Genomic DNA, 53,975 nt, shown 5'->3' with positions numbered 1-53,975 from the left:
GCGTGTTCGACGAGATCCGGGGCCATGGCGGCCCCCGACATGTTCGCCCCGAATTCGCCGCGCTCGGGCGCTGGCTGGAAGATACCCCGCAAGAGGAGCTCGATCGCCGGCTTGAAGCCGCGGAGGCGACGTTCCGTCAGCTCGGCATCACCTTCGCCGTCTATGGCGACGCCGACGCGGCCGAACGCATCATCCCCTTCGACATCGTGCCGCGGATCTTCACCGACAGCGAATGGGCGGGCCTCAGCGACGGTCTGGTCCAGCGCGTCCAGGCGATCAACGCGTTCCTCGACGACATCTACGGCAACCGCGAGATATTGAAGGCCGGCATCCTGCCGCCCGAACTCGTGCTCCAGAACCCGCAGTTCCGCCCGGAGATCGCCGGCGCGCGGCCGCCGCATGGGGTGTGGGCGCATATCTGCGGGATCGACTGCGTGCGCACCGGGCCCGACGAGTTCTTTGTGCTGGAGGACAATGCCCGCACGCCTTCGGGCGTCAGCTACATGCTGGAAAACCGCGAGGCGATGATCCGGCTGTGCCCGGAGCTGTTTCGCGAATTCCGCGTCGCCGCGGTGGACAGCTATCCCGACATGCTGCTGGAGACGATGCGATCGGTCGCGCCGCCCGGCGCGGGCCAGTCGCCGGTGTGCGTCGTGCTGACGCCGGGGCATTTCAACTCCGCCTATTACGAGCACAGCTTCCTGGCGGATTCGATGGGGGTCGAGCTGGTCGAGGCGGCGGACCTGCTGGTCGATGACGACATCGTGTGGATGCGGACGATCGGCGGACGGGTGAAGGTCGATGTGATCTATCGCCGGATCGACGACGACTTCCTCGATCCGCTCGTCTTCCGCCCGGATTCGATGCTGGGGGTGCCCGGCCTGATCGCCGCGTACCGCGCGGGCAACGTCGCGATCATCAACGCGCCGGGCAACGGCATCGCCGACGACAAGGCGATCTATTCGTACATGCCGGAAATCGTGCGCTTCTATTCGGGCGCGGAGGCGAAGCTGCCCAACGTCCAGACCTTCCGTTGCCGCGAACCCGACGCGCTGCGCTATGTGCTCGACCACCTCGACGAACTGGTGGTCAAGCTGGTCGATGGGTCGGGCGGCTACGGCATGCTGGTCGGGCCCACGGCAAGCCGCGGCGAGATCGAGGCGTTTCGCGCCGCGCTGATGGCCGCGCCCGAGCGCTATATCGCCCAGCCGACGCTGGCGCTGTCGACCGTGCCGACCGTGACGGATGCCGGGCTTGCCCCGCGCCATGTCGATTTCCGGCCCTTCGTGCTGACCGGGCGCGAAGGCGTGAAGGTGGTGCCCGGTGGCCTGACCCGCGTCGCGCTGACGGAAGGGTCGCTGGTCGTCAATTCCAGCCAGGGTGGCGGCACGAAGGACAGTTTCGTGCTGTTGCCCGATACCGCGCGTGCGCCGCAATCGCAGGTGCAGTCGCAATGATGCTCTCACGCACCGCGTCGTCGCTCTACTGGCTGGGGCGCTATATCGAGCGGGCCGATTTCGCCGCGCGTCTGGTCGAGGCGACGATCCGCCTGGACGCGCTGTCGCCCCGCCCGGCGGGAGAGGCGGCATGGCTTTCGGCGTTGCGCGTGACCTATTCGGACGAAGCCTTCGCGGCGTCGGATGTCCCGTTCACCGCGATGCCCGTCGCACGCTTCCTGACCATCGACACGGCGAACCCCGGATCGATCGCCTCGTGCCTGGACAAGGCGCGGAACAATGCGAAGGCCGTGCGCACCGCGCTGACCCGCGACGCGTGGACCGCGATCAACCGTGCGTGGCTGATCTTCAACGGACGCGGTCGCCCCGCGTCGCGGATGGAACCGCTCGCTCTGGTCGAGGCGGTGAAGGCGGAGACGCGCGGTTTCGAGGGCGCGATCCACTGGATGATGCGCAACCAGGCGACATGGTTCATCCGCCTGGGCGCGGCGATCGAGCGGGCGGACAACACCGCGCGGCTGCTCGACGTCAAATATCACCTGCTGCTGCCCGAGGGTGAGCAGGTCGGCGGCATCGTCGATCGCGACCAGTGGACGACGATCCTCCAGACCGTTTCCGCCGTCACCGCCTATCGCTGGATGTACAGCGAGGGGCTGAAGCCGTCGCTTGTCATCGACCTGCTGACCACCCGGTTCGAACTGCCGCGCAGCCTGGCCGGATCGGTCGAGGAGGTGGTCGAGGTGCTCACCCTGCTCGGCAAGCGGAACGGGCTGCAGGGCGAGGCCGACCGGATGGCGCGGATCAGGCTGGCGACGATGCAGCGCACCCGGTCCCACGATGTGATCGTCAGCGGGCTGCACCAGTGGCTGACCGCGTTCATCCGCGAGAACGAGGTGCTGCACGTCGCCATTGCCAAGCATTTCAAGTTCGTCTGAAAGGGCCACCGATGCGCGTCGCGATCGATCACCGCACCCGCTATCGCTTCACCGAGCCGCAGGCGCGCGTCATCCAGCTGCTGCGCCTGACCCCGCTCGATTCGATCGACCAGACGGTGGTCAACTGGCACATCGGCGTCGATTGCGACGCCCGGCTGCGCGAGGCGCGCGACGGGTTCGGCAATCGTGTGACCATGCTCTATTGCGAGGGGCCGCTCGACAGCATCGAGATCGCGGTGGAGGGCGAGGTGCTGACCGCCGGTGAGGCCGGGGTCGTGCGCGGCACCGTGGAACCGTTGCCGCCAGAGGTGTACGTCCGTGCGACCGACCGCACTGGCGTGTCGCGGGCGATGCGAGAGTTCGCGGGCGAGGGCGGCGACGACCGATTGGCCCGCCTGCACCAGATCAACCTCGCGCTCCACCACCGCTTTTCCTGCGTCGAGGAGCATCACGATCGCGGCCTGACCGCCGAACAGGCGTTCGCGCATGATGCCGTCAGCCCGCGTGATCTGGCGCATATGCTGGTCGCGCTGGCGCGGTCGGAGGCCATCCCCGCGCGTTACGTCACCGGCTATCTCGCCGGGGATGAGGGCGCCCATGCGCCGCATGCCTGGGTGGAGGCGCATGTCGATGGCCTCGGCTGGGTGGCGTTCGATCCGTGCCGGGGCATTTCCGCCGACGAACGCCATGTCCGCGTCGCGGTGGCGCTTGATGCCGCCGGTGCCGCGCCGGTTGCCGGCATGCGGATCGGCGACGGCGACGAGCGGCTCGACGTCGAGGTCCAGGCGGAGGCGATGGGCGCGGGCGAGTAGTGGCGCGCTCCTTCGTTCAGGCGAAGGCGGGTACGCGCGGCGCGTGGACGGGCACCGTATCGACATCGGGATCGAACGGCGCCCAGCCGTCCGGGCCCAGCACCTCGATCGGACGATAGCGCGCCTTGTAGGCCATGCGCTGCGACCCCTTCACCCAATAGCCGAGATAGACATATTCGAGGCCGGCCGCGCGCGCGCGCAGGATGTGGTCCATGATGACGAAATTGCCGAGGCTCGGCCGCGAGGCGTCCTCTGTATCGAAGAAGCTGTAGATCATCGACAGGCCGTCGGCCTGTTGATCGGTAATGCAGGCGGCGACGAGCCGGCCGCGCTTTCCGTCGACCGCCGGCTCGCGATATTCGACGACGAAGCTGTTGACCGGTGACTGTTCGACCATGTCGGCGTAATCGCCCTCGTCCATCGTCGCCATGCCGCCGCCGGGGTGACGGCTGGCGAGATAGCGGCGCAGCAGGTCGAACTGCTCGCCCGTCGCCCAGGGGCGGCAGGCATGGACCTCCAGGTCCGAATGGCGGCGGATCAGCTTGCGCTGCGAATTGTTGGGGCGAAATTCCCCGGCGACTACGCGCACCGATACGCACGCCGAACAGCCGACGCACGACGGGCGATAGGCGACCGACTGGCTGCGCCGGAATCCGATGCGGCCGAGCGCGTCGTTGAGCTCGCCGGCGTGCTGGCCGTTAAGCTCGGTGAACACCTTCCGCTCCTCGCGCCCCGGCAGATAGGGGCACGGCGACGGTGCTGTCACGAAAAAGCGCGGATAGCGGAAAGGTGCCGTCACCGTCGTTCGAAAATCCCTCGGCGCGCGGCCCCCGAACCGCGTGCGTCGCGGGCCTTATGAGCCCGGAAAATCGTGATGAAAAGGCGCTTTACCACGAAAGAGAGTTAACGCGGGGTAAGCCGGCTGGCAGGCGCGGTGTAGGGATTTTCGAGGATGCCAGAGCCGTGATTCGACGGGAAGGGGCGGCGGACTCGCTTCGTCGCGGAAACGAGTCGGCTGGACTCAGGCCAGCTCGACCGGGCTCACCTCGTAATGCTCGGCGCGCAACGCGGCGAGCAGGCGATCGAGATGCGCGCGGTCGCGCGTCTCGCACTCGACGTCGAGGCTGAGCCCCTTCGCCGGCAGGTTGGTGAAGATGCGCTGGTGCGACAGTTCCAGGATGTTGACGTTGGTCTGGTCGAAGATGCGCGCGACGTGGAACAGCGCGCCGGGCCGATCCTGCAACCGGATGCGCAGCCGCGCCAAACGCCCCGACCGCGCGAGGTCGCGCAGCAGCACGTTGGCGAGCAGGCGGGTGTCGATGTTGCCGCCGCAGATGACGATGCCCACGGTGCGCCCGCGGAACTTGTCGCGGAAGGCGAGCAATGCCGCGAGGCCGGCGGCGCCGGCGCCCTCCGCCACGGTCTTCTCGATCTGGAGGAGCAGGCTGACGGCTTCCTCCAGCCGGCGTTCGCCGACCAGCACGATATCGTCGACCAGCGCCTCGACCACGTTCGCCGTGATCGTCCCCGGCTGCTTGACGGCGATGCCTTCGGCCAGCGTATCGCCGCCGCACGCCAAATGGGTGCCGCGCAGCTTGTTGTACATCGACGGGTAGAGTTCGGCCTGGACGCCGACGACGCGGATTTCGCGGTCGGCGTTGCGCGCGACCGTCGCCATGCCGGAGATCAGGCCGCCGCCGCCGATCGGCACGATCAGCGTGTCGATCTCGGGCGCATCCTCCAGCATCTCGAGCGCGACCGTTCCCTGGCCGGCGATGATGCGCGGATCGTCGAACGGATGGACGAAGGTCAGCCCGCGCTCGGCCTCGAGCACGCGGGCATGCTCATAGGCGACGTCGAACGTCTCGCCGTGCAGGATCACGGTGGCGCCGTGCCCCTCGGTCTGCATCACCTTCACCGTCGGGGTCAGTCGCGGCATCACGATCGTCACCGGGATGCCCAGCCGGTTGCCGTGATAGGCGAGGCCCTGCGCATGGTTACCGGCCGACGCCGCGATCACGCCCTTGCCGCGTGCCTCCGCATCGAGCTGGAGGAGGGTATTGAGCGCGCCACGTTCCTTGTAAGCGGCGGTGAACTGCAGGTTCTCGAACTTCACCCACACGGTCGCGCCGGTCAGCAGCGACAGCGTCTTGCTGAACAGGGTCGGCGTGCGGACGATCGCGCCCGAAATCCGCGCCGCCGCCGCCTGAACATCGGCATAGGAGACGGGGAGCACATGCTCTGCGGGCGCGGGACTGGTTGCCATGATAGGCGAAGCGCCTAACGCATCTGGCGCGCGGGTGGAATGGCGCTTATCGCGCGGACATGGCAACAATCGCTTTCATCGGAACCGGGGTGATGGGCGCGCCGATGGCCCGTCATCTCGCGGCGGCGGGGCATGACGTCACCGTCTACAACCGGACACGCGCCAAGGCGGAGGCGACCGGGCTGACGGTTGCCGATACGCCGGCCGTCGCGGCCGCCGGCAAGGACGCGGTGATCACCTGCGTCGGCAACGACGACGATCTGCGGCAGGTGACGCTTGGTCCAGACGGCGCCTTTGCGGCGATGCGCGACGATGCGCTGTTCATCGATCACACCACCGTGTCGGCCGCGATCGCACGCGAACTCGCCGCTGCACGGCCGCTGTCGGTCGATGCGCCGGTTTCCGGCGGGCAGGCGGGGGCGGAGAACGGCACGCTTTCGGTGATGTGCGGGGGCACGGCGGAAGCAGTCGAACGGGCACGTCCGATCGTCGATGCCTATGCCGCGCGCATCGTCCATGTCGGCGCGGCGGGCGCGGGCCAGCAGACCAAGATGGTCAACCAGATCGCGATCGCCGGGGTACTGGCGGGCCTGTCCGAAGCGCTGCGCTTCGCCCAGGCCAGCGATCTGGATCTCGACCGTGTGTTCGATGCGGTATCGGGCGGCGCGGCGCAAAGCTGGCAGATGGTCAACCGCTGGGGGACGATGGCCAGGGACGAATTCGACTTCGGCTTCGCCATCGACTGGATGCGCAAGGATCTCGGCCTCGCGCTGGAGGAAGCGAAGGCGAACGGCGCCCCGCTGGACGTGACGCGGCTGGTGGACGGCTATTACGCGCAGGTGCAGGCGATGGGCGGCGGCCGACAGGATACCAGCGCGCTGGTGCGGAGGATCGCGCAGTGAGGCGGCTGTTGCGTACCGCCGCCGCCGCCGCCGTCGCGTTGTTCGCCGCGACGCCCGCGCTGGCTGACGCGCTGGTCGACAACGTCGATGGCGTCGCGCTCGATCGCGACGGCAACGAGGTGCGTTTCACCGGCATCGTCATCGCGCCCGACGGCAAGATCATACGCCTGCTCAAACGCGGCGAGAAGCGGCCCGACCGGCTTGACTGGCGCGCGGACATGAAAGGGCGTGTCGCCATCCCCGGCATGATCGATGCGCACGGCCACGTCATGAGCCTGGGCTTCCGCGCGCTTGAGCTCGATCTCGCAGCCGCGACGACGCTCAGTGCGGCGCTGGGCCGCATCGCCGCGTTCGCCGCCGCCAATTCGCAGCGGCCGTGGATCACCGGCGGCGGCTGGAACCAGGAGGTCTGGAAGCTCGGGCGCTTTCCGACCGCGGCAGATCTCGACGCGGTGATCGCCGACCGTCCGGTCTGGCTGAAACGTGCCGACGGCCATGCCGGCTGGGCGAACAGCGTGGCGATGAAGGCGGCGGGGATCACCGCGCGCACCGTTTCGCCGGCGGGCGGGCGGATTGAGAAGGGACCGAACGGCCAGCCGACCGGCGTGTTCGTCGATGCCGCCATGGCGCTCATCGAGGCGAAACTGCCGCAGCCGACCGCGCGCGACCGCAACGCCGCCTTCGTCAAGGCGCAGGAGATGCTGCTTTCGCAGGGCATCACCGCGACGGCGGACATGGGCACCAGTATCGAGGATTGGCTGACCTTTCGCCGGATGGGCGATCTGGGCGGGCTGCGCATCCGCATCATGGCCTATTCGGGCGGACTGGAGCCTGCGCTGCTGATCGCGGGGCAGGGGCCGACGCCGTGGTTGTACGGTGACAGGCTGCGGATGGGCGGGATCAAGCTCTATACCGACGGTGCGCTGGGCTCGCGCGGGGCGTGGCTCAAGGCGCCCTATGCCGACGCGCCGGGGAATTCAGGGCTCGGTTTCCTGAAGGACGACCAGCTGCTCAACATGATGAGCCGCGGCGCGATGGACAATTTCCAGCTCGCCGTCCACGCGATCGGCGACCGCGCCAACCAGCAATTGCTCGACGCGATCGACGAACTGTCGGAGACATACAAGGGCGACCGACGCTGGCGGATCGAGCATGCCCAGATCGTCGATCCGGCGGACCTGCCGCGGTTCGGCAGGCACGGCATCATCGCGTCGATGCAGCCGGTACATGAGGCAAGCGACTGGCGGATGGCCGAGGCACGGCTGGGGCCGGGGCGGCTGGGCGGCGCCTATGCCTGGCAGCAGTTGATCCGCGCCGGTTCGCGGCTTGCCTTCGGGTCGGACTATCCTGTCGAAAATCCGAACCCCTTCGCCAACTGGGCGGTGGCGCTGACCCGCGAGGATGCGGCGGGCGAGCCGTTTGGCGGCTGGCGGCCGCAGGACCGCGTATCGCTGATCCAGGCGTGGAAGGCTTTCACCAGCGACGCCGCCTATGCCGGTTTCGCCGAGGACCGCTTCGGCACGCTGGCGCCCGGTCAGCGTGCCGATTTCGTGATCGTCGATCGTGACCCGACGATGGCCTCTCCGCGTGACCTGCGCGCGACCCGCGTTCTGGAAACCTGGGTGGGTGGCGAAAAGGTGTGGGAGGCGAAATAGCACCGCCGTCGTGACGGGCTCGTAAAAAAGTCGGTCGGGTTAACGGTTCTTCAGGTCATTGTGCCCAAAATGGCGGTGTGTGCGACAGTGAGGTCGCGACGCACGGGATGGTTTATGGGCGCGCCTTTCCTTCATAACGAAATCGCCGGGCAAATGGCTGATGACCCGGCGGCGCTGGCCGAGCGGCGGCACGGGCGGCGGCACATCACCGTGCTGCGCGTCGCCAAGGTCGTGCGTCCCCACGGCGACGAGCTGTGCGTGATCCGCAACATCTCCGACGGTGGCGTGATGGCGCATCTCTACGCGCCGGCGCAGGTCGGCGAACATGTCGCGATCGAGTTCAAGTCGGGTGCCCGGCTGGACGGCACGGTGCGCTGGGCGCGGGGTGACGATGCCGGCATCCAGTTCGACCACACGATCGATATCGCCGCCTTTCTGGCGGGGGAGGGCGATGTGTCTGGCGTCGAGCCGCGCGCGCCGCGGCTGGAAGTCGGCATGCCGGCGGTGATGCGGGTCGGCGTGCGTATGCGACCGGTCACGATCTGCAATATATCGCAGGGCGGCCTGAAATTCCGCGCGATTGAAGGCATCGAGCCGGATCAGGCGGTCGTCGCGCGGATCGCCGGGCTGGAGCCGCTGGCGGGCCGTGTTCGCTGGCGTCATGACGAATTCGCCGGCCTGGAATTCGACGCGCCGATCGCCTTTCCGGTGCTCGCGCGATGGGCGGCCGAGGCGCCGGGCCGCCTCAGGCCCTGACCGGCACGGCGCCGCGCGGGCGCATTCCTCCGGCCCAGCCGATCGCCACTGCGACGATACCGATCGTCAATCCCACCGCCAGCATGACCGAAAGTGGAACCGCGCCCAGCGTCAGGAAGGCGGCCTGCCATGGCGGCACCTTGTCCACCGCCTCGAACCCGGCGGTCTGGACGACGCAGATGCCGAACGCGATCGCCCAGGGGCGGCCGAAACGCGGGTCGCGTCGCCACAGCCACAGCGCGATGATCGCCGCTGTCAGATTGCCGGCCTGCGCGCTGATGCCGAACACGGGAAAGTCGGGAGGGCCGCGCACGATCATCCCTGGAACCGTCTGGTTGAACACCCGCCCCAGCACCGGGCTGACCAGCATCAGGCTGGTCGACAGCATGTATCCGGCATGGAGCCGCACGTTACGCCGATGCCGCAGCGCCATTGCCACCGCGTAGAGGAAGCCGCCGAATGCGAGTGCGTCGATGAAGGCGAGCGGCCCGCCCCACAGCGCATAGAAGGGATTGCCGGCGATCGTGGCGATGGCCATCGAATGGATCACGCCCATCGATCCGGCGGCGAACAGCGGCACGGCCGCGAAGGTCGCCAGCCCGAGGCTGCGATGCACCGCTAGGTGGCCATGGTGCGGCGTCCAGCTCTGGGTGAGGAGCAGCGACATCCAGAAAGACGCGGTGATACCATGGATGTGAAAGCCGACCGGCGAGTCACCAAGCCTGCCGAAATAGCTGCGCCAGAAGGCGAATATGGTCGCGCCGATCAGCGCGGCGATGAACAGCCAGGCGTGGCGATACGGCATGCTTTCCCCCCGGAAGCGGTGCGATATCGTCGATGCTAACACCCTGGCCGACGCGGCGTCCATCCGTCGCCCGGAATGGAGAAGGCCACCGGTTCCGGGTGGAACCGGTGGCCTTCGTCACGCCCCCGCGTGTGTCGGGTGGATCAGGCGACCGCGGTAGCCGCGGCCGGCGCCTCGTCGGGCTCGCGCAGCACATAGCCGCGGCCCCAGACGGTCTCGATATAATTCTCGCCATCGGTCGCCATGCTCAGCTTCTTGCGCAGCTTGCAGATGAAGACGTCGATGATCTTGAGTTCCGGTTCGTCCATCCCGCCATAGAGGTGGTTCAGGAACATTTCCTTGGTCAGCGTCGTGCCCTTGCGGAGCGACAACAGCTCCAGCATCGCATATTCCTTGCCGGTCAGATGCACGCGCGCGCCATCGACCTCGACGGTCTTGGCGTCGAGGTTCACGGCCAGCTTGCCGGTCTTAATGACGGACTGCGAATGGCCCTTGGAACGGCGGACGACGGCGTGGATGCGCGCCACCAGTTCCTCGCGGTGGAACGGCTTGGTCACGTAATCGTCGGCGCCGAAGCCGAACGAACGCACCTTGCTGTCCATTTCCGAGATGCCCGACAGGATCAGCACCGGCGTCTGCACGCGGGCGACGCGCAGCTTCTTGAGCACGTCATAGCCGTGCATGTCCGGCAGGTTCAGGTCGAGCAGGATGATGTCGTAATCATACAGCTTGCCGAGATCCAGGCCCTCTTCGCCCAGGTCGGTCGTATAGATGTTGAACCCTTCGGTCGTCAGCATCAGCTCGATCGCCTTGGCGGTCGTCGGCTCGTCCTCGATCAGCAGCACACGCATCTGCGGTTCCCCTTGCCGGCAACGGCGGACACCCCCTGCGGTGCCCGAACGTCCGGGTGAAACATTAACCTAAGCATCACTGAAGGCAAAAGGTTAATTTCCTCCTAACCGGCTTGAATCCGCGAGTCGCGGGGAATCGGCCGTGATCCGGGCGGTGCGGCGTGCAGGCAGGATTGTTGCGCATTCGCTTCACCTCGCGCCCGAATGTGGTGCGGTGCGGTGGTTTGGCGTTGCCAACGCGCAACGCCGTGATAGCGTGATCGACTGGGGCGCGGACGGAACGACCGTCGGCATGGAAACGCTTTCAATAAAAGCGATCACGGGGGGCACATCATGAAGTTGAAGGCCGCACTTTATCTTTCCGCCTGCTGCATGGCCTTTCCGGCCGCGGCGCAGGGCGCGCAGTCCGCCGCGACGCCAACCGGGGCGGCGTTGCCGCAGAACGCCAGCGATGGATCAGACGACGGTACGATCATCGTCACCGGCTCGCGCATCAAGCGCGATCCGAACAACAGCCCGCTGCCCTTGCAGATCATCACGACGCAGGAACTGTCTCGCGAAGGCATCAGCAGCCCCGAACAGCTCATCTCGTTCCTGAGCACCAACGGAAACGGCGCGGATAACCTTGCGTCCAACTCCGACGTGACGACGGGCGCGCAGCGCGGCACCAACGGCCTGTCGGCGGCCAATCTGCGCGGCCAGGGATCGGCGGCGACGCTGGTGCTGCTCAACGGCCGGCGCGTCGCGGCGCACGGCCTGTCGGGCGGCGCGGTCGACGTCAACCAGGTGCCCTTCGCCGCCCTTGAGCGGGTCGAGGTGCTGAAGGACGGCGCATCGGCGATCTACGGCACCGATGCGGTCGGCGGCGTCATCAACTTTATCACGCGCACCGATTTCCAGGGCGTCGGCCTCAACGGCTTCGTCGATGCCACGCAGCGCGGCGACGGCAATATCTACCGTGTCTCCGGGATCGTCGGCTACGGCGATCTGAAGGAGCAGGGCTTCAACATCATGGCGTCCGTCTCCAAGAGCTGGAACCAGATCCTGCGCGGCGGCAACCGTTCGTTCGTCAACGGCGACCAGCCGCAGCGTGGCCTGTCGGTGGATACGCGCGGCACGCCGATCGCGACCGTGTTCAACATCGGCGCCAACGCCAACCAGTGGGCGCAGGGCACGTTGCTGACCGGCCTGACGCTGACGGCGCCGAACGGTGCCAATGCTGCCGGCGGCGGCATCAACATCCTCGACGTGCCGGGCGGGGCGGGCTGCACCAGCTTCGACGGTGGCATGGCCTATGACGAGGCGCTGTGGAACGTCCCCGGCGCGATCTATTCCTGCGCCTGGGATACGGGCCGCGCAGCGGTGATCCAGCAGCCGATCGAGACGCTAACCTATTTCGGCCGCGCCGTCGCGCGCGTGTTCGGCGATCATCAGATCTCGCTTGAAGTGACGGGTTCGAAGGCGACCTCGGCAAAGAGCTTCTCGCATGCCCAGCTTTCGGCGAACGCGACGAACCTCAACATCGCCTATCCGCTCACGCCGGGGACGGCGGCGACCTACAATCAGGTGTTCAACGCGATCCGCAACACCTTCGACGTTGCGAGCAATCCCAATCGTGCCGCGCAGATCGCCGCGCTCGATACGCGTTACGGCATGCCGATCTCGTACCGCTGGCGCTGCATCGCCTGTGGCCCGCGCGAATACGTGACGGACACCGAAACGCTGCGTGTGTTCGGCGGCATCGAAGGGCCGCTGTGGAGCGGATGGGATTATCGCGCTGGCGCATCCTATGCCCGCAGCGAGTCATCGTCGGTGCTCGGAACGGGCTATTATTACCGCGGCACGCTCGCCAACGGCGCATATGATCCGCTCGCGCCGCTGGTGCCCGGCACCACCACGCGTGGCCTGGTCGGCGTGATGAACAGCGGCCTCATCAACCCCTTCTCGCTGACCCAGACGCCCGAGGGGCTTGCCGCGCTCGATGCGGTGTCGGCCGAAGGCGCGACGCTGTACGGCGGCCGGTACCAGGTGAAGCAGTTCGACGCATCGGTGTCGGGTCCGCTGTTCCGCATCTGGGGCGGCGACGTCCAGGTTGCGGCCGGCGTCGATTATCGCCGGGAAACCTATGAGTTCAACGGATCGGCCGCCGCGGCGGCGACCGCACCGGTGATCTTCCTGGCTGCGTTCGACAACGTCAACGCGTTGACCCCGAAGAACCGCACGGTGAAGGCGGCCTATGCGGAAGTGCTGATCCCGATCCTGCCGGAACTGGAAGTCACCGGCGCGTTCCGCGTCGATGATTACACCGGCTTCGGAACCACGACCAATCCGAAGGTTTCGGTGAAGTTCCGTCCGTTCGAACCGCTGATGTTCCGCGGTTCGTACAATACGGGCTTCCGCGTGCCGTCGTTCAACCAGATCTTCAACGGCCTCACGCTGTCGCCCTATGCGGGTTCGGACCTTGCCGATCCGGTGCGCTGCCCCGGCGGCGTACCGAATGCTCCGGTCGGCGATCCCAGCCCGTGCGCCCAGATCCGGCCGGAAATCGGCACCGGCGGCAACCTCAACCTGGGGCCGGAAACGGCCGAACAGTTCAGCGCAGGCGTGGTTCTCCAGCCGCACCGCAATTTCAGCCTGTCGGTGGACTGGTGGTCGATCGCCGTCGACAACACCATTCAGCTGCTGACGCTGCGCCAGCTGATCGACAACGCCACGCTGTTCCCGGATCGCTTCATCCGCGATGCCGGCAACAATGTGATCGGCATCGACCAGCGCTGGATCAACGCAGGTTCGCGCCGCACTCAGGGCCTGGAAGTCTCCGCACGCGGCGGGATCGAGGGGCTGGGCGGCAAGTTCACCGTCGGCCTCGACGGCACCTACATGCTCAAGAAGCGCGAGAAGCTGACTCCGACGTCGGCCTATGGCCCCAGCCTGATCGGCGTCTTCACCTTCGCCGGCGATCTGGGTATCCGCTGGAAGCACAACGCCTTCATCAGCTATTCGAACGACGACTGGTCGATGTCGCTGACCCAGATCTTCCGCGAAGGCTACAAGAACGGCGCGCTTCCGGGCATCGCGAACGGCACCGTCACGCGGCCAGGCTACAATGCGCGGGTCGATGATTACGCGATCTACAACCTGTCGGTCAGCTATGCGGGCCTGGCGCCGAACTTCAAGATCACGGCCGGCGTGCGCAACCTGTTTGACAAGGATCCGCCGTTCGCCATCACCTATGACGGCAACACCGGCGCCGGCAGCTCGTGGGAACCGCGCGTCGCCGATCCGCGTCTGCGCTCGTTCACGATCGGCGTAGAGGCGAAGTTCTGAGCGGGCACCCCGGCTCCGCGTCTGCAGAGCCGGGGAGATGCCACGTCGGGCAGCGGGAGCGGCAAGGCCGCTCCCGTCTGACGGCGGGGCGATCGCTGGCCTAATATAGTAGGAAGCCCCGGACGATCCGACCTCCGTTCGGGGATCGATGGGCGGCCGGTCCGGCTCTCCCGGCCCCGGGGGGTATCAGTATCGATGGCCTGCTCCGCCGGCGCAAGCGTGACCTGCGAATGCCACGTCGCGATCGTCAGTCGGCTGGATGGCCGGTCACCGCGCCAGGCACAATGTCCTGAACCGTTCCGACAGGAACGCGATCGCCGCCTCCACCCGCGCGGGCCGCAACGGGCTGGGCGGGGTCATCAGGTGGAGCGCGATGGCGTTGCCGCTCGACCACTCCGGCAGGATCTCGACCAGCCGGCCGGCTGCGATCTGGTCGTCGACGATGAAATCGGGCAGGCGCGCGATGCCAAGGCCGGCGCACAGCGCAGGAAGCATCGCATCGCCGTTGTCGGTGACCAGCGGGCCACTGGGTCGCACCGATGCCTCTTCGCCCGATCCATTGCGGAAATGCCAGGTGCCGATCGCATTGGCATAGCCGAAGCAGGGATGCTCGCCGAGTTCGGCCGGGTGGCGCGGCGTGCCGTGGCGCTCCAGATAGGCCGGCGCCGCCACCACCCGCACCGTCACCGGCGCCAGTCGGCGCGCACGCAGCGAACTGTCGGGCAGGTCGGCGATCCTGAGCGCGATATCGAAGCCGTCCGCGACGATATCGACGCGTGCGTCGGATAGCCGCAGATCGATTTCGATGCCGGGGTGCGCGGTCAGGAAATCCGCCACCGCGTCGGCGACGAAGCGGATGCCGAAGGTGATCGGCGCGGCGATCCGTACCAGTCCGGCCGGCGCTGTCGCGGCGTCGCGGGCGGCTTCCTCCGCGCCCTGCGCCTCGGCCAGGATGCGCGCGGCGCGCTCGGCCAGCGCGGTGCCGCTGTCGGTCAGCGACAGGCGGCGCGATGTGCGGTGGAACAAGGTGGTGCCGAGCGACGCCTCCAGTCGGGCGATCGCCTTGCTGACGGTCGCCTTGCTGACACCGATCGCGTCGGCGGCGGCGGAGAAGGAGCGGTGCTCGATCACGCAGGCGAAGATTGCCCAGGCTTCGAAATCGGGGAGGCGCATCGCGCTAGCCTAATACAGAAACAATCCGTTTCCAACGTTTCCGTTTACGCGATGATCGCGATGCCTACATTGGCGGCAACCAAGGAGTTGTCATCATGCTCGACACCGTCACCACCCCCCGCATCGAACGGCGGTCCTTCGACAGCCTGGGCCATGCCGATCACGGCTGGCTCGACGCGCGGCACCATTTCAGCTTTGCGAACTACTACGATCCTGACCGCATGGGCTGGGGCGCGATCCGCGTCTGGAACGACGACAGGATCGCCGGGAACAGTGGTTTCCCGCCGCACCCGCACCGCGACATGGAGATCATCACCTATGTCCGCAGCGGCGCGATCACCCATCAGGATTCGATGGGCAACCAGGGCCGCACCGGGGCGGGCGACGTCCAGGTGATGTCGGCGGGCACCGGCGTGCGTCACGCGGAATATAATCTGGAGGCGGAGGACACGACGCTGTTCCAGATCTGGATCGAGCCGCGTTCGGCTGGCGGCGCGCCGTCGTGGGGCGCCAAGCCCTTTCCGAAGGGCGATCGTTCGGGGCGTCTGGTCACGCTCGCCAGCGGTTTCGGCGACGAGATCGCGGCCGGTGCGCTGCCGATCCGGGCCGACGCCCGCGTCGCCGGCGCGACGCTGGCGGCGGGTGAGAGCCTGACCTATGCGATCGGCGAGGGACGCCACGTCTATCTGGTTCCCGCCACCGGCGCGCTCGACATCGACGGGCAGCGTTTCGACGCCCGCGACGGCGCCGCGCTGACCGGTGGCCAGACCGTGACGATCACCGCGATCGACGATGCCGAGATCGTCCTCGTCGACAGCAAGTGATCTTCACCGGCCCGGGGCATCCTCCCCCCCCCTCCCGCCCCGGGCCACCCGATTTTCCTAAAGGAGCACGCATCATGGCGAAGGTTCTCGTCCTCTATTATTCCTCCTACGGCCACCTGTCGCAGATGGCCGACGCGATCGCGGAGGGCGCCCGCGAGGCCGGTGCCGAGGTCGATGTGCTGCGCGTGCCGGAAACCGCGCCCGACGCGGTCGTGAAGGCGGCGCATTTCAAGACCGATCACACCCACCCGGTCATTTCCGGCGTCGATGCGCTCGCCGGATATGACGCCATCATCGTCGGATCGCCGACGCGCTTCGGCCGCATGTCGAGCCAGATGGCAAGCTTTTGGGACCAGGCCGGTGGCCTATGGTATCAGGGCAAGCTCAACGGCAAGATCGGCGCGGCCTTCACCGCCACCGCTACCCAGCACGGCGGGCAGGAAGTGACGCTGTTCAGCATCATCACCAACCTGCTGCACTTTGGCATGACGATCGTCGGGCTCGACTATGGCTATCCGGGCCTGCAGGGCGTCAAGGAAGTGCACGGCGGCACCCCCTATGGCGCGTCCACCCTGACAGACGGCGACGGCAGCCGCCAGCCGAGCGAGGTCGATCTTGGCGGCGCGCGCTATCAGGGACGGCGCGTCGCCGAAGTCGCGATCAAGCTGTTCGGCTGATGGCGCTGCCGGCCGTCTTCGTGGGTCACGGATCGCCGATGATCATGCTCGAACCCAGCCCGGCGCGGGAATTCCTCGCCGGGCTGGGCGACCGCTTCGGTCGGCCGCGCGCAATCGTCGTCGTCTCCGCGCATCACGACACCGTCGATGCGGTGGTGACGGCGGTGGAGGCACCGCCGACGATCCATGATTTCGGCGGCTTTCCGCAGGCGCTGTTCGACCTGAACTATCCAGCGAAGGGCGATCCGGCGCTGGCGGAGGAGATCGCCGGCCTGATCGCCGATGCCGGCATTCCGGTGGCGATCGATCCGGCGCGGGGGCTGGATCACGGCGCCTGGGTGCCGCTGATGCTCGGCTGGCCGGATGCCGACGTGCCGGTCGTCCAGCTGTCGATCAGCAGCCGCCATCCGCCCGAATGGCACCACGCGATCGGCCGGCTGCTCGCGCCCTTGCGCGGGCGCGACGTGCTGGTGATCGGATCGGGCAGCCTGACCCATAATCTCCGCGCGATCTTCGCCGAAGGGCGCGATCACGATGCGGCGGTGCCCGGCTGGGTCAGCGGGTTCGCCGACTGGATGCACGACCGCATCGTGGCGGACGATACCGATGCGGTGCTCCACGCCGTCGAGCGCGGGCCGCACGGCCGCCTCAACCACCCGACGCCGGACCATATCCTGCCGCTGTTCGCCGCGATGGGTGCGGGCGGGGCGGGGGCGGCGGTCGAGCGGCTGCACCACAGCTACACCTATGGCGTGCTGGCGATGGATGCCTACGCCTTCCATTGATGCGGTTACGGTGCCACATGGCGACCATGCTGGCTGACCGCATCCTGTTCCTCGACGGCGAGGCGATCGTCCTCGACAAACCCGCCGGCCTGCCGGTCGATTCCCCGCGCGATCGCAGCCCGAGCGTCGAATCGATGCTGGGCGAACTGACGTTCGGCTTTCACCGCTGGCCGCAGCCGGTGCACCGGATCGACCGCGATACCAGCGGCTGCCTGTTGCTCGCGCGCAATCCCGGCGCGGCCAAGCGTTTCGGTCAGGCGTTCGAGGCCGGGCAGGTGGCGAAACGCTATCTGGCGATCCTCGACGGCGTGCCGGAGGGGGAGGGCGGGCTGATCGACCTGCCGCTGGACAAGGTCAGCACGCGCGAGAGCGGCTGGCGGATGATCGTGCGCGAGGGCGGCAAGGCGGCGCGCACCAACTGGCGGTTGCTGGATGCGAGGGACGGTCGCTCGCTCGTCGAATTCACGCCGGAGACCGGCCGCACGCACCAGCTGCGCGTCCACGCCGCGACCGGGCTGGGGGTGCCGATCGTCGGCGATCCGGTCTACGGCCGGGGCGGCCCGGCGATGATGCTCCATGCCGTCGCGCTGTCGCTTGCGCGGGGAAGCAAGCCTCCCGTCGAGGCGGAGGCGCCGCTGCCGCCGCGCTTCACCCATCTCGGCTTCGGGGAATGATACCCGAGGAGGCGATCGTCGAGGAGAAGTTCCTCGCATCGACCGGCCCCGGCGGACAGAATGTCAACAAGGTTGCGACAGCGGTGCAACTGCGCGTGGATGTGTTCCGGCTGGGCCTGCCGCCCCATGCCTACACCCGCTTGAAGGAACTGGCGGGATCGAAGCTGACGTCGAGCGGCGAACTGCTCATCACCGCGCGTCGCTTTCGCACGCAGGACGCCAACCGCGAGGATGCCCGCGCCCGGCTGGGCGACCTGATCGCGAAAGCGCATGAACGCCAGGCGAAACGGGTGAAGACCAGGCCGTCGAAAGCTGCCAGGGCACGCCGCGTCGACGAGAAGAAGGGCCGCAGCGCGGTGAAGGCCGGGCGCGGCAAGGTACAACTGGATTAGGCGACACGCGCCGCCTACATCGCCAGCCATGTATGATTTCGCCATCGCCGCCGGGTCGAAGACCGAACTCTACCGCGAGCTTGAAGGCGCACTCGACGCGCTGACCGTCGACGAACCGGATGCGATCGCCAACATGGCGAACGCGGCGGCGCTGCTGTGGCAGTATCTGCCCGACCTCAACTGGGCGGGTTTCTACCGCAGTGTCGGCGGCGAACTGGTGCTCGGCCCGTTCCAGGGAAGGGCCGCGTGCATCCGCATCCCGTTCGGCAAGGGAGTGTGCGGCGCGGCGGCCGCGACGCTGGAAACGCAGCTGGTCGAGGACGTCCATGCGTTTCCGGGCCATATCGCCTGCGATGCCGCCAGCCGATCCGAACTCGTGGTGCCGATCGTCAGCCAGGGGACGCTGATCGGGGTGCTCGATCTCGACAGCCCTTTGCCCGCGCGGTTCGATGCCGGCGACGCGGCGGGGTGCGAGATGCTGATGCGCCTGCTCGGTCCCCGGCTTGCGTTAACCTGAAACTGGCCCGGATCGGGACGGCGTTAACCTTCGTGCGCGGTTCTGCGCGCGGGGCCGAACGGTTACACTGGCGGTAAGGATTAGTCGTGAGTGCCGGGGCTGGCCCCGGGCAGGGAGAAATTTGGTCATGCGCAAGGTCTGGTTCGCTGCGGGCGCCATCGCCGTCGGGGCGGCGTTCGTCACCCCCGCCGGGGCGCAGCATCATGTCTCGCGGCCCGGCACCTCGACGACGGTCGTCGGACCGACCACCACCGTCACACGGATGGGCGGCTGGAACGGCCAGGTGCGTGGTGGCCAGCGGCAGTGGGCCGGCCAGTCGCGCTGGGGCGGGCGGATCGATGGGCGCTGGTATGGCGGCGTCCGCGCGCCCGGCGGCTGGACCGCCTATCGCCGGCCGACTCGCGGCTGGGTGCTGCCAGGCTATTGGTTCGCGCCGAGCTTCCACATCAGTGATTTCGCCTATTACGGTCTCGGCTCACCGCCCGCCGGCTATCGCTGGAGCCGCTATTACGACGATGCGGTGCTGGTCGATGGGCGGGGCCGCGTGTTCGACAGCGTCGGCGGCGTCGACTGGAGCCGCTATGACGGCGGCTACGCCTATGACGACGATTATTACGAGGGCGACGACCGTGGCCCGCGCGAGCGCCGCGACGACGGAGTCGGTGGCGCGGTGATCGGCGGCGTGATCGGCGGGATCGCCGGCAACGTCATCGCCGGGCGCGGGGACAAGCTTGCCGGCACCATCATCGGGGCGGGCGCCGGGGCGATTGCCGGCGCCGCGATCGACAGGGCGGATGGGCGCCGCGGCGACCGTCGCCGTGATCGGGACCTTCGGCGCATGCCGCCGCCCCCGCCGGGTGCAGCCTATCCCCATGCCGGCCCAGGCTATCCGCCCCCGCCGCCGCAGGTCTATCGCGACGGTCGCGTCGAGACGCGCGTCTATCACCATGGCGGCGTGCCCCATGGCTATTACGGCCAGGGCTATGGTTACGGCTATGGATGGGCGGGCGGCACGACCACCACGGTCACGGTGATGCCGACGACGACCCGCACGACCGAGACGATCACCGTCTACGAAAGCGTCGCGATGAAGAAGAAGGTGTATCGCGCGCCTGCGCGGCCCAAGACCAAGATCATCTACCGCGCACCGAGCAAGACGCTCAAGCGCTGACGAGTTAGGGCGGGGCCGGCTACACCCCCCGGTCTCGCCCGACCCGGCCTTTCAGCTGACGCGGTCGATATCCTCGCGCGTCAGCGACCCGGGGATTATCATCACCGGCACGCGCAGCGCCCCCGCGTCGGCCCCTGCGAAATGCGCGACCAGCGGCCCCGGCGGGCCGCTGGCGGCTGCTCCCAGCACCAGCGCGGCGATATCGGGATTGTCGGCCAGCCGCTCGCGCACGATCTTCGGCCCGTCGCCCTGCTTGACCACGATCGAAGGCGTCACCCCCGATTCCGACAGCAGCGTGCCCGCCGCACCCGCGACGATCGCCTCGGCCTTGACCCGTGCCTCCTCCTCGATCGTAGCCTGGACGCCGCCCCACTGGACGAACTCGATCGGTTCGATCAGCGCCAGGATTTCGACACCCCCGCCTGTTCGCACCGCGCGGCGCGCGGCAAAGCGCAGCGCATTCTCCGCCTCCGGGCTGTCGTCGACCACCACCAGATAGGTGCGCATGAACTTTCCCCTCCGTTCGCGCGATTGGTGGCGCGAAGCCGGGCCTGACGCAAGCGGCAGCCTTGACCCGGCGCGGCACGGGCGCAAGAGAGAAGACCCTAGGAGATACAGGAACCGCCATGGCGATCGAACTGAAGATGCCCGCTCTCTCCCCGACGATGGAGGAGGGCACGCTCGCCAAGTGGCTGGTCAAGGAAGGCGACGCCGTGAAGGCGGGCGACCTGCTGGCCGAGATCGAGACCGACAAGGCGACGATGGAGTTCGAGGCGGTCGACGAGGGGACGATCGCCGGCATCCTGGTGGCCGAGGGGACGGACGGCGTGAAGGTCGGCACCGTCATCGCGATGATCGCCGAAGAGGGTGAGGACGCCTCCAGCGCATCGGCACCCAAGGCCGCGGCGAAGGAAGACGCACCGAAGCCGGCCGAGGCGCCGAAGGTTGAGGCCAAGTCGGCCGACGCGCCTGCGCCGGCATCCGCGCCGGCCCCCGCGCCCGCCGCGTCTGGGGATCGCGTGAAGGCCAGTCCCCTCGCCCGGCGCATCGCGGCGGAGAAGGGCATCGATCTCGGCGCGCTGGCGGGCTCGGGTCCGAACGGGCGGATCGTCAAGGCGGACCTGGACGGCGCGAAGGCTGGCGAGGCGCCGGCCAAGGCGGCTGCCCCGGCCGTCGAAGCGCCTGTCGCCGCCGCGGCTGCCGCGCCCGCGCCCGCCAAGGTCTGGTGGGACGAAAGCATCCCGCACGAGGTCGAGAAGCTTTCCAACATCCGCAAGACGATCGCGCGCCGCCTGACCGAATCGAAGCAGACCGTCCCGCACATCTACCTGACGGTCGATATCCGGCTGGATGCGCTGCTGAAGCTGCGCGCCGACCTCAACAAGGCGCTCGAGTCGCGCGGCGTGAAGCTGTCGGTCAACGATCTGCTCATCAAGGCGCTGGGCGTAGCGCTGGAGGCGACGCCGAAGTGCAACGTCACCTTCACCGGCGACAACCTGGTCAGCTACAGGCGCGCCGACGTGTCGGTCGCGGTATCGACGCCGACCGGGCTCATCACCCCGATCATCCGCGATGCCGCGAATGCCAGCCCGTCGAGCATCTCCACCCAGATGAAGGAGCTTGCCGGCCGCGCCAAGGAAGGCAAGCTGAAGCCCGAGGAATATCAGGGCGGCACCGCCTCGCTCAGCAACATGGGCATGTTCGGGATCAAGCAGTTCGAGGCGGTGATCAACCCGCCGCAGGGCATGATCATGGCGATCGGCGCGGGCGAGAAGCGACCCTACGTGATCGACGACGCGCTAGCCATTGCCACCGTCATGTCGGCGACCGGCAGCTTCGATCACCGCGCGATCGACGGGGCAGACGGCGCCGAGCTGATGAAGGTCTTCAAGGAACTGGTCGAAGCGCCGCTTGGCATGATTGCCTGATCGAGAAGGGGACGAGTCGCGTGCCCGTGCGCACCCTGGTCGAACTGTTGCATATCGCCGCGGGGCTGGCGGCCACCGCGCTGATCGTCGCGGTCGCGGCCTGGGCCTATCCGCTTGCGCGGCGCGAGTTCGAGTTCGCAGGCTGGGTCGCGGCCGGGATCGTCGTGATCCTCGGGCTGGGGCCGCTGCGCAGGGCATGGGGCATCGACCGGCGGCGGTCCGATGGGTGAGGCGCCGCCTGCCACCCAGCCGGCGATCCGCGTCACGACGATGCCCGCCGATGCCAATCCGTACGGCGACATCTTCGGCGGCTGGCTGATGGCCCAGATGGACATGGCCGCCGGCCTGGTCGCGTCGCGCCACGCCAAGGGCCGTGCGGTGACGATCGCGGTCGAGGGGATGAAGTTCCTCGCCCCCGTCGCGGTCGGCGACGAGGTGTCGGTCTATGCCGATCTGGTGCGGGTGGGGCGGACGTCGATGACGATCGACGTCGCCGCCTGGCGCCGCGACCGCCATGTCGAGGAAAGCTGCCTGGTGACGCAGGCGCAGTTCGTTTTCGTGGCGATCGACGAGGATCGCCGGCCGCGGGTGATTGGTCGTGGCTGAGGCGCCGACCATCCCCTCTCCCCTTGAGGGAGAGGGAGGGGCCCGCTCGGCAACGCCGAGTGGGAGGGTGAGGGGGCGAGGCTATGCCCCGACCACGCTCGCCCGCGCAAAGACCCTGCGTCGTGAGATGACCGACGCGGAGCGCGCGCTATGGAGCCTGCTGCGCGGCGCCCGGCTCGACGACGCCAAATTCCGTCGCCAGCAGCCGATCGGTTCGTTCATCGTTGATTTCGCCTGCCAGTCGCGGCGCCTGATCGTGGAGGTCGACGGTGGCCAGCATGGCGAATGTCCGCAGGATGATCGTCGGACGGCGTGGCTGCATTCGGCCGGCTATCGCGTGATCCGTTTCTGGAATCACGACATATTGTCCAATCCCGAGGGCGTGATCGCGACGATCGCCCGCGCGCTCGCCACCCCTCACCCTCCCACCGCTGCGCGGCGGGCCCCTCCCTCTCCCTCAAGGGGAGAGGGGTTTGATGGAGCTATTGATGCCTGACACCTACGACCTCATCGTCCTCGGCTCCGGGCCTGGCGGCTATGTCGCGGCGATCCGGGCGGTGCAGCTTGGGCTGAAGACCGCGATCGTCGAGCGCGAGAATCTGGGCGGCATCTGCCTCAACTGGGGGTGCATCCCCACCAAGGCGCTGCTGCGTTCGGCCGAGATCTTCCACTATATGCAGCACGCCAAGGACTATGGCCTGGTCGCGGAAAAGATCAGCGCGGACCTCGACGCCGTGGTCAAGCGCTCGCGCGGGGTAGCGAAACAGCTCAATCAGGGCGTCACGCACCTGATGAAGAAGAACAAGATCGCCGTACATATGGGCGAGGGTAGGCTGACCGGAAAGGGCAGGCTGACCGTCACCGACAAGGACGGCAAGAAGAGCGAGCTGGTGGCGAAGAACATCATCGTCGCTACCGGTGCGCGTGCGCGCGACCTGCCGGGCACGCCGGCCGACGGCAAGCGCATCTGGACCTATCGCCACGCGATGGTGCCGGCCGAGATGCCGAAGAAGCTGCTGGTCATCGGCTCCGGCGCGATCGGGATCGAGTTCGCCAGCTTCTACAACGACATGGGCGCCGAGGTGACCGTGGTCGAGATGCTCGACCGCATCGTGCCGGTCGAGGACGCGGACGTCTCCGCCTTCCTTGAGAAGGCACTCAAGAAACAGGGCATGACCATCCTGACCGGCGCCAGAGTCAACGATATCAAGGCCGGGCCGAACGGCGTGTCGGCGAAGCTGACCGACAAGGCCGGCAAGGTCACTGACGGCGATTTCAGCCATGTGATCGTCGCGATCGGCATCGTGCCCAACACCGCCGACATCGGGCTGCAGGAACTGGGCGTCGCGATCGACGACCGTGGGTTCCTGAAGACCGATGCGATGTGCCGGACCAACATCGACGGCCTCTACGCGATCGGCGACATCACCGCGCCGCCCTGGCTGGCGCACAAGGCGAGCCACGAGGGCGTGATCGCGGCGGAGGCGATCGCGGGGAAGCATCCGCACGCGATGGACCCGCTCAACATCCCCGGCTGCACCTATTGCCACCCGCAGGTCGCGTCGGTCGGCCTGACCGAGGCGAAGGCGAAGGAGGCCGGCTACGAACTGAAGGTCGGCACCTTCCCGTTCATCGGCAACGGCAAGGCGATCGCGCTGGGTGAGGCGGAAGGCTTCATCAAGACCGTGTTCGATGCGAAGACCGGCGAGTTGCTGGGCGCACACATGGTCGGTGCCGAAGTGACCGAGCTGATCCAGGGCTACACCATCGGCAAGCAGCTCGAGACGACCGAGGCCGAACTGATGGAAACCGTCTTCCCGCACCCGACGCTGAGCGAGATGATGCACGAGAGCGTGCTCGCGGCGTACGGGCGTCAGTTGCACATGTGACGCGGACTCGTCGCGGCGGGCAGCGGGGTCGGCAACGCCGGCTCCGTCTGACGGCGCGACGTGGGCTATCGGCAATCAGCCACGATCAGCCCCTGATCGCGCGCGTCGTCGCTTCGGGATCGGCGACCGGCCGCCAATCGAACGCCATCGGCCGCATCGGCCGGTCGTCGTTTGCGGCGCGGGGCAGGGGCGGGCGTCGACCGGCGATGGACGCTGCCGCCCATGCCGCGAGGCCGACGCCGCCCGTCGCCGTCAACGCCAGCGCGGCATCGATCAGGTCGGCGGCTGTCGGCATCATCGCCCGGTCATGGCCGCAACCGCCTTGCCAACAGGTTAAGGGCGTCACGCCCGCCACCCTGTTGACCGCCAGGGGGCATCTGCGTATAGGCGCCCGCGTTCCGCAAGCGGCAGGCATCGGTGATTCCGTGCCCGCCGGACAAGCTTGCGGGGCAGAGCTGAACGTTGCTGGAGACTGACGGGCCCTGGGGCATGCGCTTCCCACGGCCCTTTGGCTGTTTTCAAGGACACCAGCAAAGTAACCGCCGGAATTTGCCGGTAACATAAAGGTGAAGGGCTTCATGCCGACGATCAACCAGCTGGTCCGCAAGGGCCGCGACCCGCAGAAGGCCAAGTCGAAGGTCCCTGCGATGGAGCAGAACCCGCAGAAGCGCGGCGTTTGCACCCGCGTCTACACGACGACTCCGAAGAAGCCGAACTCGGCTCTGCGCAAGGTGGCCAAGGTCCGCCTGACCAACCAGCGCGAAGTCATCAGCTACATTCCGGGCGAGGGCCACAACCTGCAGGAGCACTCGGTGGTGCTGATCCGCGGCGGCCGTGTGCGCGACCTTCCCGGCGTTCGGTATCACGTCCTGCGCGGCGTGCTCGATACGCAGGGTGTCAAGGATCGCCGCCAGTCGCGTTCCAAGTACGGCGCAAAGCGTCCGAAGTAAGCCGGTCGGCTGCCAACCGACGCAAGTCGGACACAGGCTCAATGGCCGATCCTCGCATGGCTGAAGTTTGAAGGAAGAAATCAATGGCTCGTCGTCGTCGTCCCGAAAAGCGGGAAATCCTGCCTGATCCCAAGTTTGGTGATGAGGTGCTGTCCAAGTTCATGAACAGCGTGATGCTGGACGGCAAGAAGGCCGTCGCGGAAGGCATCGTCTATTCGGCGATGGAAACCGTCGAGACGCGCGCGAAGAAGGACCCGATCGGCGTGTTTCACGACGCGCTGAACAACATCAAGCCGGGCATCGAGGTCCGCAGCCGCCGTGTCGGTGGCGCGACCTACCAGGTTCCGGTGGAGGTCCGTCCGGAGCGTGCACAGGCGCTGGCGATCCGCTGGCTCATCACCGCCGCGCGCAACCGCAGCGAACACACCATGTCGGCGCGTCTTTCGGGCGAACTGCTCGATGCGTCGAACAATCGCGGCAACGCGGTGAAGAAGCGCGAGGACACGCACCGCATGGCGGAAGCGAACCGCGCGTTCAGCCACTACCGCTGGTAATTTCGGTTACTATATGGGGAGTTCGGGTTTCGGCCCGGCTCCCCAACTACCGTTCGCCCTGAGCTTGTCGAAGGGCTGCACTTCTTCCCGGCGAAGAAGGTGAGCACAGGGCTTCGACAAGCTCAGCCCGAACGGGTTGGGGTTCGAAGCCCTAATACGTATCTAGCCCGCCGCGCAGTCGGCACAGGAGTGAACGATCATGGCCCGCAGCCATCCGCTCGACCGTTACCGCAATATCGGCATCATGGCGCACATCGACGCCGGCAAGACGACGACGACCGAGCGCATCCTCTATTACACCGGCAAGTCCTACAAGATCGGCGAAGTGCACGAAGGCACCGCGACGATGGACTGGATGGAGCAGGAGCAGGAGCGCGGGATCACGATCACGTCCGCGGCGACCACCTGCAAGTGGCGCGCCGAAGAGGGCAAGGGTGAGGAACACCTCATCAACATCATCGATACGCCCGGCCACGTCGACTTCACGATCGAAGTCGAGCGTTCGCTGCGCGTGCTCGACGGCGCGGTGACCTGCTTCGACGGCGTCGCGGGCGTCGAGCCGCAGTCGGAAACCGTGTGGCGCCAGGCCGACAAGTATCGCGTCCCGCGCCTGTGCTACGTCAACAAGCTCGACCGCACCGGCGCCAGCTTCGATCGCTGTGTCGGCATGATCAAGGACCGCCTGGGCGCGCGTACCGCCGTGCTGTACCTGCCGATCGGTCTGGAAAGCCAGTTCGTCGGCCTGGTCGATCTGGTGGAGAATCGCGCGCTTGTGTGGCTCGAGGAGTCGCTGGGCGCGAAGTTCGAGTATCGCGACATTCCCGACGACATGAAGGATGCTGCTGCGGCCGCTCGCGCCGAGCTGATCGAGATCGCCGTCGAACAGGACGACACGGCGATGGAAGCCTATCTCGAAGGCAATGAGCCTGATGTCGCCACGCTCAAGCGCCTGATCCGCAAGGGCACGCTGGCGTTCGATTTCGTGCCGGTGCTGTGCGGTTCGTCGTTCAAGAACAAGGGCGTTCAGCCGCTGCTCGACGCGGTGGTCGATTATCTGCCCAGCCCGCTCGACATCCCCGACGTGCAGGGCGTCAAGCTCGACGGCGAGACTGTCGATTCGCGTCCCGCCGAGGATTCGGCGCCGATGTCGCTGCTGGCGTTCAAGATCATGAACGATCCGTTCGTCGGCTCGCTCACCTTCGCGCGGATCTACTCCGGCACCCTCACCAAGGGTTCGTACCTGAACTCGGTGAAGGACAAGAAAGAGAAGATCGGCCGCATGCTTCTGATGCACGCGAACAGCCGTGAGGATATCGAGGAAGCGCGCGCCGGCGACATTGTCGCCATCGCGGGCCTCAAGGAAACGACGACCGGCGACACGCTGTGCGACTCGGCCAATCCGATCATTCTGGAGCGGATGGAATTTCCGGAGCCGGTGATCGAGCTGTCGGTGGAGCCGAAGACCAAGGCCGACCAGGAAAAGATGGGCATCGCGCTCAACCGTCTGGCGGCCGAGGATCCCTCGTTCCGCGTGACGACCGATCACGAATCGGGCCAGACCATCATCAAGGGGATGGGCGAACTCCACCTCGAGATCCTGGTCGATCGCATGAAGCGCGAGTTCAAGGTCGAGGCGAACGTCGGCGCGCCGCAGGTGGCGTACCGCGAATATCTCGGCAAGAAGGTCGACATCGATTACACTCACAAGAAGCAGTCGGGCGGCTCGGGCCAGTTCGGCCGCGTCAAGGTGACGGTCGTGCCGGGCGAGCGCGGATCGGGCTTCCAGTTCTTCGACGAGATCAAGGGCGGCAATATCCCGCGCGAATACATCCCGTCGGTGGAAAAGGGCTTCCGCGAGACCGCCGAGACGGGCTCGCTGATCGGTTTCCCGATCATCGATTTCGAGGTCCACCTGACGGACGGCGCGTATCACGACGTCGATTCGTCGGCGCTGGCGTTCGAAATCTGTGCCCGTGGCGCGATGCGCGAAGCGGCGCAGAAGGCCGGTATCAAGCTGCTCGAGCCGATCATGAAGGTCGAAGTCGTCACCCCGGAAGACTATCTGGGCGACGTCATCGGCGACATGAACAGCCGTCGCGGCCAGATTCAGGGCACCGACAGCCGCGGCAACGCGCAGACGGTCGAGGCGATGGTGCCGCTGGCCAACATGTTCGGTTATGTGAACCAGCTCCGCTCGTTCACTCAGGGCCGCGCACAGTACAGCATGCAGTTCTCGCATTATGACGAAGTGCCGCAGAATGTGGCCGACGAAGTGAAGGCGAAGCTGGCCTAAGGCGCACGGGGCCAAGGCAACTTGACCCCGAGACGCCGAAGGTCGGGCGGTCGCAGCGCCGCTGCGGTCCGACGGCAGCGGATTTACTCCGCTGTCGGCCCCGGCAGGGGCTGGCCTTGAACGAAATGAGTCGTTAAGGGGCCGCGTTCGCGTGGCGCCCTGACCGGCCGCGAAATTGACCCAGAAGGTAGGAAAGCAATGGCGAAGGCAAAATTCGAGCGGAACAAGCCGCACCTCAACATCGGCACCATCGGTCACGTCGATCACGGCAAGACCTCGCTGACGGCCGCGATCACCAAGATCCTGGCTGAGAACGTCGCGGGCAACGCAGCGGTCGATTTCGCCAACATCGACAAGGCTCCGGAAGAGCGCGAGCGTGGCATCACCATCTCGACCGCGCACGTCGAGTATGAGACCGACGCGCGCCACTATGCGCACGTCGATTGCCCGGGCCACGCCGACTATGTGAAGAACATGATCACCGGCGCGGCGCAGATGGACGGCGCGATCCTGGTGGTCGCCGCCACCGACGGCCCGATGCCGCAGACCAAGGAGCACATCCTGCTCGCGCGTCAGGTCGGTGTGCCGACGATGGTCGTGTTCCTCAACAAGGTCGACCTGGTCGACGACGAGGAAATCCTCGAGCTGGTCGAGATGGAAATCCGTGAAGAGCTCAGCAAGCGCGAGTTCGACGGCGACAATATTCCGATCATCCGCGGTTCGGCCACGGCCGCGCTGTCGGGTTCGGACGACAAGCTGGGCAAGGACGCGATCCTCGCCCTGATGGCCGCCGTCGACGAATCGATCCCGCAGCCGGATCGTCCGCTCGACAAGCCGTTCATGATGCCGATCGAAGACGTGTTCTCGATCTCGGGCCGTGGCACGGTCGTCACCGGCCGCGTCGAGACCGGCATCGTCAAGGTTGGTGAGGAAGTCGAGATCGTCGGCATCCAGGAAGCCGTCCGCAAGACGACCGTCACCGGCGTGGAAATGTTCCGCAAGCTGCTCGATCAGGGTCAGGCCGGCGACAACATCGGCGCGCTGATCCGCGGCGTGGGCCGTGAAGAGGTCGAGCGTGGCCAGGTTCTCGCCAAGCCGGGCTCGATCAAGCCGCACACCGACTTTAAGTCGGAAGTGTACGTGCTGTCGAAGGACGAAGGTGGCCGTCACACGCCGTTCTTCGCCAACTATCGCCCGCAGTTCTACTTCCGCACGACCGACGTGACCGGCACGATCGAGCTGCCCGAGGGCACCGAGATGGTGATGCCGGGCGACAATGTCGCGCTGGGCATCAAGCTGATCGCCCCGATCGCGATGGATGTCGGCCAGCGCTTCACGATCCGCGAAGGCGGCCGCACCGTCGGTGCCGGCGTCGTCAGCGAAATCGAGAAGTAAGACTTGCAAACGGGAGTGGCCGGCGTTAGCGCGCCGGCCGCTTCTTTTTGTGTGTAGCGTTCAATCAAGAGTCCGGAAGCGGACCCGCTCTTTCGCATTGGCAGGACCATGGAAACCCAGAATATCCGCATTCGCCTGAAGGCGTTCGATCACCGCGTGCTCGATGCCGCGACCGGCGAGATCGCCGACACCGCCCGCCGTACCGGCGCGCTGATCCGTGGCCCCATCCCGCTGCCGACGCGCATCGAGAAGTTCACGGTCAACCGTGGTCCCCACATCGACAAGAAGTCGCGCGAGCAGTTCGAGGTGCGCACCTACAAGCGTATGCTCGACATCCTGCAGCCGACCGCGAACACCGTCGACGCGCTGATGAAGCTCGACCTCGCCGCTGGCGTTGACGTCGAGATCAAGCTGGCGTAAAGGCCCGCATCCGCCGGGGATGATTCCCCGGCGTGCTTGTGTCGTTCCCCGCGAATGACACGCAGAAAGCAGGGATACCGGCCGGTTTTCGAACCGGCGCCTGAGTCCCCGTCTTTCGCTTTATGATGAAGCGAAATCGCTAGCCCTGACGGGGGCGCTTGTAATTCGGGCTGGCCCTTCGGCGATTTCGTCGAGGGGTCTTTTCGTTGGCACGCTCCCCGGCGCGGAAACGCCCCGGAGCCTCTGTTTGGAAGGAAATACGCATCATGCGCACAGGCGTGATCGCGAAGAAACTGGGCATGACCCGGCTGTTCAAGGACGACGGGCGCCACGTGCCCGTGACCGTCCTTCAGCTTGATGGTCTCCAGGTCGTCGCACGCAAGGAATCGGACCGCGACGGTTATGTCGCCGTCCAGCTAGGCGCCGGCAGCGCCAAGGCCAAGAACGTCGCCAAGCCGCAGCGCGGCATGTACGGCAAGGCCGAGGTCGAGCCCAAGGCGATCCTCGCGGAATTCCGTGTGACCGAAGACAATCTGCTGGATGTCGGCGCCGAGATTTCGGCCGAGCATTTCGTCGCGGGCCAGATGGTCGATGTCCAGGGCACGACCCAGGGCAAGGGCTTCGCCGGCGCGATGAAGCGCTGGGGCTTCGGCGGTCTGCGCGCGACGCACGGTGTTTCGGTCAGCCACCGTTCGCACGGTTCGACCGGTAACCGCCAGGATCCGGGCCGCGTCTTCAAGAACAAGAAGATGGCCGGCCACATGGGGGCCCGCACCCGCACGCAGCAGAACCTCGAGATCGTCTCGACCGACGCCGAGCGCGGCCTGATCTTCGTCAAGGGCTCTGTGCCCGGCTCGAAGGGTGGCTGGCTGCTGGTGAAGGACTCGGTCAAGGTTCCGGGTCACGCCGATTCGCCGTTCCCGGCCGGCCTGAAGCAGGCCGCAAACAGCAACACCGCCGCCGATACGCCCGCTGAAGCGAGCGCGCCGGAAGCGACCGACGGCCAGGAGGGCTGAACGTGAAGGTCAAGGTTCAATCCTTCGACGCCAAGGCGAAGGCGGCGGACGTCGAGCTCAACGACGAGGTCTTCGGCCTCGATCCGCGCGCCGACATTCTGCACCGTGTCGTCACCTGGCAGCTCGAGAAGCGTCGCGGCACCGCCCGCGGCACCCGCGAGCGTGCGGACGTCGCGCGCACCGGCAAGAAGTTCGGTCGCCAGAAGGGCGGCGGTACGGCTCGCCACGGCGATCGCCGCGCTCCCGTCTTCATCGGCGGCGGCAAGGCGCACGGCGCCCGCGTTCGTGACTTCAATCCGTCGCTGAACAAGAAGATTCGCGCTCTGGGCCTGAAGATGGCGCTGTCGAGCCACGCCAAGGCGGGTTCGCTGGTCGTCATGGACAGCCTGGTGGTTGCCGAGAGCAAGACCAAGACGCTGCTGGCGGACTGGGCCAAGCTCGGCATGGGCAAGACGGCGCTGGTGATCGACGGCGACGCCGTCGAGACCAGCTTCGCGCTGGCCGCGGGCAACGTCCACACCATCGACGTGCTGCCGGCCGGCGGCGCCAACGTCTACGACATCCTCAAGGCGGACACGCTGGTCCTGACCCGCGCCGCCGTCGAGAAGCTGGAGGCGCGCTTCAATGGCTAAGGCCGCAAAGAAGGCGATCGACATTCGCCATTACGACGTGATCGTGGCTCCCCACATCACCGAGAAGTCGACTATGATGTCGGAGCACAACGCGGTTGTGTTCAAGGTTTCGAACGATGCGTCGAAGCCGGAGATCAAGGCGGCGGTCGAGGCGCTGTTCAACGTGACCGTCACGGGCGTGAATACGCTGGTCCAGAAGGGCAAGACGAAGCGCTGGAAGGGTACGCCCTACAGCCGCTCGGACGTCAAGAAGGCGATCGTGACGCTCAAGGACGGCGATTCGATCGACGTCACCACGGGGGTCCAGGGCTAATGGCACTCAAGAATTACAACCCGACGTCGCCTGGCGTCCGCGGCCTGATCCTGATCGACCGTTCGGCCCTGTACAAGGGGCGTCCGGTCAAGGCTCTGACCGAGGGCAAGACCAAGACCGGCGGTCGCAACAACAAGGGCCATGTGACGTCGCGCGGCATCGCGGGCGGCCACAAGCAGCGCTATCGCATCATCGACTTCAAGCGTCGTACCTGGGACGTCGAGGGCACCGTGGAGCGGATCGAATATGATCCCAACCGCACCGCCTTCATCGCGCTGGTCAGCTACGCCGACGGCAAGCAGGCGTATATCATCGCGCCGCAGCGCCTCGGCGTCGGCGACAAGGTGATCGCCGGCAAGAAGACCGACGTGAAGCCGGGCAACGCGATGGAACTGGGCTCGGTGCCGGTCGGCACGATCGTCCACAACGTCGAGATGAAGCCGGGCAAGGGCGGCCAGATCGCCCGTTCGGCGGGCACGTACGTCCAGGTCGTCGGTCGTGACCGCGGCATGGTGATCGTCCGCCTGAACTCGGGCGAGCAGCGTTACATCCACGCCGCCTGCATGGCGACGGTCGGTGCGGTGTCGAACCCCGACAACCAGAACACCAACCTGGGCAAGGCCGGTCGCAACCGTTGGCTGGGCAAGCGTCCGCTGACCCGCGGCGTCGCCAAGAACCCGGTCGATCACCCGCACGGCGGTGGTGAAGGCCGGACCTCGGGCGGCCGTCATCCGGTCACCCCGTGGGGCAAGCCGACCAAGGGTGCGCGCACCCGCCACAACAAGGCGACGGACAAGATGATTATCCGCAGCCGCCACGCGAGGAAGAAGTAATGGCTCGCTCCGTCTGGAAGGGTCCGTTCGTGGACCTCAGCCTTCTGAAGAAGGCCGAAGCCGCTCAGGACCAGGGCACCCGCGCCGGTCCAATCAAGACGTGGTCGCGTCGTTCGACCATCCTGCCGCAGTTCGTCGGCCTGACCTTCAGCGTCTACAACGGCCGCAAGCACGTGCCGGTGTCGGTGAACGAGGACATGGTCGGCATGAAGCTCGGTGAATTCGCGCCGACCCGGTTCTTTCCGGGCCACGCCGCCGACAAGAAGGGCAAGCGCTGATGTCGAAGGATAAGGCCCCCCGTCGCGTTGGCGACAATGAGGCGCTGTCGGTCGGCACGCAGATCCGCGGTTCGGCGCAGAAGCTGAACCTGGTCGCGGCGCTGATCCGCAACCAGCCGGTCGGCAAGGCGCTGAACATCCTCGCCTTCTCGAAGAAGGCGATGGCGGTCGATGCGCGCAAGGTGCTGGCCTCGGCCATCGCCAATGCCGAGAACAACCACAACCTCGACGTCGACGCCCTCGTCGTCGCCGAGGCGTCGGTCGGCAAGTCGATTACCATGAAGCGCTTCGCGACGCGCGGCCGTGGCAAGTCCACCCGCATCCTGAAGCCGTTCAGCCGTCTGCGCATCGTCGTGCGCGAGCAGGAAGAAGCGTAATGGGTCACAAGAGCAACCCGATCGGTCTGCGCCTGCAGATCAACCGCACGTGGGACAGCCGCTGGTACGCCGACGGCGCCGACTATGGCCGCCTGCTGCTGGAGGATCTGCGTATCCGCCAGTATATCCTGAAGACGCTGCCGCAGGCCGCGATCAGCAAGGTGGTGATCGAGCGTCCGGCGAAGCTGGCCCGCATCTCGATCTATGCCGCGCGTCCCGGCGTCATCATCGGCAAGAAGGGCTCGGACATCGAGAAGCTTCGCAAGAAGCTCGGCTCGATGACCTCGTCGGACGTGTCGCTGAACATCGTCGAGATCCGCAAGCCGGAGATCGACGCCAAGCTCGTCGCGCAGGGTATCGCCGACCAGCTCGAGCGCCGTATCGCCTTCCGCCGCGCCATGAAGCGCGCGGTGCAGTCGGCGATGCGCCTGGGTGCCGACGGCATCAAGGTGATGTGCGGCGGCCGTCTGGGCGGCGCCGAGATCGCGCGCACCGAGAGCTACCGCGAAGGTCGCGTGCCGCTGCACACGCTTCGCGCGCATATCGACTATGCGGAGGCCGAGGCGCACACCGCGTACGGCGTCTGCGGCGTGAAGGTCTGGGTCTTCAAGGGTGAGATCCTGGGCCATGATCCGCTCGCGCAGGAGCGGCTGATGATGGAAGCGCAGACTTCGGGCGTGCGCCCGATGCGCGACGATCGCCGGAACTAAGGGCTAGATCATGCTGCAACCGAAAAAGACCAAGTTCCGCAAGCAGTTCAAGGGCCGCATCCATGGTGTGGCGAAGGGCGGCACGGACCTGAACTTCGGCTCGTACGGGCTGAAGGCGATGGAGCCGGAGCGGATCACCGCGCGCCAGATCGAGGCGGCTCGCCGCGCGATCACGCGCCACATCAAGCGCCAGGGCCGTCTCTGGATTCGCATCTTCCCGGACGTCGCCGTTTCGTCCAAGCCGGCCGAAGTCCGCATGGGCTCGGGCAAGGGTGCGCCGGAATATTGGGCCGCGCGGGTGAAGCCGGGCCGCATCCTGTTCGAACTGGACGGTGTCGCGGGTCCGCTCGCCGCCGAGGCGTTCGAGCGCGCCGCGATGAAGCTGCCGATCAAGACCAAGGTCGTGGCCCGCCTCGGCGACACGTCGCACCTGGAGCGCAACTGATGACCAAGGCAACCGATCTTCGCGTGAAGAGCGACGACCAGCTGGGCGAGGAACTTGGCAACCTGAAGCGCGAGGCCTTCAACCTGCGCTTCCAGGCGGCCACCAGCCAGCTGGAGAAGCCGAGCCGCGTGCGCGAAGTGCGCCGCGACATCGCGCGCATCAAGACCCTGCAGGCGCAACGCGCCGCAGAAGCCAAGTAAGAGGACGAGAGACATGCCGAAGCGCGTGCTGACCGGGGTGATCGTCTCGGACAAGACCGACAAGACGGTGGTGGTGAACGTCGAGCGCAAGGTGAAGCACCCGCTCTACGGCAAGATCATCCGCCGTTCGAAGAAGTACCACGCCCATGACGAGGCGAACGAGTACAAGGCCGGCGAGACGGTGCGGATCGAGGAGACCGCTCCGATTTCCAAGCTGAAGACGTGGAAGGTCGTCGAGCGGGTCAACACCCACGCGACGCCGGAAATGATCGCGGCGGAAGCGTCGGCGTAAAGCTAGCGGCTCCGGTTTCCGGGGCATCTGAAGGCGGCGCTGGGTCGGTATCCAGCGCCAGAAGAGAGAAGGATACGGATCGATGATCCAGATGCAGTCCAATCTCGACGTCGCTGACAACAGCGGCGCGAAGCGGGTGCAGTGCATCAAGGTGCTGGGCGGCTCGAAGCGCCGCACGGCCGGTGTCGGCGACGTCATCGTCGTCAGCATCAAGGAAGCACAGCCCCGTGGCAAGGTGAAGAAGGGTGACGTGCACCGCGCCGTCATCGTCCGCACCGCCAAGGACGTTCGCCGCGCCGATGGCTCGGTCATTCGTTTCGACGGCAATGCCGCCGTCCTGGTCAACAAGAACGAGGAGCCGATCGGCACCCGTATCTTTGGCCCGGTGGTCCGCGAGTTGCGCTCGAAGGGCTTCATGAAGATCATTTCGCTCGCTCCCGAGGTGCTGTGATGGCTGCCGCGAAGATCAAGAAGGGTGACCGCGTCATCGTCCTGTCCGGCAAGGACAAGGGCAAGACCGGCGAAGTCACTCAGGCAATGCCGAAGGACGGCAAGGTCGTCGTGTCTGGCGTCAACATCGCCGTGCGCCACGCCAAGCCGACCCAGGCCGATCCGCAGGGCGGCCTGAAGCGTTCGGAAGCGCCGCTGCACATCTCGAAGGTCGCGCATGTGACCGCCGACGGCAAGCCGACCCGCGTCCGTTTCGAGACCAAGGACGGCAAGAAGGTCCGCGTGGCCGTCAAGACCGGGGAGGCCATCAGTGGCTGACAAATATACGGCGCGCCTGCGCAAGCAGTATGACGAGAGCATCGCCAAGGCGATGACCGAAAAGTTCGGCTACAAGAACCACCTCGAGGTTCCGCGCCTGGACAAGATCGTCATCAATATGGGCGTCGGCGAGGCGACCCAGGACAAGAAGAAGGTCGAGCAGGCCGCATCCGAGATGCAGCTGATCGCCGGCCAGAAGCCTGTCATCACCAAGGCGAAGAAGTCGATCGCGCAGTTCAAGCTGCGCGAGGGCATGCCGATCGGCGTGAAGGTCACCCTTCGCCGCGAGCGCATGTACGAATTCCTCGACCGCCTGGTCACGATCGCGATGCCCCGCATCCGCGATTTCCGCGGCCTGAACCCCAAGTCGTTCGACGGCCGGGGCAATTATGCGATGGGTCTGAAGGAGCAGCTGATCTTCCCGGAAATCAGCTACGACAGCGTGGATCAGATCCGCGGCATGGACATCATCGTCACCACCACCGCGAAGACCGACGACGAGGCGCGCGAGCTGCTTCGCCTGTTCGGCTTCCCCTTCATCGGCATGGTCGGCGACCAGGCCGAGAAGCAAGCGGCGTAAGAAAGAGAGCTTAAGTCCATGGCGAAACTGAGTTCGATCAACAAGAATGAGCGTCGCAAGCAGCTGGTGAAGAAGTACGCCGGCAAATATGCGAAGCTGAAGGCGACGGCCAACGACAAGTCGCTCGACGAGACCGAGCGTCTGCTCGCGCGGCTGAAGATGGCCGAGCTGCCGCGCAACGGCAACCCGACGCGCATCCGCAACCGCTGCGAGCTGACCGGGCGTCCGCGCGGCTATTACCGCAAGTTCCGTCTCGCTCGCGTCATGCTGCGTGATCTGTCCAACAAGGGCCTGATCCCCGGCGTCACGAAGTCGAGCTGGTAAGGGTTAGACGATGGCATTGACCGATCCCCTGGGTGATATGCTCACCCGCATCCGCAACGGCCAGCGCGCCCGCAAGGACAGCGTGCTGACCCCGGGTTCGAAGCTGCGTCAGCGCGTGCTCGACGTGCTCCAGCGCGAAGGCTACATCCGTGGCTGGAGCGAGGAGCAGATGGGCCCCGCCGCCGGCATCCGCATCGAGCTGAAGTATTTCGAGGGCCAGCCGGCGATCAAGCACGTCGCGCGCGTCTCGAAGCCGGGCCGCCGCGTGTACTCGGGCAGCCAGGAGCTGCCGCGTGTTCGCAACGGCCTGGGCATCACGATCGTTTCGACGCCGAAGGGCGTTCTGTCGGACGCGGAAGCGCGCGAGCAGAATGTCGGCGGCGAAGTGCTGGCGGAGGTGTTCTGATGAGCCGCATCGGCAAGAAGCCGGTCACCGTACCGGCGGGCGTCACCGCCTCGATCGAAGGCAAGACGCTGAACGTGAAGGGGCCGAAGGGCACCCTGAGCCTCGCGATGCGCGACGAGATCACCTATGAGCTCCAGGACGGCGGCATTTCGGTGCAGCCGGCCAACGACAGCAAGTCGGCGCGTGCCTTCTGGGGCATGCAGCGCACGCTGGTGCAGAACCTGGTGACCGGTGTGACGGAGGGCTTCTCGAAGAAGCTGCTCATCACCGGCGTCGGCTATCGCGCCAACGCGCAGGGTCGCAAGCTGAAGCTGCAGCTCGGCTATTCGCATGATGTCGATCTCGAGGTGCCGGAAGGCATCGAGGTGAAGACGCCCGATCAGACCACGGTCGAGATCTCGGGCAACGACAAGCAGGCGGTCGGCCAGTTCGCCGCGGAAATCCGTCGCTGGCGTAAGCCCGAACCCTATAAGGGCAAGGGCATCAAGTACGACGGCGAGTTCATCTTCCGCAAGGAAGGGAAGAAGAAGTAATGACCAAGGGTCTCTCCCTCTTCGAGAAGCGGCGTCGCCGCAACCGCACGACGCTGCGCGCCCGTGCTGGCTCGCGCCCCCGCCTGAGCGTGCATCGCTCGGGCAAGCACATCTATGCCCAGGTGATCGACGACGCCGAGGGGCGCACGGTCGCCGCGGCATCGACGCTGGGCAAGGACAATGCCGGCAAGTCCGGCGCGACGATCGACGCCGCCAAGGCGGTCGGTCAGCGCGTGGCCGAGGCGGCGAAGGCCGCGGGCGTCACCCAGGTCGTGTTCGACCGTGGTGGCTTCCTGTTCCACGGTCGCGTCAAGGCGCTGGCGGAAGCCGCGCGCGAAAGCGGATTGGAGTTCTAAGATGGCCGACGAGAACAACACGCCGGAAGGCGCGCCGGTCGAGGCTTCGACGCCGACCAACGATGCTCCTCAGGGCGGCTATGCCGGCGGCGGTCGTGGCCGTGGCGGTCCCGGTGGCGGCCGTGGTCGTGGTCCGGGTGGCCCGGGCGGTGGTCGCGGCGGTCGTGACGGCGGTCGTGGTCGTGACGGCCGTGGTCGTGGCGGTCCCGGCGGTGCCGAGGACGGCGGCGAGGAACTGATCGAGAAGCTGGTCCACATCAACCGCGTCTCCAAGACGGTGAAGGGCGGCAAGCGCTTCGGCTTCGCGGCGCTGGTCGTCGTGGGCGACGGCAAGGGCCGCGTCGGCTTCGGCCACGGCAAGGCGCGGGAAGTGCCGGAAGCCATCTCCAAGGCCACCGCGGCCGCGAAGAAGGCGATGGTGCGCGTTCCGCTGAAGGACGGCCGCACGCTGCACCATGACGGCAACGGTCATTTCGGCGCCGGTCGCGTGACCGTTCGCACGGCCCCCGCCGGCACCGGCATCATCGCCGGCGGCCCGATGCGCGCGATCTTCGAATCGCTCGGCGTCGCCGACGTGGTGACAAAGTCGGTCGGCACGTCGAACCCGTACAACATGATCCGCGCGACCTTTGAGGCGCTGACCGAGCAGACTTCGCCGAAGTCTGTCGCGCAGCGGCGCGGCAAGAAGATCGCCGACCTGCTCGGCCGTGGCGGTTCGCAGACCGCCGAGGCCGATGCGGCCGCGATCGCGGAGTAAGAGACATGGCGAAGATCAAGATCAAGCAGATCGGTTCGCCGATCCGCCGCACCAAGGATCAGCGCGCGACGCTGATCGGCCTGGGCCTCAACAAGATGCACCGGGTGAGCGAGCTTGAAGACAGCCCCGAGGTTCGGGGCATGATCCGCAAGCTGCCGCACATGGTGGAGATCGTGGAGGGCTGATCTGCCTTCCCACGTGACAAATGCGGGGAAGGGGGCTAACGGCCCCCTTCCTTATTTCAGCGCGAACATAGCGAAAGCGAGTGCATATCATGAATCTGAACGATCTCCGCGACAACGAAGGGGCCCGCCACCGCAGGATGCGGATCGGCCGCGGCATCGGTTCCGGCAAGGGTAAGACCGGCGGCCGTGGCCAGAAGGGCCAGAAGAGCCGCGAGGGCGTCTCGATCAAGGGCTTCGAAGGCGGCCAGATGCCGCTGCACATGCGGATCCCGAAGCGTGGCTTCAACAACATCTTCGCCAAGGATTATGCCGAGGTGAACCTGGGCGCGATCCAGAAGGCGGTCGATGCCGGCAAGCTCGACGCCAAGGCGACGATCGACCAGGCGGCGCTCGACGCGGCGGGCCTGACCCGTGGCGGCAAGGACGGCGTCCGCGTGCTGGGCAAGGGCGAGTTCTCGGCCAAGCTCACCTTCACTGTCGCCGGCGTGTCGAAGGGCGCGCGCGAGGCGATCGAGAAGGCTGGCGGGTCGGTGACGATCCCCGAGATCGTGCCGGCGGCGGAAAAGGCCAAGGCCAAGCACCGCACCGTCCAGAAGGCGAAGGCCGAAAAGAAGGCTTCGTTCAAGGCGTAAGCTGGCGCTTCGCGTAAAATTGCGACCGACAGGTTCGACAAGCTTGCGCGGGTGACTATATGGACGGCGGCCGGGCGGAAATGAACGCCCGCCGCCGTTCTTGTTTCCGGGACAATCGATCACATGGCATCCGCAGCCGACAATCTGGCATCCGGCCTCAACCTGTCCAAATTCGGCAAGGCGACCGACCTCAAGAAGCGCCTGTGGTTCACCCTGGGCGTGCTCGTGGTGTTCCGCCTGCTCAGCTATGTGCCGCTGCCGGGTATCGACCCGACCGGCCTCGCCGCGCTCGCCGACCAGGCGCGGGGCGGAGTGCTCGATTTCTTCAACACCTTCTCGGGCGGCGCGCTGGAGCGTGCCTCGCTGATCGCTTTGGGCGTGATGCCGTACATCACCGCGTCGATCGTGGTGCAGCTCGCGACCTCGCTGTCGCCGCAGCTCGCCGCGATCAAGAAGGAGGGTGAGAGCGGCCGCAAGAAGCTCAACCAGTACACCCGTTATGGCACGGTGTTCCTCACCGCGATCCAGGGCTGGTTCATCGCTACCGGCTTTGAAGCGGGCGGCGCGGTGGTCGAGCCGGGCATGCTGTTCCGCGTCACCGCGGTCGTCTCGCTGATCGGCGGCACGATGTTCCTGATGTGGCTGGGCGAACAGATCACCAGCCGCGGGGTCGGCAACGGTATCTCGCTCATCATCATGGCGGGCATCGTCGCCCATCTGCCGACCACTCTGGTCCAATTGTTCGAGGGCGGCCGTACCGGCTCGCTCAACCCGATGTCGCTGGTCGCGATCATCATCGCGGTCGTGCTGCTGGTGCTGTTCATCTGCTTCATGGAACGCGCGCAGCGTCGCATCCTGATCCAGTATCCCAAGCGCCAGACGCAGCGCGGCGTTCAGGCGGAGCGCAGCCACCTGCCGCTCAAGCTCAACACCGCCGGCGTGATCCCGCCGATCTTCGCCTCGTCGCTGCTGCTGCTGCCGCTGACGATCACCCAGTTCGCCGGCCAGTCGGTCGCGGGGCAAAGCCGCTGGGGCGACTTCGTCATCACGCTCAACCAGTATCTCAGCCACGGATCGCCGGTGTACATGGCGCTGTATGGCGCTGGCATCATCTTCTTCTGCTTCTTCTACACCGCGGTCGTCTTCAATCCTGAGGAAACGGCGGACAATCTGAAGCGCTACGGTGGCTTCGTGCCGGGCATCCGGCCGGGCAAGAACACCGAGAATTACTTCGATTACGTGCTGACGCGCATCACCGTAGTCGGTGCCGCCTATCTGACGGTCATCTGCCTGCTGCCGGAATATCTGGTGTCGGCGTTGTCGATCCCCTTCTATCTGGGGGGCACGTCGTTGCTGATCGTCGTCAACGTGACGATGGACACGGTCACGCAGATCCAGTCGCACCTGCTGGCGCACCAATATGGCGACCTCATCAAGAAGGCGAAGCTGAAGGGCGGACGAATCCGCTGATCCTTCCAGACCGCGACACAGGGGAGTTGCGAGGCGTGAACATCATCCTTCTCGGGCCGCCGGGGGCGGGCAAGGGGACCCAGGCGAGCCGGCTCGAGGCCGAGCGCGGCATGATCCAGCTGTCGACCGGCGACATGCTGCGGGCCGCGGTGAAGGCGGGCACGCCGGTGGGGCTGAAGGCCAAGGCAGTGATGGAGGCCGGCGAACTGGTGTCCGACGCGATCGTCTCCGCGTTGATCGGCGAACGGCTTGATCAAGCGGATACCGCGGGCGGCGCGATCTTCGACGGATATCCGCGTACAGAGGCGCAGGCCGAGGCGCTCGACCTGCTGCTCGACGAGCGCGGGCGCAAGCTCGACGCGGTGATCGAACTGGCGGTCGATGAGGATGCGCTGGTCGATCGCATCACCGGCCGCTTCACCTGCGCGGCGTGCGGCGCGGGCTATCACGATCGCTACAAGCAGCCGGCGGCCGCGGGCGTCTGCGACGTCTGCGGATCGACCGAGTTCAAGCGCCGCCCGGACGACAATGCCGAGACGGTCCGTACCCGGATGGCGGAGTATCGTGCCAAGACCGCGCCGATCCTCCCGGTCTATGACGCGCGCGGCATCGTCCACCGGGTCGACGGGATGGCGGACATGGATGCCGTCGCGCGCGACATCGCGGCGATCCTCGACAGTCTGGCGGGCTGACGATAGCCTTCCCCCCGAGGAGACTCGGGGGGAGCATCATGTTCAGGTTCGTCGCCACGCTGTCGCTGATGTTGGCCGCGCCCGCCACTGCGGAAGTGACCGCGAGCGCCCCGACCAGCTTCGTGATCGAAACCGTCGTCACGATCGACGCGCCGCGCGCGAAGGTATGGGACACGCTGCGCAGCCCGCAATTGTGGTGGAGCCCCGATCACACCTATTCGGGCAAGAGTGCCAACCTGTACATGGACGCCCAGGCGACCGGCTGCTTCTGCGAGCGGCTCGACGACAAGGGCAGCGTCGAGCACGGCCATATCGTCTATGTCCAGCCGGGCCGGATGATCCGCATGGCAAGCTCGCTCGGGCCGCTTCAGGCGGAGGCGGTGGCCGGTACGCTGGCGTTCAAGCTTGATGCCGAAGGCGAGGGAGCGACGAAACTGACGCTCACCTACGTCGTCGGAGGCCATATGCGCCAGGGCGGGGAGGAACTCGCCCCTCTGGTCGATCGTGTGCTGGGCGAACAGGTCAAGCGGCTGAAGGCTGCGGCGGAAGCGCCGGCGGCTCCGCCCAAGTGATTGTTGACTCGGGGGCCGCACCGGCCTAATCGCGCTTCATTCCGAACCACCGGCCCACCGGCGGCGCTATCGTGCGCTCGTCGGTATTCGTGCGTTTCGGATGTCAACGCGATGAGATGTGCCGGGCGGCCATGCCGGGCGCGTGGAGCTGGGAGAACCTAATTCATGGCACGTATTGCGGGCGTCAACATCCCGACCAACAAGCGCGTGGTGATCGCGCTTCAGTATATCCACGGTATCGGCCAGACCAAGGCCAAGGAACTGACGACGAAGCTGGGCATCGCGCCCGAGCGTCGCGTGCAGGACCTGACCGATCAGGAAGTGCTCCAGATCCGCGAGGCGATCGACGCCGGTTACACCGTGGAAGGCGACCTGCGTCGCCAGACCGCGATGAACATCAAGCGGCTGATGGATCTCGCCTGCTATCGCGGCCTGCGTCACCGCAAGGGCCTGCCGGTCCGCGGCCAGCGCACGCACACCAACGCGCGCACCCGCAAGGGCAAGGCCAAGCCGATTGCCGGCAAGAAGAAGTAATCGCTGACGCGATTGCTTCTCCGCCGGGCGGCATCGTCCGGCGTCTCTTGAGATATCAGGTCAGGAACACCACATGGCACAAGCACCGCAGCGCCTTCGCCGTCGCGAGCGCAAGAACATCACCGCCGGCGTCGCGCACGTGAACGCCAGCTTCAACAACACCATGATCACCATCACCGATGCCCAGGGCAACGCGATCAGCTGGTCGTCGGCCGGCATGATGGGCTTCAAGGGTTCGCGCAAGTCGACCCCGTACGCGGCCCAGGTCGCCGCCGAGGACGCGGGCAAGAAGGCCGCCGAGCACGGCGTCCGCACGCTCGAGGTCGAGGTGAAGGGTCCGGGTTCGGGCCGCGAATCGGCGCTGCGCGCGCTGCAGGCGGTCGGTTTCCAGATCACGTCGATCCGCGACGTGACCTCGATCCCGCACAACGGCGTTCGCCCGTCGAAGCGTCGCCGCGTCTGATCGACCGCCAGTGTCCGCGCGCGGTTGATCGCGCTGCGCGGACAATTTTCAATCGGCCGGCGGCCGCGATCATCCGCCGGTCCAAGAGCAAGGGGTAGCCCGTGTCCGTCAATCCCAAGAACTGGCAGGAACTCAAGAAGCCCAACGGCCTGGAAAAGAAGGGTGGCGACGGCAAGCGCAAGTCGACCTTCATCGCCGAGCCTCTGGAGCGTGGCTTCGGCCTGACGCTGGGCAATGCGCTGCGCCGCGTGCTGCTGTCGTCGCTGCAGGGTGCCGCCGTCACCTCGATCAAGATCGAGAACGTGCTGCACGAATTCTCGTCGCTGGCCGGCGTCCGCGAGGACGTGACCGACATCGTTCTGAACGTGAAGCAGATCGCGCTCAAGATGCAGGGCGAGGGGCCGAAGCGCCTCCAGCTCAGCGCCACCGGCCCGGCCGAGGTGAAGGCCGGCGACATCGCCGTGTCGGGCGATATCGAGGTGATGAACCCCGATCTCGTCATCTGCCACCTGGACGACGGCGCCACGCTCAACATGGAGCTGACCGCCGATACGGGCAAGGGCTATGTCCCCGCCGCGAACAACCGCCCGGCCGATGCGCCGATCGGCCTGATCCCGGTCGATGCGCTCTACTCGCCGGTACGCCAGGTGTCGTACAAGGTCGATCCGACCCGCGTCGGACAGGACCTGGATTACGACAAGCTGACGCTGACGGTCGAGACCGACGGAACGGTGACGCCCGAGGACGCGGTGGCCTATGCCGGCCGCATCCTGCAGGACCAGCTGGCGCTGTTCGTCCACTTCGACGATTCGTCTGTGACGCGCTCGGCTCCGATCGGCCTCGCGGTTCCGTCCGCCGCCCCCGCCGACACCGGCGATACGGCGACGATCAACCGCTTCCTGCTCAAGAAGGTCGATGAGCTGGAGCTGTCGGTGCGTTCGGCGAACTGCCTGAAGAACGACAACATCATCTACATCGGCGATCTGGTCCAGAAGACCGAGGCCGAGATGCTGCGCACGCCGAACTTCGGCCGCAAGTCGCTCAATGAGATCAAGGAAGTGCTTTCGAGCATGGGCCTGCGTCTGGGGATGGAAATCCCCGGCTGGCCGCCTGAGAACATCGAGGAAATGGCCAAGAAGCTGGAACAGGAAATCCTCGGCTAAGCGTGCCGGAATAGCGCAAGCTATTCCGGAGACGCTGCCGAGCGGCCGGCGGGGCCAAGGCCCCGTTCGACGACGCGGCTTTGCCGCGGCGGGCCGATCAGAAAAGGGCCTCGTTCATTCGAGGCGACGGTTTTTTGGGTGAGCCAACCGTCCTCACCTGGTCCGGGGTACCTGACACGGCCCCCGAACGAACTGAGAAGGAATTACCATGCGTCATCGCGTCGGCGGCCGTAAGCTGCAGCGTACCTCGGCCCATCGTGCGGCCCTGTTCCGCAACATGTCGGCCGCGCTCATCAAGCATGAGCAGATCACGACCACCCTCGCCAAGGCGAAGGAATTGCGTCCGTACATCGAGAAGCTGGTGACGCTGGGCAAGAAGGGCGGCCTTTCGAACCGTCGCCTGGCCCATGCCCGCCTGCTCGACGATGCGCAGCTGGTGAAGCTGTTCGATACGCTGGCGGCGCGCTACGCCGACCGCAACGGCGGCTACACCCGCATCATCAAGGCCGGCATCCGCGCGTCGGACGCCTCGCCGATGGCGATCATCGAGTTCGTCGATCGCGACGTCAGCGCCAAGGGGCAGGATTCGGGTCCGGTCATGACCGAGGACTTCGAGGAAGCGTGAGCGTAGCGTAGCTACGCGCCGCGGATTTCCTCGAACGGCCGGCGGCGCTGATGCGTCGTCCGACGACGCGGCTTAGCCGCGTCGCGGTTTGGGGATCGGTTCCGGCACTTCGCAGCAGAATCGCTTGAAGGGGAGGTCGCATCCGATAGGGTGCGGCCTCCTTTCTCGTTTCCGGAGATACCAGATGCGCCGCGCGCTTCTCGCCGCTCTTCTCGCCGCGACCACTCCCGTCGCCGCCTTCGCCCAGGATACCATGCCGAAGATCACCTATCCCGCCACCGAACGCGGCACCACCGTCGAGGAACAGTTCGGCGTGAAGGTCGCCGATCCCTATCGCTGGCTGGAAAACGATGTCCGCACCGATCCGAAGGTCGCCGCCTGGGTCGCGGAGCAGAACAAGATCACCGACGCCTATCTGGCGACGCTGCCCGGTCGCGAGATCTTCAAGGACCGGATCAAGGCGCTCTATGACTACGAGCGGTTCGGCCTGCCGAACCGCAAGGGCGGCCGCTATTTCTACACGCGCAATTCGGGCCTTCAGAACCAGTCGGTCCTCTACGTCCGCGATTCGCTGAATGGCGAGGGACGAGTGCTGATCGATCCCAACACCTGGGCCAAGGACGGCGCGACCGCGCTGGGCGGCTGGGTGCCGTCGGAGGACGGCAGGTACATCGCCTATGCGATCCAGGACGGTGGCACCGACTGGCGGACCGTCAAGGTGCTCGACGTCGCCACCGGCCAGCCGCTCGCCGACACGGTCGAGTGGATGAAATTCTCCGGCATGAGCTGGGCGAAGGACGGGTCGGGCTTCTACTACTCGCGCTTCGCCGCGCCGGCGGAGGGGCAGAAATTCCAGGCGCTGAACGAGAACCAGCAGGTCTATTTCCACAAGGTCGGCACCCCGCAGAGCCAGGACGTCCTGGTCTATGCCACGCCCGACCGGCCAAAGCTGGGTCACGGCGCCGGCGTCAGCGATGACGGCAAATGGCTGGTCATCACCTCCACCCAGGGCACCGATGACCGGTACGAAATCACGCTGATCGACTTGACCAGGCCGGGATCGAAGCCGCGCACGTTGATCCCGGGGCTGGAGAACAACTGGAGCTACATCGGCAACACCGGCACCCGTTTCCTGTTCATGACCAACAAGGATGCGCCGCGTCTGCGGATCGTCTCGCTCGATGTCGCGCAGGCTAGTCCGCAGCCGATCGAAATCGTGCCGCAGGACAAGGCGGTGCTCGACGGCGCCAATATCGTCGGCGGGATGCTGTTCGCCAACTACATGGTCGATGTGAAGACCGAGGTGCGCCGCTACGCGCTGGACGGCAAGCCGGCGGGCAACGTGCCGCTGCCGGGCATCGGATCGGCCGGCGGGTTCGGCGGTCGGCCGGAGGACAATGAGACCTTCTTCGCCTTCACCAGCTATGCCACGCCGACGACGATCTACCGCTATGACGTGAAGACCGGGCAGGCGACCGTCTGGGCCGCGCCCAAGGTCGCGTTCGATCCGTCGGCCTATCAGGTCGAACAGGTCTTCTACCCGTCGAAGGACGGCACGAAGATCCCGATGTTCATCGTGCACAAGAAGGGGCTGAAAGGCCCGGCGCCGACGCTGCTCTATGGCTATGGCGGGTTCAACGTGTCGCTGCCGCCCGGCTTCTCCGCGACCCGCGTCGCCTGGCTGGAGCAGGGTGGGGTGCTCGCCGTGCCCAACCTGCGCGGCGGCGGCGAGTACGGCAAGGCGTGGCACGACGCCGGGCGGCTCGCCAACAAGCAGAACGTGTTCGACGACATGATCGCCGCGGCCGAATATCTCGACAAACAGGGCATCGCATCGCCGAAGACGACGGTGGTGCAGGGCGGATCGAACGGCGGCCTGCTGGTCGGCGCGGTCATCAACCAGCGGCCCGATCTGTTCGCCGCCGCGCTGCCGGCGGTGGGCGTGATGGACATGCTGCGCTTCGATCGCTGGACGGCGGGGCGCTACTGGGTCGACGATTACGGCTATCCGTCGAAGGAGGCGGACTTCAAGACGCTCTACGCCTATTCGCCCTACCACAATATCCAGTCGGGCAAGACCTATCCGGCGATCCTGGCGACCACCGCCGACACCGACGACCGCGTGGTGCCGGGGCATACGTTCAAATATACCGCCGCGATCCAGGCGGCGGATATCGGCCCCCGGCCGCACCTCGTCCGCATCGAGACGCGCGCCGGCCACGGATCGGGCAAGCCGACCGACAAGATCATCGAGGAAGCGGCCGACCTGTTCGCCTTCTCGGCGAAGTGGACCGGGATGGACGTGAAGCCGGTGAAGTGACGCGCATCAGCCGCCGCACGGTGCTCCGTGCGGCGGTCTGTGTCGCAGTTGTGGAGGTTCAGCGTTAAAAGGATATCGGCAACGACGGTGTCAGACCTAGCGATATTGCGAGCAAATTATGAGCAGTCTGTGGTGGATCATCCCGTTTGGTGCCTTCATGCTCTGGTGCGTGTTCCAAGCCTTTCGAGGCGGAGGGGCGACGTCTGACAAGGACGAGAGCAGCACGTCTGGAAATGATGTGGTCGGTCTGGATTAACATCGTGGGGCTCGGCCAGCTCGACTGAATGATCGCCGTTCACACACGCCACGCCACGCGACACTGCCTCCAGCCTGCCCGCTTGCCCCGGCGTCCACACCCGCTAGATGGGCGCATGGCCGAACATCCCGATTCCATCCTGCCCAATTCGATCCTGATCGTCGATTTCGGCAGCCAGGTAACCCAGCTGATCGCGCGCCGTGTGCGCGAGGCGGGCGTGTACAGCGAGATCGCGCCGTTCAACGCGGCCGAGGCGGCGTTCGCGCGGATGAAGCCCCGGGGCGTGATCCTGTCCGGATCGCCCGCGTCGGTGCTCGATGAGGGCAGCCCGCGCATCCCGCAGCCGATCCTCGACGCCGGCCTGCCGATCCTGGGCATCTGTTACGGCCAGCAGGCGCTGATGCACCAGCTGGGCGGTGAGGTGCTGGCGGGCGACTCGGGCGAGTTCGGCCGCGCCTTTATCGAGATCGAGGATGGCTGCGCGCTGTTCGACGGCTTGTGGACCGAAGGCGAGACGCATCAGGTGTGGATGAGCCACGGCGACAAGGTGACGGCGCTGGCGCCCGGTTTCCGCGTCGTCGCCGCATCGCCCGGCGCGCCCAATGCGGTGATCGCCGACGATGCGCGGCGCATCTATGCGATGCAGTTCCATCCGGAGGTGGTGCACACCCCCGACGGCGGCCGGCTGATCGCCAATTTCGCCCGCCACGTCTGCGGCCTGACCGGCGACTGGACGATGGCGGAGTTCCGCCAGACCAAGATCGCCGAAATCCGCGCGCAGGTCGGCAAGGGGCGGGTGATCTGCGGCCTGTCGGGTGGGGTTGATTCGGCGGTGGCGGCGGTGCTGATCCACGAGGCGATCGGCGAGCAGCTGACTTGTGTGTTCGTCGACCACGGCTTGATGCGCGCCGGCGAGGCGGACCAGGTCGTCAGCCTGTTCCGCGGCCATTACAACATCCCGCTGATCCACGTCGACGCATCGACTTTGTTCCTGTCGGGCCTGGCCGGCGTCACCGATCCGGAGGCCAAGCGCAAGTTCATCGGCAAGACCTTCATCGACGTGTTCGAGGAAGAGGCGAGGAAGATCGGCGGCGCCGAATTCCTGGCGCAGGGCACACTCTACCCCGACGTGATCGAAAGCGTCAGCTTCACCGGCGGACCTTCCGTCACGATCAAGAGCCACCACAATGTCGGCGGCCTGCCCGAGCGGATGGACATGAAGCTCGTCGAGCCGTTGCGCGAGCTGTTCAAGGACGAGGTTCGCGACCTTGGCCGCGAGCTCGGTCTGCCCGACGTGTTCGTCGGCCGCCATCCGTTTCCTGGCCCCGGCCTGGCGATCCGCATTCCCGGCGAGGTGACGCGCGAGCGGTGCGATATCCTGCGCAAGGCCGATGCGATCTACCTCGAGGAAATCCGCGCGGCGGGGCTGTACGATGCGATCTGGCAGGCGTTCGCGGTGCTGCTGCCGGTTCGCAGCGTCGGCGTGATGGGCGATGGACGCACCTATGACAGCGTGCTCGCCCTGCGCGCCGTCACATCGACCGACGGCATGACGGCGGAGGTGTTCGGCTTCCCCGGCGATTTCCTGCCGCGTGTGGCGACGCGGATCGTCAACGAGGTGAAGGGCGTCAACCGCGTCACCTATGACTATACGTCGAAGCCGCCGGGTACGATCGAGTGGGAGTAGGGGAATAGCATAGGCTGGAGTATATTCTCGTAGTATTTACAAGGATTTACGGAGTTTTTGCGGACAATCGAAACTGCATTGTCAACCGGTGTTAAGTGGATGAAATCCCACGCTCTTTTATTCGACACCGCTAGCAGAAAATGGTTCTGACGGTCTTTGTGACGGTATCCCGTAAAAGGTTTACGTGATTGATGATGATACCGTCAGCTCGCTCGGGGCGATTGACGGTATTCTATTTTTGACATCGCTTTGAAAATTAAGGAAATTTCAAAGAACTCTATGCTCCAAGACGGCCTGACGGTATTTTTTGTAACTGCTTGATTTTATTGGGCTGCAAATTTTAGCTGGCCAACTTCGGCAGCCGCCGCCCTCGGCCCATTCCCACGGCCGGGCGACCTCCCCAATGTCCGGCAATTGTCCGGTGCCGATTGTGATCAGCTCTAGCTGACAGGAAATTCCATTACTTCTAAATAGTTTAGGGCAACGATGGCGCAATGCGTTGTCAGGGGCGATGTTCGGCAGATGTCCGGCTCGGTTAACTGCCGAACCCAATAAAGACCTCATTTGCTGCTGTCTCCAGTTGCGATCGAAATGGATCATTTTCCCTCGGTACCTGCTTCAATCACTTTTCTGCTGAGCAGGTTTTGGATAGGGTTTTCCGAGGGGAGAACCGAGTGCGGGCGTCAGCTGTTAATCATGTCGATGTACGTTGCCGATGAATATTCTTGGCCTGCGTCTCATCGCGCAAATCATGAACTGGACCGACGACGGCGTCGCGACCACCGAGTATAACTGGCTGCAGCTCATGGCTGCGACCAAGTACGACGGGTACAGCGATTTCCGGGCTGGCTCGCGGTTCATCGAGAACCTAGCGATATGGCTGAAACAGTTTGCGCCGGAAGACCGCCAGACCGCATACGATTTCATCAAGCACCGGCTGGTGTATATTTCGAATGCCGAACTCTATCGCGCTATTGAAGCGTTCTACCCGGAGACGGTGACGCCCCACCTGCGTCGCCTTGCGGCGGCTCAGGCAGAGATCGAGCCGCATGAGGTCTGGGGAAGCAGCGAGGGTGTCGCTGCATTCAAGCAGATCAAGCGCCGCTCATTGTTCATCGGCATGAGCGACGGCAGCCGCATCGACATTATGCGACGCGCCAACAGCGGGCGGATCACGCAGGAGCAGGTGGTGCCGATGATGAACATCGGTACCGAAAAATGGCTCGATCTCGGCAAAAAGATCAAAGAGGCCAACGCCAGCGACGAGCAATTCGAGCACGTCTATCTGATCGACGATTTCACAGCATCGGGCACGACCTTCATCCGGTTCAAGGATGGAGAGTGGAAGGGCAAGCTTCAAAAGTTCAACGACATGCTTGTCAGTGCGCGTTCGGTCGTCGAGGCGAAGGGCAAGACATTTCCGATCGTCGAGAACTACGCGCTGCACATCCACCACTACGTTTCGACCACGCAGGCCCGGGAGGCGTTGTTGGAGCGCACCGCCCGAGCGAACACCGAGTGGGCCGATCGCACCTTTGGCTCCATCGACGTGACCGAGGGTAGCTTGTTGCCCGCCTCGCTCAAACTCACAGCCGGCGTGGACGATGCGGTCATCGGCCTGTGCGAGAAATATTATAATCACGCCCTCTACGAGCGACTGATCGAGCATGCCGGCGAAGCCGAGCAGACGGATCTGAAAATGGGATACGCAGATTGCGCTCTGCCGCTGATCCTGGAGCACAATACGCCCAACAACAGCATTCCGCTGCTCTGGGCAGAAACATCTGGCGAAAAAGGCCATGCGATGCAGCCGCTCTTCCGTCGCCGTGATAGGCACGGCTGACCATGGCAAACCCGTTCCTTCGCCGCGCGACCGAATATATTCGTGATGACACCACCTTTTTGGAGATCGTCAGCCCAGCACCGTTGACGACGTTCCTGGCAGAGCACCCGCGCAAGGCGGACATTTTCGATCTACCGATCCGCGTCGTCGGTGCGCCGGGTAGCGGCAAGACGATGCTCGCCATGCTGGCAGAGTTCCGGCTCGTTGAAACGATCCTGCGCGATCCTACCAACGACACCAACAAACAGCTCAGTGTCGCCCTCGCCGGGGCAGGGTTTCTGGAAGACGGCAAGCCAGCAGTCGCTGCCGTGCGCATCCCGATGGAGTCGGAGTATCGCGACTTTTGGGAGTTGCCCTATGAGGACAGCGTAAAGACCAAGCTTGCGCTCTGGCTCATGCAGGCACGCACCATGCTGGCGCTGCTTCGAGGTCTCACCAACGGTGATCACCGACGGCTCGAGGATATTCGTTTCATTGCGCGCGATGCGTCCGAAGCGCAGCTCGAGCAGATCGGCGGGCTGACTGCAGCAGGCATTCGCGACCGCGCGCTCGAAGTTCAGCGCGCCATATATTCAATAGGCGCGAGCTTGTTGCCGCCAGCGATCGACAAGCTGCCCAGCGCCGCAACCGACCCGTATCAGCCCTTTGAATGTATCCAGGAGATCAACATCCCTTGGATGGGCGAGCGGCTGACGGTCAAACCGCTTGCGATCCTCGACGACGTGCATGCACTGCATCCCGATCAATTCGAGCAGATCTTCACTGCTCTTGCGCGTCGAGAGATCAAATTTGGCCGCTGGATGATGATGCGGCTCGACGCGCTCAGCCCGGGCGCGGTGTTCAGGTCGGCACGAAGCGTCGCCACCCATAATCTCAAGCCCGACCGCGACTATGTCGACATCTTCATGCAAGGCGGGGAGAGCCGCGATAAGGAACGGCGTCGGTTTCGAGATATGGCGGCCGATATGGCTGATCGCTATCTCCCACGCGTCACTGCCTTTCGAAATCGCAATCTTCCGCCGTTCCGGCGCCTGGTCCCCGATGAACCACCGCGACTCTCCGAAGCGAAGGTGCGCGAACTGCAGGCCCAAGTTGAACGCGACCAGCGCCGCTTCGATGTAACGCCCGCCCGACGAACGGCGATCGAGGAACTGGTCAGCGGCTATCTCGCCGGCACGCAGTCGGGAGATCGCGAACCTGAGGTCGCTCTCGCCATGGTCCGGGTCTTGATGGCCCGATATGCCAACCGCGTTTCGGACCAGCAGGTCTCACTATTCGAGGATTTCGACCCTGAGCCGCGCACGCCGCTAAAGGCCAACGCTGCGGTCGCGGAAGCAGCAAGGCTTCATCTCAACGAGATGAGCAGCCGCGCACTCCACTATGGGTTCGATACGCTGTGCGATGCGAGTAACGAGAACGCCGAGCTGTTCCTTCAGCTCGCTGGAGCGCTTGTTGCTCGGATGGAAACACAGGCGATCCGCGGAAGGACGCTCACGCTTCCGGCAAATGCGCAGCAGGATGTACTGGGCGCCAAGGCCGTTGAGATCATGGACGGCTGGGCCTTTCCGTTCGCCCGCCATGTACGCGCGATGGTCGATGGTATTGCGGCAGATTGCCGCGAGGTTTCGCTTTTGCCCCATGCCCGTCTGGGTGCCGGCGCCAATGCTGTCGGAATCCTTGAAGAGGATATGGGCAAGCTCCTCCCGTCGAGCGACGAACTCGCGCTCATCCTCAAATATGCTGTTGCTCATGGCGCAATCGAGGTCACCCGCGACTATGGCCAAGGCAGCAAGAACTGGTGCCTCATCGAACTGAGTGGTGTCGTTGCGCTGTCGCATGGACTGACACTGCGCCGCGGCGGCTTTCTCGAGCGCGATCTCGATTACCTGCGCGAGAAGGGGGCCTAGCGATGGCGCACGATCATTGGGAGAATTGCGTCGCCCACTTCGATGATCAGGTGGGCGTCTTTGCGAAGGAGTATTTCGGCCGCGACAATGTGCATTGCCTGTTGGTCGCCGCCGCCGGCTTCGACCCACGGTCGCTGACGATTGCGACACTGCTCGCCGAACATCTAGGAGACCGCATGTCCGGTCTCTTCGTCCGCGAGGAGCGGGGGACACCTGATGCCGGTCTGGTCGAAGCCGCAGACGAGAACGCCAACAGGCTTCGCGCGCTTATCCCTGGATGCGAGATCGCGCCGGTCGATATCTTCGGTACCGACAATTGGCCGATCGCTGGGGTACGGATCGCCTCGGTGATCGGTGACTACACGATCGCGGAAGCAACCACGGATATCGTGCTCGACATGACCGCCATGTCGATCGGTGTCTCTTTTCCTGCCGCCCGCCTGTTGCTGGACTATTGCGAAGAACGGGGCATCGCTTTCCACATCATGATTGCGTCCAACCCCGAGCTGGATGATGAGATCGCGAGCGAGCCGGGTGACCGCCCTATGGCAGTGCGCGGCTTTGCCGGTGTCGATCAAAGCGATGCTGCTCTTGACCTGCTCCCCATTTTCAGGCCGTTGATAACTTAGCTTCGGTGTCCATATGCCCTTGGCGGGGGCGGTTCGTAAACTCGGCGGGTGCCAACCCGCCAAGACTGCTATGCGGACGCACGGTATTGTAGTCCGTCCGCCATGCCTCGATGATCCGTCTCGCTACAGCCAGCGATGGGAACAGGTGCTCGTTCAAGCACTC

At 65.8% G+C, this 53,975-nt stretch carries 66 protein-coding genes (1 of these 66 running past the window's edge); 57 read left to right on the top strand and 9 right to left on the bottom strand.

Annotated features, from left to right (window positions below; translation table 11 throughout):
- The 3 genes in view from VYI76_RS03670 to VYI76_RS03660 are tightly spaced (at most 11 nt apart) and all read left to right on the top strand, a layout consistent with a single transcriptional unit that may run on beyond the window.
- A protein-coding gene (locus VYI76_RS03670; protein WP_326523421.1) for a circularly permuted type 2 ATP-grasp protein crosses the window boundary here: on the top strand, positions 1–1,457 show its 3' portion. 13 nt of this gene lie to the left of the window's left edge; only the last 1,457 of its 1,470 coding nucleotides appear in the window; its start codon lies off the left edge, out of view; the stop codon is at positions 1,455–1,457.
- Positions 1,457–2,392, top strand: a complete 936-nt coding sequence (locus VYI76_RS03665; protein ID WP_326523516.1) for an alpha-E domain-containing protein — start codon at positions 1,457–1,459, stop codon at positions 2,390–2,392. The genes VYI76_RS03670 and VYI76_RS03665 overlap by 1 nt, the downstream gene beginning before the upstream one ends.
- An 11-nt stretch (positions 2,393–2,403) precedes the next feature.
- Positions 2,404–3,204, top strand: a complete 801-nt coding sequence (locus VYI76_RS03660; RefSeq protein WP_326523420.1) for a transglutaminase family protein — start codon at positions 2,404–2,406, stop codon at positions 3,202–3,204.
- Positions 3,205–3,220: 16 nt separating this feature from the next.
- On the opposite strand, the gene VYI76_RS03655 is transcribed toward VYI76_RS03660, so the two are convergent.
- Together VYI76_RS03655 and VYI76_RS03650 are read right to left on the bottom strand one after the other, a co-directional pair.
- The gene (locus tag VYI76_RS03655) at positions 3,221–4,003 is read right to left on the bottom strand and encodes an arginyltransferase (protein ID WP_326523419.1); all 783 of its coding nucleotides are present in this window, start codon (positions 4,001–4,003) and stop codon (positions 3,221–3,223) included.
- A 222-nt stretch (positions 4,004–4,225) separates the two neighbouring features.
- Positions 4,226–5,470 carry a threonine ammonia-lyase gene (locus tag VYI76_RS03650; protein ID WP_326523418.1) on the bottom strand — a complete coding sequence of 415 codons (1,245 nt, stop codon included), beginning with the start codon at positions 5,468–5,470 and terminating at the stop codon, positions 4,226–4,228.
- 59 nt (positions 5,471–5,529) lie between these two features.
- On the opposite strand from VYI76_RS03650, the gene VYI76_RS03645 reads away from it, so the two are divergent.
- From VYI76_RS03645 to VYI76_RS03635, 3 genes are all read left to right on the top strand, one after another.
- Positions 5,530–6,372, top strand: coding sequence for an NAD(P)-dependent oxidoreductase (locus tag VYI76_RS03645; protein ID WP_326523417.1), 843 nt, complete (start codon positions 5,530–5,532; stop codon positions 6,370–6,372).
- Positions 6,369–8,027 (top strand): amidohydrolase, encoded by a 1,659-nt coding sequence (locus tag VYI76_RS03640; RefSeq protein ID WP_326523416.1) that lies wholly within the window; start codon positions 6,369–6,371, stop codon positions 8,025–8,027. Before VYI76_RS03645 ends, VYI76_RS03640 begins: the two co-directional genes overlap by 4 nt.
- A 153-nt stretch (positions 8,028–8,180) precedes the next feature.
- A complete protein-coding gene (locus tag VYI76_RS03635; RefSeq protein WP_326523415.1) occupies positions 8,181–8,783 on the top strand; it encodes a PilZ domain-containing protein in 603 nt (200 codons plus the stop codon).
- On the opposite strand, the gene VYI76_RS03630 is transcribed toward VYI76_RS03635, so the two are convergent.
- Together VYI76_RS03630 and ctrA are read right to left on the bottom strand one after the other, a co-directional pair.
- A complete protein-coding gene (locus tag VYI76_RS03630; RefSeq protein WP_326523414.1) occupies positions 8,773–9,588 on the bottom strand; it encodes a hypothetical protein in 816 nt (271 codons plus the stop codon). The two genes, VYI76_RS03635 and VYI76_RS03630, sit on opposite strands and share 11 nt — an antisense overlap.
- Before the next feature lie 143 nt (positions 9,589–9,731).
- The gene (gene ctrA / locus VYI76_RS03625; protein ID WP_326523413.1) at positions 9,732–10,439 is read right to left on the bottom strand and encodes a response regulator transcription factor CtrA; all 708 of its coding nucleotides are present in this window, start codon (positions 10,437–10,439) and stop codon (positions 9,732–9,734) included.
- A 142-nt stretch (positions 10,440–10,581) separates the two neighbouring features.
- Here ctrA and VYI76_RS03620 point away from each other — a divergent pair, with 142 nt between their 5' ends.
- Both VYI76_RS03620 and VYI76_RS03615 read left to right on the top strand, forming a co-directional pair.
- Positions 10,582–10,776 (top strand): hypothetical protein, encoded by a 195-nt coding sequence (locus VYI76_RS03620; protein ID WP_326523412.1) that lies wholly within the window; start codon positions 10,582–10,584, stop codon positions 10,774–10,776.
- Positions 10,773–13,766, top strand: a complete 2,994-nt coding sequence (locus VYI76_RS03615; protein WP_326523411.1) for a TonB-dependent receptor domain-containing protein — start codon at positions 10,773–10,775, stop codon at positions 13,764–13,766. The genes VYI76_RS03620 and VYI76_RS03615 overlap by 4 nt, the downstream gene beginning before the upstream one ends.
- A gap of 267 nt (positions 13,767–14,033) precedes the next feature.
- Here the strand turns inward: VYI76_RS03615 and VYI76_RS03610 are convergent, their stop codons facing one another.
- Positions 14,034–14,939: a LysR family transcriptional regulator gene (locus tag VYI76_RS03610; protein ID WP_326523410.1), complete on the bottom strand. Its 906-nt coding sequence runs from the start codon at positions 14,937–14,939 to the stop codon at positions 14,034–14,036.
- A gap of 95 nt (positions 14,940–15,034) precedes the next feature.
- On the opposite strand from VYI76_RS03610, the gene VYI76_RS03605 reads away from it, so the two are divergent.
- From VYI76_RS03605 to VYI76_RS03575, 7 genes are all read left to right on the top strand, one after another.
- A complete protein-coding gene (locus VYI76_RS03605; protein ID WP_326523409.1) occupies positions 15,035–15,763 on the top strand; it encodes a pirin family protein in 729 nt (242 codons plus the stop codon).
- A 74-nt stretch (positions 15,764–15,837) separates the two neighbouring features.
- Positions 15,838–16,440: an NAD(P)H:quinone oxidoreductase gene (gene wrbA, locus VYI76_RS03600; protein WP_326523408.1), complete on the top strand. Its 603-nt coding sequence runs from the start codon at positions 15,838–15,840 to the stop codon at positions 16,438–16,440.
- Positions 16,440–17,225 carry a dioxygenase family protein gene (locus VYI76_RS03595; RefSeq protein ID WP_326523407.1) on the top strand — a complete coding sequence of 262 codons (786 nt, stop codon included), beginning with the start codon at positions 16,440–16,442 and terminating at the stop codon, positions 17,223–17,225. The genes wrbA and VYI76_RS03595 overlap by 1 nt, the downstream gene beginning before the upstream one ends.
- A gap of 26 nt (positions 17,226–17,251) precedes the next feature.
- Positions 17,252–17,899 carry an RluA family pseudouridine synthase gene (locus tag VYI76_RS03590; protein WP_326523515.1) on the top strand — a complete coding sequence of 216 codons (648 nt, stop codon included), beginning with the start codon at positions 17,252–17,254 and terminating at the stop codon, positions 17,897–17,899.
- Positions 17,896–18,291, top strand: a complete 396-nt coding sequence (arfB, locus tag VYI76_RS03585) for an alternative ribosome rescue aminoacyl-tRNA hydrolase ArfB (protein ID WP_326523406.1) — start codon at positions 17,896–17,898, stop codon at positions 18,289–18,291. The genes VYI76_RS03590 and arfB overlap by 4 nt, the downstream gene beginning before the upstream one ends.
- A gap of 28 nt (positions 18,292–18,319) precedes the next feature.
- Positions 18,320–18,808 (top strand): GAF domain-containing protein, encoded by a 489-nt coding sequence (locus VYI76_RS03580; protein ID WP_326523405.1) that lies wholly within the window; start codon positions 18,320–18,322, stop codon positions 18,806–18,808.
- 127 nt (positions 18,809–18,935) lie between these two features.
- Positions 18,936–19,979, top strand: a complete 1,044-nt coding sequence (locus tag VYI76_RS03575; RefSeq protein WP_326523404.1) for an RcnB family protein — start codon at positions 18,936–18,938, stop codon at positions 19,977–19,979.
- Positions 19,980–20,030: 51 nt separating this feature from the next.
- Here the strand turns inward: VYI76_RS03575 and VYI76_RS03570 are convergent, their stop codons facing one another.
- Positions 20,031–20,486 (bottom strand): universal stress protein, encoded by a 456-nt coding sequence (locus tag VYI76_RS03570; protein WP_326523403.1) that lies wholly within the window; start codon positions 20,484–20,486, stop codon positions 20,031–20,033.
- A 119-nt stretch (positions 20,487–20,605) separates the two neighbouring features.
- On the opposite strand from VYI76_RS03570, the gene VYI76_RS03565 reads away from it, so the two are divergent.
- The 5 genes from VYI76_RS03565 (at position 20,606) to lpdA (ending at position 24,402) form a co-directional block, all read left to right on the top strand.
- The gene (locus VYI76_RS03565) at positions 20,606–21,907 is read left to right on the top strand and encodes a pyruvate dehydrogenase complex dihydrolipoamide acetyltransferase (protein WP_326523402.1); all 1,302 of its coding nucleotides are present in this window, start codon (positions 20,606–20,608) and stop codon (positions 21,905–21,907) included.
- A gap of 20 nt (positions 21,908–21,927) precedes the next feature.
- Positions 21,928–22,137, top strand: coding sequence for a hypothetical protein (locus VYI76_RS03560; RefSeq protein ID WP_326523401.1), 210 nt, complete (start codon positions 21,928–21,930; stop codon positions 22,135–22,137).
- A complete protein-coding gene (locus VYI76_RS03555) occupies positions 22,130–22,513 on the top strand; it encodes an acyl-CoA thioesterase (protein WP_326523400.1) in 384 nt (127 codons plus the stop codon). Before VYI76_RS03560 ends, VYI76_RS03555 begins: the two co-directional genes overlap by 8 nt.
- Before the next feature lie 127 nt (positions 22,514–22,640).
- Complete coding sequence (locus tag VYI76_RS03550; RefSeq protein WP_326523399.1) at positions 22,641–23,009, top strand: endonuclease domain-containing protein; 369 nt, start codon at positions 22,641–22,643, stop codon at positions 23,007–23,009.
- On the top strand, positions 23,002–24,402 hold the full coding sequence (gene lpdA / locus VYI76_RS03545) for a dihydrolipoyl dehydrogenase (protein ID WP_326523398.1): 1,401 nt from the start codon (positions 23,002–23,004) through the stop codon (positions 24,400–24,402). Before VYI76_RS03550 ends, lpdA begins: the two co-directional genes overlap by 8 nt.
- Positions 24,403–24,487: 85 nt before the next feature.
- On the opposite strand, the gene VYI76_RS03540 is transcribed toward lpdA, so the two are convergent.
- Positions 24,488–24,700, bottom strand: a complete 213-nt coding sequence (locus VYI76_RS03540; RefSeq protein ID WP_326523397.1) for a hypothetical protein — start codon at positions 24,698–24,700, stop codon at positions 24,488–24,490.
- A gap of 280 nt (positions 24,701–24,980) precedes the next feature.
- On the opposite strand from VYI76_RS03540, the gene rpsL reads away from it, so the two are divergent.
- The 34 genes from rpsL to guaA all read left to right on the top strand — a co-directional run bounded on the left by rpsL (position 24,981) and on the right by guaA (position 49,433).
- On the top strand, positions 24,981–25,352 hold the full coding sequence (rpsL, locus tag VYI76_RS03535) for a 30S ribosomal protein S12 (protein ID WP_019516007.1): 372 nt from the start codon (positions 24,981–24,983) through the stop codon (positions 25,350–25,352).
- Positions 25,353–25,435: 83 nt separating this feature from the next.
- The gene (gene rpsG / locus VYI76_RS03530) at positions 25,436–25,906 is read left to right on the top strand and encodes a 30S ribosomal protein S7 (protein WP_326523396.1); all 471 of its coding nucleotides are present in this window, start codon (positions 25,436–25,438) and stop codon (positions 25,904–25,906) included.
- A gap of 199 nt (positions 25,907–26,105) precedes the next feature.
- Positions 26,106–28,199, top strand: a complete 2,094-nt coding sequence (fusA, locus tag VYI76_RS03525) for an elongation factor G (protein ID WP_326523395.1) — start codon at positions 26,106–26,108, stop codon at positions 28,197–28,199.
- Positions 28,200–28,397: 198 nt separating this feature from the next.
- Positions 28,398–29,594, top strand: a complete 1,197-nt coding sequence (gene tuf, locus VYI76_RS03520; RefSeq protein ID WP_326523394.1) for an elongation factor Tu — start codon at positions 28,398–28,400, stop codon at positions 29,592–29,594.
- A gap of 108 nt (positions 29,595–29,702) precedes the next feature.
- Positions 29,703–30,014 carry a 30S ribosomal protein S10 gene (gene rpsJ / locus VYI76_RS03515; protein ID WP_326523393.1) on the top strand — a complete coding sequence of 104 codons (312 nt, stop codon included), beginning with the start codon at positions 29,703–29,705 and terminating at the stop codon, positions 30,012–30,014.
- Positions 30,015–30,280: 266 nt separating this feature from the next.
- The gene (rplC, locus tag VYI76_RS03510; RefSeq protein ID WP_326523392.1) at positions 30,281–31,030 is read left to right on the top strand and encodes a 50S ribosomal protein L3; all 750 of its coding nucleotides are present in this window, start codon (positions 30,281–30,283) and stop codon (positions 31,028–31,030) included.
- A 2-nt stretch (positions 31,031–31,032) separates the two neighbouring features.
- Positions 31,033–31,662, top strand: coding sequence for a 50S ribosomal protein L4 (gene rplD, locus VYI76_RS03505; RefSeq protein WP_326523391.1), 630 nt, complete (start codon positions 31,033–31,035; stop codon positions 31,660–31,662).
- Positions 31,655–31,975: a 50S ribosomal protein L23 gene (locus VYI76_RS03500; protein WP_326523390.1), complete on the top strand. Its 321-nt coding sequence runs from the start codon at positions 31,655–31,657 to the stop codon at positions 31,973–31,975. The genes rplD and VYI76_RS03500 overlap by 8 nt, the downstream gene beginning before the upstream one ends.
- Positions 31,975–32,808, top strand: a complete 834-nt coding sequence (gene rplB / locus VYI76_RS03495; protein ID WP_326523389.1) for a 50S ribosomal protein L2 — start codon at positions 31,975–31,977, stop codon at positions 32,806–32,808. Before VYI76_RS03500 ends, rplB begins: the two co-directional genes overlap by 1 nt.
- Positions 32,808–33,086, top strand: a complete 279-nt coding sequence (gene rpsS / locus VYI76_RS03490; RefSeq protein WP_326523388.1) for a 30S ribosomal protein S19 — start codon at positions 32,808–32,810, stop codon at positions 33,084–33,086. The genes rplB and rpsS overlap by 1 nt, the downstream gene beginning before the upstream one ends.
- The gene (rplV, locus tag VYI76_RS03485; protein ID WP_326523387.1) at positions 33,086–33,463 is read left to right on the top strand and encodes a 50S ribosomal protein L22; all 378 of its coding nucleotides are present in this window, start codon (positions 33,086–33,088) and stop codon (positions 33,461–33,463) included. The genes rpsS and rplV overlap by 1 nt, the downstream gene beginning before the upstream one ends.
- Positions 33,463–34,173 (top strand): 30S ribosomal protein S3, encoded by a 711-nt coding sequence (gene rpsC, locus VYI76_RS03480; protein WP_326523386.1) that lies wholly within the window; start codon positions 33,463–33,465, stop codon positions 34,171–34,173. Before rplV ends, rpsC begins: the two co-directional genes overlap by 1 nt.
- 10 nt (positions 34,174–34,183) lie before the next feature.
- Entirely contained in the window at positions 34,184–34,618 is a 435-nt protein-coding gene (rplP, locus tag VYI76_RS03475; RefSeq protein WP_326523385.1) for a 50S ribosomal protein L16, read from the top strand.
- Entirely contained in the window at positions 34,618–34,818 is a 201-nt protein-coding gene (rpmC, locus tag VYI76_RS03470) for a 50S ribosomal protein L29 (RefSeq protein ID WP_326523384.1), read from the top strand. The genes rplP and rpmC overlap by 1 nt, the downstream gene beginning before the upstream one ends.
- Before the next feature lie 13 nt (positions 34,819–34,831).
- A complete protein-coding gene (rpsQ, locus tag VYI76_RS03465; RefSeq protein WP_326523383.1) occupies positions 34,832–35,110 on the top strand; it encodes a 30S ribosomal protein S17 in 279 nt (92 codons plus the stop codon).
- An 82-nt stretch (positions 35,111–35,192) separates the two neighbouring features.
- The gene (rplN, locus tag VYI76_RS03460) at positions 35,193–35,561 is read left to right on the top strand and encodes a 50S ribosomal protein L14 (protein ID WP_326523382.1); all 369 of its coding nucleotides are present in this window, start codon (positions 35,193–35,195) and stop codon (positions 35,559–35,561) included.
- Positions 35,561–35,878, top strand: a complete 318-nt coding sequence (gene rplX, locus VYI76_RS03455) for a 50S ribosomal protein L24 (protein ID WP_326523381.1) — start codon at positions 35,561–35,563, stop codon at positions 35,876–35,878. The genes rplN and rplX overlap by 1 nt, the downstream gene beginning before the upstream one ends.
- Positions 35,871–36,458, top strand: coding sequence for a 50S ribosomal protein L5 (gene rplE / locus VYI76_RS03450; RefSeq protein ID WP_326523380.1), 588 nt, complete (start codon positions 35,871–35,873; stop codon positions 36,456–36,458). The genes rplX and rplE overlap by 8 nt, the downstream gene beginning before the upstream one ends.
- Before the next feature lie 18 nt (positions 36,459–36,476).
- Positions 36,477–36,782, top strand: coding sequence for a 30S ribosomal protein S14 (rpsN, locus tag VYI76_RS03445; protein ID WP_326523379.1), 306 nt, complete (start codon positions 36,477–36,479; stop codon positions 36,780–36,782).
- A 10-nt stretch (positions 36,783–36,792) separates the two neighbouring features.
- Positions 36,793–37,188: a 30S ribosomal protein S8 gene (rpsH, locus tag VYI76_RS03440; protein ID WP_326523378.1), complete on the top strand. Its 396-nt coding sequence runs from the start codon at positions 36,793–36,795 to the stop codon at positions 37,186–37,188.
- The gene (rplF, locus tag VYI76_RS03435; RefSeq protein ID WP_326523377.1) at positions 37,188–37,721 is read left to right on the top strand and encodes a 50S ribosomal protein L6; all 534 of its coding nucleotides are present in this window, start codon (positions 37,188–37,190) and stop codon (positions 37,719–37,721) included. The genes rpsH and rplF overlap by 1 nt, the downstream gene beginning before the upstream one ends.
- A complete protein-coding gene (rplR, locus tag VYI76_RS03430; RefSeq protein ID WP_326523376.1) occupies positions 37,721–38,077 on the top strand; it encodes a 50S ribosomal protein L18 in 357 nt (118 codons plus the stop codon). The genes rplF and rplR overlap by 1 nt, the downstream gene beginning before the upstream one ends.
- A gap of 1 nt (position 38,078) precedes the next feature.
- A complete protein-coding gene (gene rpsE / locus VYI76_RS03425) occupies positions 38,079–38,834 on the top strand; it encodes a 30S ribosomal protein S5 (protein WP_326523375.1) in 756 nt (251 codons plus the stop codon).
- A 5-nt stretch (positions 38,835–38,839) separates the two neighbouring features.
- On the top strand, positions 38,840–39,019 hold the full coding sequence (gene rpmD / locus VYI76_RS03420; RefSeq protein ID WP_326523374.1) for a 50S ribosomal protein L30: 180 nt from the start codon (positions 38,840–38,842) through the stop codon (positions 39,017–39,019).
- 89 nt (positions 39,020–39,108) lie between these two features.
- A complete protein-coding gene (rplO, locus tag VYI76_RS03415; RefSeq protein WP_326523514.1) occupies positions 39,109–39,651 on the top strand; it encodes a 50S ribosomal protein L15 in 543 nt (180 codons plus the stop codon).
- 123 nt (positions 39,652–39,774) lie between these two features.
- On the top strand, positions 39,775–41,121 hold the full coding sequence (secY, locus tag VYI76_RS03410) for a preprotein translocase subunit SecY (protein ID WP_326523373.1): 1,347 nt from the start codon (positions 39,775–39,777) through the stop codon (positions 41,119–41,121).
- Positions 41,122–41,156: 35 nt separating this feature from the next.
- Positions 41,157–41,813, top strand: coding sequence for an adenylate kinase (locus VYI76_RS03405; protein WP_326523372.1), 657 nt, complete (start codon positions 41,157–41,159; stop codon positions 41,811–41,813).
- Between the two features lie 38 nt (positions 41,814–41,851).
- Positions 41,852–42,385 carry an SRPBCC family protein gene (locus VYI76_RS03400; protein WP_326523371.1) on the top strand — a complete coding sequence of 178 codons (534 nt, stop codon included), beginning with the start codon at positions 41,852–41,854 and terminating at the stop codon, positions 42,383–42,385.
- 165 nt (positions 42,386–42,550) lie between these two features.
- Complete coding sequence (gene rpsM / locus VYI76_RS03395; RefSeq protein ID WP_326523370.1) at positions 42,551–42,919, top strand: 30S ribosomal protein S13; 369 nt, start codon at positions 42,551–42,553, stop codon at positions 42,917–42,919.
- 73 nt (positions 42,920–42,992) lie between these two features.
- Positions 42,993–43,382, top strand: a complete 390-nt coding sequence (gene rpsK / locus VYI76_RS03390; protein ID WP_066486290.1) for a 30S ribosomal protein S11 — start codon at positions 42,993–42,995, stop codon at positions 43,380–43,382.
- Between the two features lie 101 nt (positions 43,383–43,483).
- The gene (locus tag VYI76_RS03385; RefSeq protein ID WP_326523369.1) at positions 43,484–44,545 is read left to right on the top strand and encodes a DNA-directed RNA polymerase subunit alpha; all 1,062 of its coding nucleotides are present in this window, start codon (positions 43,484–43,486) and stop codon (positions 44,543–44,545) included.
- 208 nt (positions 44,546–44,753) lie between these two features.
- Positions 44,754–45,170, top strand: a complete 417-nt coding sequence (rplQ, locus tag VYI76_RS03380; protein ID WP_326523368.1) for a 50S ribosomal protein L17 — start codon at positions 44,754–44,756, stop codon at positions 45,168–45,170.
- Positions 45,171–45,354: 184 nt separating this feature from the next.
- Positions 45,355–47,490, top strand: coding sequence for a prolyl oligopeptidase family serine peptidase (locus VYI76_RS03375; protein ID WP_326523367.1), 2,136 nt, complete (start codon positions 45,355–45,357; stop codon positions 47,488–47,490).
- A gap of 371 nt (positions 47,491–47,861) precedes the next feature.
- Entirely contained in the window at positions 47,862–49,433 is a 1,572-nt protein-coding gene (guaA, locus tag VYI76_RS03370) for a glutamine-hydrolyzing GMP synthase (protein WP_326523366.1), read from the top strand.
- 267 nt (positions 49,434–49,700) lie between these two features.
- Here the strand turns inward: guaA and VYI76_RS03365 are convergent, their stop codons facing one another.
- Positions 49,701–50,033 (bottom strand): hypothetical protein, encoded by a 333-nt coding sequence (locus VYI76_RS03365; protein WP_326523365.1) that lies wholly within the window; start codon positions 50,031–50,033, stop codon positions 49,701–49,703.
- A 151-nt stretch (positions 50,034–50,184) separates the two neighbouring features.
- Between VYI76_RS03365 and VYI76_RS03360 the strand changes: the two genes are divergently transcribed.
- The 3 genes from VYI76_RS03360 to VYI76_RS03350 are packed head-to-tail and all read left to right on the top strand — an operon-like array spanning position 50,185 to position 53,812.
- Entirely contained in the window at positions 50,185–51,276 is a 1,092-nt protein-coding gene (locus VYI76_RS03360; RefSeq protein ID WP_326523364.1) for a phosphoribosyltransferase-like protein, read from the top strand.
- Between the two features lie 2 nt (positions 51,277–51,278).
- The gene (locus VYI76_RS03355) at positions 51,279–53,183 is read left to right on the top strand and encodes a hypothetical protein (protein WP_326523363.1); all 1,905 of its coding nucleotides are present in this window, start codon (positions 51,279–51,281) and stop codon (positions 53,181–53,183) included.
- A gap of 2 nt (positions 53,184–53,185) precedes the next feature.
- On the top strand, positions 53,186–53,812 hold the full coding sequence (locus tag VYI76_RS03350; protein ID WP_326523362.1) for a hypothetical protein: 627 nt from the start codon (positions 53,186–53,188) through the stop codon (positions 53,810–53,812).
- Here VYI76_RS03350 and VYI76_RS03345 read toward each other — a convergent pair.
- A partial coding sequence (locus VYI76_RS03345; protein WP_326523361.1) for an integrase core domain-containing protein occupies positions 53,793–53,975 on the bottom strand: 183 nt, incomplete at its 5' end. The two genes, VYI76_RS03350 and VYI76_RS03345, sit on opposite strands and share 20 nt — an antisense overlap.

The sequence above is a fragment of the Sphingomonas sp. genome, from assembly GCF_035910975.1.
GTDB lineage: Bacteria > Pseudomonadota > Alphaproteobacteria > Sphingomonadales > Sphingomonadaceae > Sphingomonas.
This window is presented reverse-complemented; position numbering and strand designations above follow the sequence as displayed.

Excerpts from the sequence above, each read along its gene's own strand:
- VYI76_RS03375 (WP_326523367.1), top strand. The coding sequence starts at position 45,355 with ATGCGCCGCGCGCTTCTCGCCGCTCTTCTCGCCGCGACCACTCCCGTC.
- VYI76_RS03590 (WP_326523515.1), top strand. The coding sequence starts at position 17,252 with ATGCTGGCTGACCGCATCCTGTTCCTCGACGGCGAGGCGATCGTCCTC.
- VYI76_RS03365 (WP_326523365.1), bottom strand. The coding sequence starts at position 50,033 with ATGATCCATTTCGATCGCAACTGGAGACAGCAGCAAATGAGGTCTTTA.
- VYI76_RS03650 (WP_326523418.1), bottom strand. The coding sequence starts at position 5,470 with ATGGCAACCAGTCCCGCGCCCGCAGAGCATGTGCTCCCCGTCTCCTAT.
- rplP (WP_326523385.1), top strand. The coding sequence starts at position 34,184 with ATGCTGCAACCGAAAAAGACCAAGTTCCGCAAGCAGTTCAAGGGCCGC.
- rplC (WP_326523392.1), top strand. The coding sequence starts at position 30,281 with ATGCGCACAGGCGTGATCGCGAAGAAACTGGGCATGACCCGGCTGTTC.
- rpsK (WP_066486290.1), top strand. The coding sequence starts at position 42,993 with ATGGCACAAGCACCGCAGCGCCTTCGCCGTCGCGAGCGCAAGAACATC.
- VYI76_RS03550 (WP_326523399.1), top strand. The coding sequence starts at position 22,641 with ATGACCGACGCGGAGCGCGCGCTATGGAGCCTGCTGCGCGGCGCCCGG.
- rpmC (WP_326523384.1), top strand. The coding sequence starts at position 34,618 with ATGACCAAGGCAACCGATCTTCGCGTGAAGAGCGACGACCAGCTGGGC.
- fusA (WP_326523395.1), top strand. The coding sequence starts at position 26,106 with ATGGCCCGCAGCCATCCGCTCGACCGTTACCGCAATATCGGCATCATG.
- VYI76_RS03665 (WP_326523516.1), top strand. The coding sequence starts at position 1,457 with ATGCTCTCACGCACCGCGTCGTCGCTCTACTGGCTGGGGCGCTATATC.
- rplB (WP_326523389.1), top strand. The coding sequence starts at position 31,975 with ATGGCACTCAAGAATTACAACCCGACGTCGCCTGGCGTCCGCGGCCTG.
- rpsM (WP_326523370.1), top strand. The coding sequence starts at position 42,551 with ATGGCACGTATTGCGGGCGTCAACATCCCGACCAACAAGCGCGTGGTG.
- rplV (WP_326523387.1), top strand. The coding sequence starts at position 33,086 with ATGTCGAAGGATAAGGCCCCCCGTCGCGTTGGCGACAATGAGGCGCTG.
- rplX (WP_326523381.1), top strand. The coding sequence starts at position 35,561 with ATGGCTGCCGCGAAGATCAAGAAGGGTGACCGCGTCATCGTCCTGTCC.
- VYI76_RS03645 (WP_326523417.1), top strand. The coding sequence starts at position 5,530 with ATGGCAACAATCGCTTTCATCGGAACCGGGGTGATGGGCGCGCCGATG.
- VYI76_RS03635 (WP_326523415.1), top strand. The coding sequence starts at position 8,181 with ATGGCTGATGACCCGGCGGCGCTGGCCGAGCGGCGGCACGGGCGGCGG.
- tuf (WP_326523394.1), top strand. The coding sequence starts at position 28,398 with ATGGCGAAGGCAAAATTCGAGCGGAACAAGCCGCACCTCAACATCGGC.
- rplO (WP_326523514.1), top strand. The coding sequence starts at position 39,109 with ATGAATCTGAACGATCTCCGCGACAACGAAGGGGCCCGCCACCGCAGG.
- guaA (WP_326523366.1), top strand. The coding sequence starts at position 47,862 with ATGGCCGAACATCCCGATTCCATCCTGCCCAATTCGATCCTGATCGTC.
- rplQ (WP_326523368.1), top strand. The coding sequence starts at position 44,754 with ATGCGTCATCGCGTCGGCGGCCGTAAGCTGCAGCGTACCTCGGCCCAT.
- VYI76_RS03400 (WP_326523371.1), top strand. The coding sequence starts at position 41,852 with ATGTTCAGGTTCGTCGCCACGCTGTCGCTGATGTTGGCCGCGCCCGCC.
- VYI76_RS03355 (WP_326523363.1), top strand. The coding sequence starts at position 51,279 with ATGGCAAACCCGTTCCTTCGCCGCGCGACCGAATATATTCGTGATGAC.
- rpsN (WP_326523379.1), top strand. The coding sequence starts at position 36,477 with ATGGCGAAACTGAGTTCGATCAACAAGAATGAGCGTCGCAAGCAGCTG.
- VYI76_RS03575 (WP_326523404.1), top strand. The coding sequence starts at position 18,936 with ATGCGCAAGGTCTGGTTCGCTGCGGGCGCCATCGCCGTCGGGGCGGCG.
- VYI76_RS03350 (WP_326523362.1), top strand. The coding sequence starts at position 53,186 with ATGGCGCACGATCATTGGGAGAATTGCGTCGCCCACTTCGATGATCAG.
- rpmD (WP_326523374.1), top strand. The coding sequence starts at position 38,840 with ATGGCGAAGATCAAGATCAAGCAGATCGGTTCGCCGATCCGCCGCACC.
- wrbA (WP_326523408.1), top strand. The coding sequence starts at position 15,838 with ATGGCGAAGGTTCTCGTCCTCTATTATTCCTCCTACGGCCACCTGTCG.
- VYI76_RS03500 (WP_326523390.1), top strand. The coding sequence starts at position 31,655 with ATGGCTAAGGCCGCAAAGAAGGCGATCGACATTCGCCATTACGACGTG.
- VYI76_RS03580 (WP_326523405.1), top strand. The coding sequence starts at position 18,320 with ATGTATGATTTCGCCATCGCCGCCGGGTCGAAGACCGAACTCTACCGC.
- VYI76_RS03660 (WP_326523420.1), top strand. The coding sequence starts at position 2,404 with ATGCGCGTCGCGATCGATCACCGCACCCGCTATCGCTTCACCGAGCCG.
- rpsQ (WP_326523383.1), top strand. The coding sequence starts at position 34,832 with ATGCCGAAGCGCGTGCTGACCGGGGTGATCGTCTCGGACAAGACCGAC.
- rpsJ (WP_326523393.1), top strand. The coding sequence starts at position 29,703 with ATGGAAACCCAGAATATCCGCATTCGCCTGAAGGCGTTCGATCACCGC.
- VYI76_RS03615 (WP_326523411.1), top strand. The coding sequence starts at position 10,773 with ATGAAGTTGAAGGCCGCACTTTATCTTTCCGCCTGCTGCATGGCCTTT.
- VYI76_RS03610 (WP_326523410.1), bottom strand. The coding sequence starts at position 14,939 with ATGCGCCTCCCCGATTTCGAAGCCTGGGCAATCTTCGCCTGCGTGATC.
- VYI76_RS03570 (WP_326523403.1), bottom strand. The coding sequence starts at position 20,486 with ATGCGCACCTATCTGGTGGTGGTCGACGACAGCCCGGAGGCGGAGAAT.
- rpsC (WP_326523386.1), top strand. The coding sequence starts at position 33,463 with ATGGGTCACAAGAGCAACCCGATCGGTCTGCGCCTGCAGATCAACCGC.
- VYI76_RS03540 (WP_326523397.1), bottom strand. The coding sequence starts at position 24,700 with ATGATGCCGACAGCCGCCGACCTGATCGATGCCGCGCTGGCGTTGACG.
- arfB (WP_326523406.1), top strand. The coding sequence starts at position 17,896 with ATGATACCCGAGGAGGCGATCGTCGAGGAGAAGTTCCTCGCATCGACC.
- rpsG (WP_326523396.1), top strand. The coding sequence starts at position 25,436 with ATGGCTCGTCGTCGTCGTCCCGAAAAGCGGGAAATCCTGCCTGATCCC.
- VYI76_RS03565 (WP_326523402.1), top strand. The coding sequence starts at position 20,606 with ATGGCGATCGAACTGAAGATGCCCGCTCTCTCCCCGACGATGGAGGAG.
- rplF (WP_326523377.1), top strand. The coding sequence starts at position 37,188 with ATGAGCCGCATCGGCAAGAAGCCGGTCACCGTACCGGCGGGCGTCACC.
- rpsH (WP_326523378.1), top strand. The coding sequence starts at position 36,793 with ATGGCATTGACCGATCCCCTGGGTGATATGCTCACCCGCATCCGCAAC.
- rplN (WP_326523382.1), top strand. The coding sequence starts at position 35,193 with ATGATCCAGATGCAGTCCAATCTCGACGTCGCTGACAACAGCGGCGCG.
- ctrA (WP_326523413.1), bottom strand. The coding sequence starts at position 10,439 with ATGCGTGTGCTGCTGATCGAGGACGAGCCGACGACCGCCAAGGCGATC.
- lpdA (WP_326523398.1), top strand. The coding sequence starts at position 23,002 with ATGCCTGACACCTACGACCTCATCGTCCTCGGCTCCGGGCCTGGCGGC.
- VYI76_RS03605 (WP_326523409.1), top strand. The coding sequence starts at position 15,035 with ATGCTCGACACCGTCACCACCCCCCGCATCGAACGGCGGTCCTTCGAC.
- VYI76_RS03360 (WP_326523364.1), top strand. The coding sequence starts at position 50,185 with ATGAACTGGACCGACGACGGCGTCGCGACCACCGAGTATAACTGGCTG.
- secY (WP_326523373.1), top strand. The coding sequence starts at position 39,775 with ATGGCATCCGCAGCCGACAATCTGGCATCCGGCCTCAACCTGTCCAAA.
- rpsS (WP_326523388.1), top strand. The coding sequence starts at position 32,808 with ATGGCTCGCTCCGTCTGGAAGGGTCCGTTCGTGGACCTCAGCCTTCTG.
- VYI76_RS03555 (WP_326523400.1), top strand. The coding sequence starts at position 22,130 with ATGGGTGAGGCGCCGCCTGCCACCCAGCCGGCGATCCGCGTCACGACG.
- rplR (WP_326523376.1), top strand. The coding sequence starts at position 37,721 with ATGACCAAGGGTCTCTCCCTCTTCGAGAAGCGGCGTCGCCGCAACCGC.
- rpsL (WP_019516007.1), top strand. The coding sequence starts at position 24,981 with ATGCCGACGATCAACCAGCTGGTCCGCAAGGGCCGCGACCCGCAGAAG.
- VYI76_RS03595 (WP_326523407.1), top strand. The coding sequence starts at position 16,440 with ATGGCGCTGCCGGCCGTCTTCGTGGGTCACGGATCGCCGATGATCATG.
- VYI76_RS03630 (WP_326523414.1), bottom strand. The coding sequence starts at position 9,588 with ATGCCGTATCGCCACGCCTGGCTGTTCATCGCCGCGCTGATCGGCGCG.
- rpsE (WP_326523375.1), top strand. The coding sequence starts at position 38,079 with ATGGCCGACGAGAACAACACGCCGGAAGGCGCGCCGGTCGAGGCTTCG.